General features: G+C 29.0%; 35 protein-coding genes, 2 rRNA genes and 1 other annotated feature. Of the genes, 13 read left to right on the top strand and 24 right to left on the bottom strand.

From position 1 onward, the window contains the following. A partial coding sequence (locus CHF27_RS10100) for an IS3 family transposase (RefSeq protein ID WP_147294080.1) occupies window positions 1-92 on the top strand: 92 nt, incomplete at its 5' end. 81 nt (window positions 93-173) lie between these two features. Here CHF27_RS10100 and CHF27_RS10095 read toward each other — a convergent pair. After that, on the bottom strand, window positions 174-1,229 hold the full coding sequence (locus tag CHF27_RS10095) for a lysylphosphatidylglycerol synthase transmembrane domain-containing protein (RefSeq protein WP_095405464.1): 1,056 nt from the start codon (window positions 1,227-1,229) through the stop codon (window positions 174-176). A 229-nt stretch (window positions 1,230-1,458) separates the two neighbouring features. Continuing rightward, window positions 1,459-1,732: a binding site (T-box leader), on the top strand. 116 nt (window positions 1,733-1,848) lie between these two features. Between CHF27_RS10095 and brnQ the strand changes: the two genes are divergently transcribed. Next, window positions 1,849-3,192: a branched-chain amino acid transport system II carrier protein gene (brnQ, locus tag CHF27_RS10090; protein ID WP_095405463.1), complete on the top strand. Its 1,344-nt coding sequence runs from the start codon at window positions 1,849-1,851 to the stop codon at window positions 3,190-3,192. Between the two features lie 170 nt (window positions 3,193-3,362). Here the strand turns inward: brnQ and CHF27_RS14585 are convergent, their stop codons facing one another. The 3 genes from CHF27_RS14585 to CHF27_RS10080 form a co-directional block, all read right to left on the bottom strand. Beyond that, window positions 3,363-3,497: a hypothetical protein gene (locus tag CHF27_RS14585; RefSeq protein ID WP_274541563.1), complete on the bottom strand. Its 135-nt coding sequence runs from the start codon at window positions 3,495-3,497 to the stop codon at window positions 3,363-3,365. 221 nt (window positions 3,498-3,718) lie between these two features. Further along, the gene (locus tag CHF27_RS10085; protein WP_095405462.1) at window positions 3,719-5,467 is read right to left on the bottom strand and encodes an ABC transporter ATP-binding protein; all 1,749 of its coding nucleotides are present in this window, start codon (window positions 5,465-5,467) and stop codon (window positions 3,719-3,721) included. Next, a complete protein-coding gene (locus tag CHF27_RS10080; RefSeq protein ID WP_095405461.1) occupies window positions 5,452-7,215 on the bottom strand; it encodes an ABC transporter ATP-binding protein in 1,764 nt (587 codons plus the stop codon). The genes CHF27_RS10085 and CHF27_RS10080 overlap by 16 nt, the downstream gene beginning before the upstream one ends. Window positions 7,216-7,435: 220 nt before the next feature. On the opposite strand from CHF27_RS10080, the gene CHF27_RS10075 reads away from it, so the two are divergent. After that, on the top strand, window positions 7,436-8,020 hold the full coding sequence (locus CHF27_RS10075) for a TetR/AcrR family transcriptional regulator (RefSeq protein WP_095405460.1): 585 nt from the start codon (window positions 7,436-7,438) through the stop codon (window positions 8,018-8,020). Window positions 8,021-8,102: 82 nt separating this feature from the next. Here the strand turns inward: CHF27_RS10075 and rlmD are convergent, their stop codons facing one another. The 13 genes from rlmD to CHF27_RS10010 all read right to left on the bottom strand — a co-directional run bounded on the left by rlmD (window position 8,103) and on the right by CHF27_RS10010 (window position 24,893). After that, the gene (gene rlmD, locus CHF27_RS10070; protein ID WP_095405459.1) at window positions 8,103-9,461 is read right to left on the bottom strand and encodes a 23S rRNA (uracil(1939)-C(5))-methyltransferase RlmD; all 1,359 of its coding nucleotides are present in this window, start codon (window positions 9,459-9,461) and stop codon (window positions 8,103-8,105) included. A 77-nt stretch (window positions 9,462-9,538) separates the two neighbouring features. Continuing rightward, window positions 9,539-10,237 (bottom strand): hypothetical protein, encoded by a 699-nt coding sequence (locus tag CHF27_RS10065; RefSeq protein ID WP_095405458.1) that lies wholly within the window; start codon window positions 10,235-10,237, stop codon window positions 9,539-9,541. 271 nt (window positions 10,238-10,508) lie between these two features. Then, entirely contained in the window at window positions 10,509-12,083 is a 1,575-nt protein-coding gene (locus CHF27_RS10060) for a sodium-dependent transporter (RefSeq protein WP_095405457.1), read from the bottom strand. A gap of 241 nt (window positions 12,084-12,324) precedes the next feature. Then, on the bottom strand, window positions 12,325-14,085 hold the full coding sequence (gene pyk / locus CHF27_RS10055; RefSeq protein ID WP_095405456.1) for a pyruvate kinase: 1,761 nt from the start codon (window positions 14,083-14,085) through the stop codon (window positions 12,325-12,327). An 18-nt stretch (window positions 14,086-14,103) separates the two neighbouring features. After that, window positions 14,104-15,063 carry a 6-phosphofructokinase gene (gene pfkA, locus CHF27_RS10050; protein WP_095405455.1) on the bottom strand — a complete coding sequence of 320 codons (960 nt, stop codon included), beginning with the start codon at window positions 15,061-15,063 and terminating at the stop codon, window positions 14,104-14,106. Window positions 15,064-15,258: 195 nt separating this feature from the next. Further along, the gene (locus CHF27_RS10045) at window positions 15,259-18,753 is read right to left on the bottom strand and encodes a DNA polymerase III subunit alpha (protein ID WP_095405454.1); all 3,495 of its coding nucleotides are present in this window, start codon (window positions 18,751-18,753) and stop codon (window positions 15,259-15,261) included. 104 nt (window positions 18,754-18,857) lie between these two features. Then, window positions 18,858-19,802, bottom strand: coding sequence for a DNA-binding protein WhiA (gene whiA / locus CHF27_RS10040; protein WP_199533659.1), 945 nt, complete (start codon window positions 19,800-19,802; stop codon window positions 18,858-18,860). A 9-nt stretch (window positions 19,803-19,811) separates the two neighbouring features. Then, window positions 19,812-20,240: an NUDIX hydrolase gene (locus CHF27_RS10035; RefSeq protein ID WP_095405452.1), complete on the bottom strand. Its 429-nt coding sequence runs from the start codon at window positions 20,238-20,240 to the stop codon at window positions 19,812-19,814. A 65-nt stretch (window positions 20,241-20,305) separates the two neighbouring features. Then, entirely contained in the window at window positions 20,306-21,415 is a 1,110-nt protein-coding gene (locus CHF27_RS10030) for a gluconeogenesis factor YvcK family protein (RefSeq protein ID WP_199533658.1), read from the bottom strand. 13 nt (window positions 21,416-21,428) lie between these two features. After that, entirely contained in the window at window positions 21,429-22,286 is an 858-nt protein-coding gene (rapZ, locus tag CHF27_RS10025) for an RNase adapter RapZ (protein WP_095405450.1), read from the bottom strand. A 17-nt stretch (window positions 22,287-22,303) separates the two neighbouring features. Continuing rightward, window positions 22,304-23,017, bottom strand: a complete 714-nt coding sequence (locus CHF27_RS10020; RefSeq protein ID WP_095405449.1) for a PHP domain-containing protein — start codon at window positions 23,015-23,017, stop codon at window positions 22,304-22,306. 3 nt (window positions 23,018-23,020) lie between these two features. Continuing rightward, window positions 23,021-23,935, bottom strand: a complete 915-nt coding sequence (murB, locus tag CHF27_RS10015) for a UDP-N-acetylmuramate dehydrogenase (RefSeq protein ID WP_095405448.1) — start codon at window positions 23,933-23,935, stop codon at window positions 23,021-23,023. Between the two features lie 148 nt (window positions 23,936-24,083). Beyond that, window positions 24,084-24,893: a formate/nitrite transporter family protein gene (locus CHF27_RS10010; protein WP_095405447.1), complete on the bottom strand. Its 810-nt coding sequence runs from the start codon at window positions 24,891-24,893 to the stop codon at window positions 24,084-24,086. A gap of 311 nt (window positions 24,894-25,204) precedes the next feature. On the opposite strand from CHF27_RS10010, the gene CHF27_RS10005 reads away from it, so the two are divergent. From CHF27_RS10005 to CHF27_RS09985, 5 genes are all read left to right on the top strand, one after another. Next, window positions 25,205-26,062, top strand: a complete 858-nt coding sequence (locus CHF27_RS10005) for a formate/nitrite transporter family protein (protein ID WP_095405446.1) — start codon at window positions 25,205-25,207, stop codon at window positions 26,060-26,062. A 190-nt stretch (window positions 26,063-26,252) separates the two neighbouring features. Further along, the gene (cls, locus tag CHF27_RS10000; RefSeq protein WP_095405445.1) at window positions 26,253-27,743 is read left to right on the top strand and encodes a cardiolipin synthase; all 1,491 of its coding nucleotides are present in this window, start codon (window positions 26,253-26,255) and stop codon (window positions 27,741-27,743) included. Window positions 27,744-28,087: 344 nt separating this feature from the next. Beyond that, window positions 28,088-28,585: an NADH-quinone oxidoreductase subunit NuoE family protein gene (locus CHF27_RS09995; RefSeq protein WP_095405444.1), complete on the top strand. Its 498-nt coding sequence runs from the start codon at window positions 28,088-28,090 to the stop codon at window positions 28,583-28,585. A gap of 13 nt (window positions 28,586-28,598) precedes the next feature. Then, window positions 28,599-30,479 (top strand): NADH-quinone oxidoreductase subunit NuoF, encoded by a 1,881-nt coding sequence (locus tag CHF27_RS09990; RefSeq protein ID WP_095405443.1) that lies wholly within the window; start codon window positions 28,599-28,601, stop codon window positions 30,477-30,479. A gap of 21 nt (window positions 30,480-30,500) precedes the next feature. Further along, on the top strand, window positions 30,501-32,294 hold the full coding sequence (locus CHF27_RS09985) for an NADH-dependent [FeFe] hydrogenase, group A6 (RefSeq protein WP_095405442.1): 1,794 nt from the start codon (window positions 30,501-30,503) through the stop codon (window positions 32,292-32,294). 66 nt (window positions 32,295-32,360) lie between these two features. Here the strand turns inward: CHF27_RS09985 and hprK are convergent, their stop codons facing one another. The 3 genes from hprK to CHF27_RS09970 all read right to left on the bottom strand — a co-directional run bounded on the left by hprK (window position 32,361) and on the right by CHF27_RS09970 (window position 36,911). Next, complete coding sequence (hprK, locus tag CHF27_RS09980; RefSeq protein ID WP_095405441.1) at window positions 32,361-33,290, bottom strand: HPr(Ser) kinase/phosphatase; 930 nt, start codon at window positions 33,288-33,290, stop codon at window positions 32,361-32,363. 6 nt (window positions 33,291-33,296) lie between these two features. After that, a complete protein-coding gene (uvrC, locus tag CHF27_RS09975) occupies window positions 33,297-35,111 on the bottom strand; it encodes an excinuclease ABC subunit UvrC (RefSeq protein WP_095405440.1) in 1,815 nt (604 codons plus the stop codon). Between the two features lie 159 nt (window positions 35,112-35,270). Further along, a complete protein-coding gene (locus tag CHF27_RS09970) occupies window positions 35,271-36,911 on the bottom strand; it encodes an ABC transporter substrate-binding protein (protein WP_158534749.1) in 1,641 nt (546 codons plus the stop codon). 218 nt (window positions 36,912-37,129) lie between these two features. Here CHF27_RS09970 and CHF27_RS14745 point away from each other — a divergent pair, with 218 nt between their 5' ends. From CHF27_RS14745 to CHF27_RS09945, 5 genes are all read left to right on the top strand, one after another. Beyond that, entirely contained in the window at window positions 37,130-37,492 is a 363-nt protein-coding gene (locus CHF27_RS14745; protein ID WP_408638584.1) for a DUF3899 domain-containing protein, read from the top strand. 66 nt (window positions 37,493-37,558) lie between these two features. Further along, entirely contained in the window at window positions 37,559-38,500 is a 942-nt protein-coding gene (locus CHF27_RS09960) for an ABC transporter permease (protein ID WP_095405437.1), read from the top strand. A 1-nt stretch (window position 38,501) separates the two neighbouring features. Next, a complete protein-coding gene (gene opp3C / locus CHF27_RS09955; protein ID WP_095405436.1) occupies window positions 38,502-39,533 on the top strand; it encodes an oligopeptide ABC transporter permease in 1,032 nt (343 codons plus the stop codon). A gap of 19 nt (window positions 39,534-39,552) precedes the next feature. Continuing rightward, window positions 39,553-40,578, top strand: coding sequence for an ABC transporter ATP-binding protein (locus CHF27_RS09950; protein ID WP_095405435.1), 1,026 nt, complete (start codon window positions 39,553-39,555; stop codon window positions 40,576-40,578). Then, complete coding sequence (locus CHF27_RS09945) at window positions 40,571-41,524, top strand: ABC transporter ATP-binding protein (protein ID WP_095405434.1); 954 nt, start codon at window positions 40,571-40,573, stop codon at window positions 41,522-41,524. Before CHF27_RS09950 ends, CHF27_RS09945 begins: the two co-directional genes overlap by 8 nt. A 131-nt stretch (window positions 41,525-41,655) precedes the next feature. Here CHF27_RS09945 and uvrA read toward each other — a convergent pair whose 3' ends face one another. From uvrA to CHF27_RS09925, 4 genes are all read right to left on the bottom strand, one after another. Continuing rightward, on the bottom strand, window positions 41,656-44,481 hold the full coding sequence (gene uvrA / locus CHF27_RS09940) for an excinuclease ABC subunit UvrA (RefSeq protein WP_095405433.1): 2,826 nt from the start codon (window positions 44,479-44,481) through the stop codon (window positions 41,656-41,658). Beyond that, window positions 44,481-46,475 (bottom strand): excinuclease ABC subunit UvrB, encoded by a 1,995-nt coding sequence (gene uvrB, locus CHF27_RS09935; protein ID WP_199533657.1) that lies wholly within the window; start codon window positions 46,473-46,475, stop codon window positions 44,481-44,483. Before uvrB ends, uvrA begins: the two co-directional genes overlap by 1 nt. Before the next feature lie 475 nt (window positions 46,476-46,950). Beyond that, window positions 46,951-47,067: ribosomal RNA gene (gene rrf, locus CHF27_RS09930) — 5S ribosomal RNA — on the bottom strand. 84 nt (window positions 47,068-47,151) lie between these two features. After that, a 23S ribosomal RNA gene (locus CHF27_RS09925) occupies window positions 47,152-47,303 on the bottom strand; the annotation flags it as partial.

Below are 47,303 nucleotides of genomic sequence, written 5' to 3'. Positions count from 1 at the left end.
TAGATGACTATATGGATTATTATAATAATGACCGATGTCAGTGGAACTTAAAAAAGCTGACTCCTACACAATATAGGAATCAGCTTTTTTAAGTTTCTTAATGACCCTCTTTTTTTAATGTCCTTGACAAAGGGTCCATTTTAAAATTTAATTTTTGAGACAGCCCTTTTTAATTAAGATATTAATTGTTTATTTTCATTTTTTAGATGTTTCATCCTATAATGAGTTATCACTGTTAAAATACCACTACCTATTAAAATTAAATAGTATACAAATCCTCCATATAAAAATACTGCATACCCCATAAGAGGTTTTGGAAATACACTCTTAAATATTGTTAAAAATGCTATTTCATTTGCACCTATATTTCCTGGTGTTGGTATTGGTGAAATTGCCATATATAAAAATGTTTGTAATGTTAATAAATATAAATAACTATATCCATCTAAGTTAAATGCTTTATATACCCAAAAAGATATACTAAAGTAAGCACTCAGTTGAATTACTGTTATTAAAATCGTTGTAGCTAGAATTTTTTTATTTTTAGCAAACATACCTATAGATTCACTATATTCATCTATAAAATGTTCTATATTGTTTAATTTATTTTCTAAGAATCTAAGCACTTTTACTTTAGAAGCATGCTTTATGAAAAATTTACTAAATTTTTTAATTTTAACAGGATTTAAAACAATTAATGCCACTATTACTAATGTAAACATATTAATTGCTATTCCTAAATATATAAAAGGTATTATAACCGGCATTTGTTTTTTTAATATTCCCATGTTAGTAATTGCTAGTACTGTACAATATAAAGTTACTACCAGTTGATATATAATAGATTTATTTGTAACTACAGCAGTAGCTTTTCCTAATGGCATTTTAAATTTATTTAATATATATACTTGCATAGGCTGACTTCCTGATGCAAAAGGAGTTACTAGATTATAATAAAATCCCATTGAAGCTAATTTAAATCCTAAAAATCTTACTTTAACCTTGTATATACTATCAATTATTATTCTAAGTACTATTGCTTCAAGCATTATATAAAATACTACCGATACTATCCCAAGTAATATAAATTTTTTATCTACCATTTTTATTACACTTTTAAGCATCGTAATATCTAAATTTTTAGAAACCAAGTATATAGTTAATCCTGCTAACAAAATTAAAAATATATATTGTAACAAAGATTTAGTTTTACTTAAATTTTTCTTCATATTTTTTATTAATCCTTCCTCGTATTTTAAAATAATATCCTCTCTTAAGTATATCCTATAAATATTAAATTTTTGTTACAGTTTTTCTTACAATTTTGTTATTTATAGTTAAATCATTCCTATAACATTATACTAACGTCTATTTTAATAAATAATATGTCGAAATTAATAAACTTTTTTAAATTTACAAAATTAATTGACAACTATTTTTTTTAGGTATATTATATATATAAATTCGATGAAGAGAAAAAGTAAGTTTTATAATTGTTCCCCAGAGAGTTGGTATTTTGCTGAAAACCAATGTTCAATATACTACTGAAAATCATCTCCGAGAAGTAAAGTTGAACAAATTTATTTTCAGTAAACTTTATCGGAATTTCCCCGTTATAGGAAAAGCGTATTATATAGTACGTGTTTAATGAGAGCTACAAATATACTTTTAGTAATCATAAAAATATATTTGTAGAATTAGGGTGGTAACGCGATTAAACCTCGTCCCTTTTATTAGGGCCGAGGTATTTTTATGTACAAAAAAGGGGGAATTTTATATGGATATTATTGAAAGCGACATAGAATTTAGATGATTTAAAATTAGAAAACAAATTGGAGGCGTTTATAAATGAACAATTTATCAAAAAAAGATTTAGTACTTGTAAGCTTAATGCTTTTTTCATTATTTTTCGGAGCAGGAAATTTAATTTTCCCACCTTTTCTAGGACAATCTGCTGGTAGTTCTACATGGATTACTATATTAGGATTTTTTATTACATCTGTTGGTTTTCCAATCTTAGGTGTTGTTGCTGTAGCAAAATCTTCAGGATTACATAAATTAGCAGGTAGAGTTCATCCTGTTTTTGCAACAGTATTCACTATACTTATTTATCTTTCAATAGGACCAGGACTTGGAATACCAAGAGCAGGTAGTTTACCATTTGAGATGGCTGTAAGACCATTTTTACCAGAGAGATTTATATCTCATGAGTTAGCTCTATTTATATATACATTTTTATTTTTCTCAGTTGCTTATTGGCTTAGTTTAACACCTTCTAAGTTAGTAGATCGTATGGGTAAGATATTAACACCAGCTCTATTAGTTTTAATTTCAACAATATTTGTTGCAAGTTTATTTAATCCAATAGGTAGTTACTCAAAAGCAACTGGTAATTATGTAGATTCACCATTTATAAGTGGATTTTTAGATGGATATATGACAATGGATACAATAGCAGCATTAAATTTTGGTATTGTTATATCACTTGTAATAAAATCAAAAGGAATAAAAGAAGAAAATGATGTTGTTAAAAATTCAGTAAAGGCAGGAATGATTGCAGGAGGTCTATTGATAGTTATTTATTCTATGTTGGCTCATTTAGGTGCTTGTAGTGGTTCTACATTTGAAAAAACAGAAAATGGTGCTCAAACGCTTGCTAATGTTATGCTACACCTTTTTGGTAATGGTGGAGCCGTACTTTTAGCAATACTATTTACTTTAGCGTGCCTTACAACATGTGTTGGACTTATAACTTCTTGTAGTCAATACTTTGTAACTTTAAATTCAAAAATAAGCTATAAAACTTTTGTTAGAGTATTGTCACTATCAAGTATGACATTAGCTAATATGGGACTTACAAAAATACTTAAAGTATCAGTTCCCGTCCTTGATGCAATATACCCTGTTGCTATTGTATTAATTCTATTAGCTATGTTTGATAAGCTATTTAAAGAAAATCAATTGGTATACAGAGCTTCTATTGCTTTTACAAGCTTTGTAAGTATTATATATGCTTTAAGTAATACTGCTTTAAATATACCTTTCCTTACAAAATTAGTTAGTTGGCTACCTTTTTATGACAAAGGATTAGGATGGATATTACCAGCTACATTTGGAATTTTTTTAGGATTAGTATTAAAATCTTTTAAAGAAAAAGTATATAAATTGAAATTAGCTAAACAAAGAATATAATCATTATATATAAAATAATCATATTTAAAGGGGCTGTCTCTAAAATATAATAATTTTAAGACGACCCCTATTTTTTAAATCTACTTTCTTACTATTTTTGCAACACATTCCACGTGTGTCGTGTTCGCTATAGGAACACATTTTTTCTGCATTTTTATCTACATATAATTCTACACATTTTTACCTTTTAATGAATAATTCATACCAGAATTAAATTTAAAAGTTATCATATAAGAATCTATGTTGCCTTCGTCATCAGTTTTAATATTACCAGAAGATATAAATGAAAAATTATATTTCACCACAAATTGTACTCAATTTGCTAGTATTTTTGAAAAGTTTTGGCCAAAATATTATAATTTAGGCTTCTGGCATTCCTATGCCCATTTTTTTGAGCGAACTGCATAAGTCCTATATATCAGATCTAGTAGACTTATTCTTCTCTATTTAGTTTTTTTACCACTTATACATTTTTAAAATAAAAATAAGGTAGTACCTTATTTTACTCTATAAAAATTTAATTTTATCAAATACTCCAACTTTCAGCCTTTTTCTTTAAACTCCAAAACTTTTTGTATAGTCCATCTTCTTTTATTAATTTATCATGTATTCCATTTTGAATAATTTGTCCATTTTCCATTACTAAAATTTGATCTGCTTCACGAATTGTAGATAATCTATGTGCTATAACAACAATAGTTTTATTTTTTACTAATTCACTAATTGCCTGTTGAATATAAAATTCATTTTCTGGATCAATACTAGATGTTGCTTCATCTAATAAAACTATTGGTGCATCTTTTAATATAGCTCTAGCAATTGATATTCTTTGTTTTTCTCCTCCTGAAAGAGATGCACCTCCTTCACCAATTATAGTATCAAAGCCTTTAGGTAATTCTTTTATAAAATTATAACATCTCGCTTTTTTAGCGGCTTCTTCAACCTCTTTCATTGTTGCATCAGCTTTCCCAAATTTAATATTATTAGCAATAGTATCATTAAAAAGATATACTTTTTGAAAAACCATAGTCATATTTTTTAATATAGAATCACAAGTCATATCAGCTATATTAACTTTTCCAATTTTAATGGTACCCTTTTGTATATCCCAAAATCTAGAAATCAATCTTGCTATAGTTGTTTTTCCACATCCAGAAGGTCCAACAAGCGCTGTCATACTTTTTTCTGGAATATGAAAAGATACATTTTTTATTACTTTTTCATTAGGAGTATATCCAAAGCTAACACCTTCTAAATCAATATCAAAAGATTCTAGTTCCATCTCTTGTGAACATCTATCAATAAGAGGAAATCTCTCTATCTTTTCTACTCTATTTAAAGAAAGCTCTAACATTCTAGTTAACCCAGTAATGCTACCTAATGCTTCAACAGGTATATAAATACTGAAAATAGCGACTAAAATAACAATCATATTAATGATAGATAGTTGTTCTGTTAATACTAAATAGGGCGCCAAAAATAAAATTCCTCCGCAAGCTATTTTTAGTGACAGTGAAAATAGAATATTTAATGGAATATATTTTAATTCCAAATCGCAATTAGCTTTGCTATAATCATCAAAAGATGATTTTACTTTGCTACTTCTATTATTAGAAAGATTAAATAATTTAAAAACTGAAATACCTTGTATATATTCAAAAACTGAAGCCACCCCTTGTACTTGTGTATTTTTTTGAATCTTTGTAAGTTGTGAAGCCTTTCTTTGCATTAGATTTAAAATTAAAATTGCTAAAAGTAATCCTATTAAAAATACAAGCCCTATTTTCCAATTAAATATAATCATAGATATGCATATGACAAATACATTTATTGTAGAATTCACCATCTTGTCTAAAATAAAAGGAGCTTGTTTTTCAATAAACTGCATATCTGTTGTTACAGTGTTTGTTAATTCTCCTAAATTGTTCTCATTAAAAAATCCCATTGGGACCCTTTTTAATCTTTCTCCCATATTAAGTCGTTCTTTAGCAACCATTTCATAACCTGCATGTCCTTGCAACTTATAAGTTTTAAACTTGAAAAATATCCTACCAATAATTCCAACTAATAAAATCAAGGCACATTTTACTATAATTATTGTATCAATTATTATGTCTTTAGAATTACTAAAATCAATTACTTTAAAAAAATAAAATATTGCAATTAAAGGAAAAGCTTCAAATATCCCATCAATAAAACTATACATAAAACTTTTCTTAATTTTCGAAGCCATATTATCAGATAATTTTATAATTCTTTTTAATATTCCAAACATTGTACTTTCTCCTTTACTCCCCAAGATTTTGAACCTATATGAGCTTGCCACATATCTTTATATATATGTGAATTTTCCAATAGCTCATTATGAGTTCCTTCATTCACAATTCTTCCTTTATTAAATAAAATAATTTTATCTGCATTTACAATTGTGGATAATCGGTGAGCAATTATAATTACGGTTTTATCTTTTGTTAAATTGCTTATAGATTTTTGTATTATCTCCTCATTTTCTGGATCTGTAAATGCTGTTGCTTCATCTAAAATGATAATAGAAGCATTTTTTATCATAGCCCTTGCAATTGCAATTCTTTGACGCTCTCCACCTGAAAGCAATTCGCCTGTATTCCCTACTGCAGTATCAAATCCTTGAGGTAATTTTAATATAAAATCTAAGCACCCAGTTTTTTTACAAACGGCCTCTATTTCATCATCTGTTGCAAATTTATTACCAATTTTTATATTTTCTCTTATAGTCATATCAAATAGAAAATTATCTTGAGAAACAAAACTAATTTCATCCATTAATTGTGTAAGTGGGATATTTTTTATATTTTCTCCTCCAACAAGAATCTCACCTTCTTTAACGTCCCAAAATCTAGCTATCAATTTTGCAACAGTTGATTTTCCTGCTCCAGATGTTCCTACAAAAGCTGTCATTGTCTTTGGCTTTATTTTAAAAGAAATATCATGTAATATATTATTTTCTTCATATCCAAAGCTAACATGATTAAATTCTACACTATCATCTTTTAAACAAATCTTTTTCAACCTCTGTTCTAATTCATTTATTGAAAGTATTTCTTTTAACTTAGCCTCAGTAAACATAATAGTTGGAATATTATCAGTAAACTCTATCAATTTCATAACTGGAGGAGCAATACCTAATGACAAAATCATTCCCATTATGAAAATTGATAAATCAATTATATTATTTTTTAAAAGAATACCTCCTATAGGTAAAACAAAAGCAATACTTGCTGGCATTATTACATTATAGGCACTTAAATATGGCCAACAGTGTGAAAACCACTTTGTCATCACATCTCTAAAATGTATAACCGCATTACTAAATTTTTCTATAGATGATACTGTTTGATTAAATGCTTTTACAACTTCCATACCATTTATATACTCCACTGTGGTTGAATTCAAAAGAGCTGTCCCCTCATTAAATTCTTTAAATATTTCCATTGCACCACCCTTCATCATGATGCCATAAATTATAAAGCTAATAATTATTGGAACTAACCCTGCCAAAGCTAGACGCCAATCTACAATAAATAAATAAATCATTATAGCAATAAAGCCTAATAAATTTGAAGTTATTTCTGGGATTGCATGAGCTAAGGGATATTCAAGTTTGTCCATATCATCCATAATGAGTTGCTTATATTCTCCTATTTTTTTCTTTTGAAATTCTCCCATAGATATAAATGCTAATTTATCTACAATTGCATATCTAATAAAATTTATTGTTTTATACGCCAATTTGTGTGATATAGTAGTTGATAAATTAAAAAATATAATTTTAAAGCAAAATGCACATGTACCTATTATAGAAAGATAAAATATATCAACTATAGTTCCCTTTTTTAAAATTGTTAATGTAAGTATTTTTGCTACAACAAAATATGGGATTATTCCAGATACTACACTAAAAAGAGATAAAATAATTGCTAGCATCATTTTTTTACTATCTCTTTTTATGAAAGAAAAAATCGTATAATTATTTTTTTGTTTCATATTCCCTCTCCTTTTAAATGACTATATATATTCATTTGGTCATTTTATATCTAAAGATTACCATTAAATATTTGTATTGTCAATGAAACTTATTCTCAACTTATTATTTTATTTTTAAATTTTAAACTAATTTGACATATAAACAATACCATGATATCGTTTATATGACCATTTTAAATCTTTTATTCATTTTTTTGAAATGTAAGGAGGGAAATATTCTATGCCGTTAATTTTTGATGAATCCGCAAAAAAGCATTTAAGAAATCAAATGCTTCAAAACGGATTTGACTTAATTAAAGTTTATGGGTTAAAAAAAACTACTATTGAAGATATAACAAAAAAATCTGGAATAGCAAAAGGAACTTTTTATAATTTTTTTAAAAATAAAGAGGATTTTGTATATGAAGTAGTACTTTTTAAAAGAAATGAGGCAAAACAAAAATTTCAAAGTTTATTAGGTAAATCTAATGAACTAAATAAAATTCAATTTAAAAAATATTTAGAAATACTTGCATTTAATGATTATAACATTTTTATATATTTAACTGATGATGAAATTGCAATGTTAAAAGCTCGTTGGCCACATGAATATCTTATAAATGAAAAAAATGATAAAGAAACTTCTTTATGGCTTTTAGATCATATACCTAATGTTTCTAAAAACTGTGATTGGAAAATTTTTGCCAATTTCTTAAAATCTCTTGCTATTATTCAAGCTAATAAAAGTGAATTGATTGAAGATGTATATAAAGAAACCTTAACACATTTTATTAATAACATTATAAATTATGTTTTTAATGCCTAAATATTCATTTGTAATTATATAAAATTAAATGCCTATAAATTAACGAAATCAAATTTATAGGCATTTAAACTATTTATTAAATCTACTTTCTTACTATTTTTGCAACACACTCCACATGCATTGTGTGTGGGAACATATCTACTGGTTGTATTTCAACACACTTAAATCCATGTTCATCTAAATAATTTAAATCTCTTGCTAATGTAGATGGATTACATGATACATATACCACTCTATCTGGTTGCATAGATACGATTGTATTTAAAACTTTTTCATCACAACCTTTTCTAGGTGGATCTACCACTACTACATTTGCTGTTTTTCCTTCTTTATACATTTTAGGTACAACCTCTTCTGCTTTACCTACATAAAAATCTACATTATCTAAATTATTCAACTTAGCATTTATTTTAGCATCTTTAATTGCATCCTCTACTATTTCAATTCCGTAAACTTTCTTAGCCTTTTGAGCTAAAAATAATGATATACTTCCTATTCCACAATATATATCAAATACAGTATCATCTTCTTTTAAATCAGCATACTCTAAAGCTTTATTATATAAAACTTCTGTCTGTACAGGATTTACCTGGAAGAATGATAATGGAGAAATTTCAAAAACTAAGTTTCCTATATAATCATTTATTTTCCCATCTCCATAAATAACTATATTTTCTTTTCCTAAAATTACATTAGTGTTTTCTCTATTAACATTTACTACTAGTGTTTTAAAGCCTGGAACATTTTCTTCTAATACTGAAGCTAATTCATTTAAATATGGTAATTTTTTTCCGTTTGCAACTAATACTACCATAACTTCTTTAGTTGTAAATCCTATCTTAGTAACTAAATGTCTTAAAACTCCTGTATTAGATTTTTCATCGTATACACTTACTTTATATGCATTTATATACGTCTTTATAATTTTCATAATTTTATCATTTATATCATGTTGTATTATACATTTATCAGTTGATATTAAATCATGACTTTTCTTTTTATAGAAACCTATAACTGGATCTCCATTTATCTTTTGTATTGGAAATTGAGCCTTATTTCTATATCTAAAAGGATCTTCCATACCTAAAGTATTGTGAACAATTATATCCTCTAGCTTCCCAATTCTAGTCATCACTTGCTTTACTTCATTAGTTTTTATATCAAGTTGTTTTTGATAATCTAACTCTTGAATTTGGCATCCTCCACAATCTTTGAGAATATCACTACATTTTCTTTCTACTCTAAAAGGAGATTTTTCTATTATTTCTACAATTTCTCCTACAGCATAATTTTTTTTAGATTTATTTATTTTCACTTTAACTTTATCGTTTATTAAACCGCCTTCTACAAAGACAGTAAATCCATCATATTTACCGATTCCAACTCCACCTTGACCTATATCAACTACATCTACAACATACTCTTTATCTTTTGATAGCATCGGTTCATCCTCCGTACATTTATTTTAACAAGCTACAAGAGTTTATTTTACCAAAAAAATAAGAGCTTATAAAGCCCTTATATAAATAAATCTCTACTTTTATATCCTCTATATAGTTGTAAACAAGCAAATAATAGTAATATAATTCCACATGTTGGGCCTAAGTAAACTAAGTTTTGTGCTAAACCTTCAGATACTCCACTTTTTATAATAGCCTCTACAGCACCTGTATAATCTCCAATTGCATTGATACCATATCTTATCCAAGTAAATGATGTCATAAGTGCTACAGGTACTAAACTCATACTCATATAAAATCCACTTATAGATCTTTTTTTAACCCCTCTTAATCCTAGATATATTGGTAAGAAAAATAATATCGGTAGTATCGGTCCATAAAATTGAGGAGATAATGCTAAAAATAATATCGTACTAAATAAGAAACTTGTTATGTATTTTCTTAAGTAGTTAGTATTACCTTTAAAATCACATAATGATGCTTTTAAATATCTTATATATACTGATATACTAGTTTCTAATTTATCTACATCTCTTCCTTTTGAATCTTTTATTTCTTTTAAAAGCTCCAATCCTTTTGAATTTAACTGAGTATATTGTTTTTTAAAGCTTTCTGTTATATCTATTTCTTCATATTCTTTTGCTATACTTTCTAGGCTTAATATATACTTATTTATTTTAGTATCTTTTATAGTTTTTATTTTTTCTATTTCTTTAGTCAGTTGATTAATTGTACTTATTACTAAATTTGAATTCATTAAAGCACCTCCTTGAGTATATAGTACTATATAAAACTTATATTTATCAGAATTTTTTTAATTCTCTTATCTTTATAATTTTATAATAATTTCTATTTAGTAAAAACCCTACAAAATTGTAGGGTTTTCTTTTATAAATTTCTACACTCTAACTCCTTTGATCTTTTACTATTTTACTCATTGATATACCTACAGTAATAAATATAGTACACCATATAACCCCCATAAATACCCATGCTGCAGTAGTCATAAAATCATCCTCTCTATAATTTTATATACTCTTTACTTTATTATTATCTATTTCTTCTTTATATTTAGTCTTAATAGATTTATATGATTGTATAAATCCTATTACAAGTACTGTGAATACCACTAATCTAGCTAAATTAACCCATATAACAAAATCAGGCATATTTGCAACATATGATGGTACTAACTTAAAGTTACCAGCTATAGCATAATCTCTTGTAAAGAATACTAAAAATACTATTATTGTAACTGGTGTTAAGAATTGATGGAATAATCTAAAGAACCATTTAGGAACTTTCCATAATCCACCTTTGTTCATTTCTTCAAGCGCGCTATCTTTAACACACCAACCAATTATTATTATTTCTATCAATCCTAAAACTATTAATAAATAATTTCCTATCCAGTTATCTACTTCTGTGAAATAGAATAAATTAGCACTCTTAGTTAAAACTGATTCTAGCGCTATTGGAGCTCCTACTATTAAGTATCCAATAAATACTATAATAGCTCCTTTCTTTCTTTCTATTCCTAAGTCTTCTTCTAATAAAGCAACTAAATAATTGTACATAGCTATTGCAGATGTTATACCAGCAAAGAATAATAATAAGAACCACATAGCCCCAAATATACCTCCACCAGCCATGTTAGTAAATACATTAGGAAGTGCCATAAATGCTAAGCCTATGCTACCTTTTATGCCTTCTGGTCCTAAAAATGCATATGCTATAGGTATAACTGCTGTACCTCCTAAAATAACCTCTGCAAATTCATTTAAAGATATAGTTGCAACTGAAGATGTTACTATATCCTCATCAGGTTGTAAATATGAAGCATAATTGTGTATTATACCCATTCCTAAAGATAATGTGAAGAATATTTGACCTGCTGCTGCTATTGCTGATTGCCATGATAATCGGCTAAAATCTGGGTTCCATATAAAGTTAAGTCCTGCTAATGAACTCCAATCAGGATTTACTGGAGAACCTAATGTTAATGCTCTAATTCCTAAAATTATCCCAAATACATAAAGTGTAGGCATCATTAATTTTGCCCAAGATTCTATACCTTTTTGTATACCTTTCATTACTGCCATTGCTAAAAATAAAAGTGATATAACCCAGAATATTAACATTGCTGGATTTTGAACATATGAAGCAAAAAATGCTGCTGAATCCACACCTGGCTTCATATATGTTCCTAATAATGAATGAACTGCATATCCTAGTGACCAACCAATTATATGATTGTAATAAGAGTTAACTAAGATAGTAACTGCAAATGCTATCATACCACATAAAGATCCTACTATAATTGCTTTTTTAGGTTTCATTGCTTGTTTTGCTTGTAAATACATCATTGGTCCTAATGTCCCATGACCATGTTTACCTCCATAACGTCCTATACTCCATTCCACTAACATTATAGGAATACCTATAACTATTAGTGCAAAGAAATATGGTATCATAAATGCTCCTCCACCATTTGAAGCAGCTACATACGGGAATCTCCAAAAGTTTCCCAACCCAACGGCATTACCTGCCATAGCTAATATAAGGCCTATTTTTGAGCCCCAATTTTCTCTACTTTCCTCCATGTATAATCCCCCCTTTTTTATTATAAGTATGCTATAAAAATAATAAATGTGATATAAATCCAGTTACACTTTCTAAATTTTTTAAATTTTCCGAAAATTTATTTTTTAAAATTAGCCACTAAGATTACATTTTTCACTTAGTGGCTAATTGTGTAACTTAAAAATATAATATCACCTTATACTATTATTTTCAAGTTATTTTTATAATATTTTAAATTTTCTAAAAATTCAAATACATTTTTTATAAAACCCTAGTTGAACCTCTATATATTACACCTCTTGAAGCGTCTACTGTAACTGCTTCTCCATCTTTAACTAATTCCATTATATTTAACGCTGATACTATTACTGGTTTATCTAAATTTAATCCTACTATAGCTGCATGTGAAGTCATACCACCTTCTTCTGTAACTATAGCTCCAGCTTTTTCTATATAAGGATTTAATTCTCTCTCAGTCATTGAAGTCACAAGTATATCACCTTCATTAAATTCTTTACAATCAGATACATTTTTAATTATACGAACTTTTCCTTCAACAGTCTGATTACCTACACCGATTCCTTGCACAATCTCTTCACTAATTACGTGTACTTTTATTAAATTAGTAGTTCCACTTACTCCAACTGGTACTCCAGCTGTAATTACGACTAATTCCCCATTTCCTATGTATTCAGCTTGTTTAGCTGCTTGTATAGAATTTTCTATAACTTCATCTGTATTTCCAGCATGATATGCTTTTACTGGATAAACTCCCCAAGTAAGAGCTAATTTTCTCATTATTTTTTCATCTTCTGTTGTCGCTATTATTGGAGCTTTTGGTCTAAATTTAGAAACCATTCTTGATGTATATCCTGATGAAGTAGATGTTATTATAGATGATGCATCTAAATCTACTGCCGTAGAACATGTAGCATGGCTTATTGCATCTGTGACTGTTATATTATTCATTCCTGCTTCTTCTAATAATTTTTCATAATTTAAAGTTTCTTCTGTTCTTTTTGCTATTGTTGCCATCATTTTCACAGCTTCAACTGGGTATTTTCCTGCAGCCGTTTCACCTGACAGCATTATTGCATCAGTTCCATCATATATAGCATTTGCCACATCTGTAACCTCAGCTCTAGTTGGTCTTGGATTTCTAATCATTGAATCTAACATTTGAGTTGCTGTTATTACTGGTTTTGCTAATTTATTACATTTTTTTATCATCATTTTTTGAACTATCGGCATTTCTTCTGTTGGTATTTCTACTCCTAAATCTCCTCTAGCTACCATAAGTCCATCAGAAACTTTTAATATTTCATCTAGATTTTCTACACCTTCTTGATTTTCTATTTTTGATATTATTTCTATATTAGTAGCATTATTTTTTTCTAAAATTTCTCTTATAGCTAATACATCAGATGCTTTTCTTACAAATGATGCAGCTATATAGTCTATTCCTTGAGCTATTCCAAACTCTATATCACTTATATCTTTTGATGTTATTGACGGTAAATTAACCTTTACCCCTGGAAGATTTACCCCTTTATGATCTTTTACTATTCCTGAATTTTCAACTAAACAAACTATATCTTCATCATTTATTTCTTCAACTCTTAATCCTACTAATCCGTCATCTATTAATATTAAATCTCCAGATTTTACATCTTTAACAAGATTTTTATATGTAACTGTACAAATATCCTTTGTTCCAATTACATCCTTCATAGTTATTATAAATTTTTTACCTTCTTCTAAAAAAACCTCTGGATCTTCAAATTTTCCCGTTCTTATTTCTGGACCCTTAGTATCTAATAACATAGCTATTGGCTTATTTAAACTTTTTCTTATCTTTTTAACTAAATCCATTCTTATTTTTTGTTCCTCTTGAGTTCCATGTGAAAAATTAAATCTACATACATTTAAACCATTTTCAATAAGATTAGTCAAAATTTCTTCACTATCTGATGCTGGACCTAACGTACAAACTATTTTTGTTTTTTTCATACTTTTTAACATAATTATTCCTCCTATAGTTTATCTAGATAGTATCTTTACCATTTCGTGGGTATCCTTATCAAATTCTTTTTTCATTGATAAAGCTTTATTAATTTCCATATCAATTATCTTATTATCTTTAACTCCCACAACTCTAGCTGCTTTTCCATCTAATAATAATTCAACTGCTCTTACACCCATTTTACTTGCAAGTATTCTATCAAATGCAGAAGGACTTCCACCCCTTTGTACATGACCTAATACTGTAATCCTTAAATCTGCACCTGTTTGGTTAACTATTTCTTTACCTAAATCTTGAGCATTACCTACTCCTTCAGCTAAAACTATAATACTATGTCTTTTTCCCCTTTTTTTAGTAGCATTTAGTTTATTACATATTTCTTCTACTTCTATATTTACTTCTGGTACTATTATAGTTTCTGCTCCACCTGCAAGACCTGAATATAATGCTAAATCTCCACAATATCTTCCCATTACTTCTATTATATTTACTCTTTCATGAGAAGAACTTGTATCTCTTATTTTACCTATAGCTTCAATTATTGTATTCATAGCCGTATCAAATCCTATAGTATAATCAGTATAAGCTAAATCATTGTCTATCGTTCCAGGTATTCCTATTGCTGGAAATCCTAATTCACTCAACTTTTGTGCACCATTAAATGAACCATCTCCACCTATTACAACTAAATAGTCTATTTTATATTTTTTTAAAATTTTTACTCCTTTTAATCTTCCTTCTTCTGTCTTAAACTCTTCACATCTTGAGGACTTTAATATTGTTCCACCTCTATGTATAATATCTCCAACCGAAGATAAGTCCATTTCTATCAAATCTTCTTCTAACAATCCTTTGTATCCTCTATTAATACCATATACTTTGCAATCATAATAAATTGCAGATCTTACTACAGCTCTTATAGCTGCATTCATTCCAGGAGCATCTCCTCCACTTGTCAATATCCCTATAGTTTTCATTGTCTTTACCTCCTAAATAATCTTTTTAACACAAGGACATTTTTTGTCCCTGTGTTGATTTTTCATCCCATCGAGGTTAAAAATTTTAATGCAAAATATTCCATTTTTTGTTATTATATCATATATTAAACTCAAATTTTCATAATATTATTATATATATTTTTCACTTTAATATTATTTTTTTATAACGTTTAATTAACTTTTTTTCACTTTAATATTTTCTTTAGGAAGTATATTTTCTAATTTTTCTATAAGTTTTTCATTAATATTTATAGTTATTTTATTCCAAAGATATAATTGTTTTGTATCTTCAGCATATAAATAAATATGTTCTTTTCCTGGGTATACGTTTAATACATCCATAATTTTATCAATAATATCTTTATCACTAAAACTATTTACTTTTAAATACATACCCTCTTTTGATTTTTTCTGATTATTTATGTTATCATTTATATCCCTGATTTCTCTAGCTATAAGTTTTGCATTTTCTCCTTCTTTTATACTTAGTGAACCCTTCACATATATTATATTATCTTCATTCATAATAGGATTATATCTTTTTAACGTTTGTGGAAATACTATTACTTCTATTGTTCCATATAAATCTTCTAATTCTAAAAATGCCATTATATCATTTCTTTTAGTTGTTTTTATTGTTTTATTTACTATCATTCCACCTATTATAACTTCTTTTTCATCTAAGTTTAAATATGCTTCTTCATCTTCCTTTAGGGCATTTATTTTGCCATTATCTATTGATGTATTTCTACTTAATTCTTCTTCATATTGAGATAACGGATGTCCACTTACATATATACCTAAAACTTCTTTTTCTAGGTTTAATCTTTCTCTTTCTTCATATTCTTTTATTTTTGGCAAAGTATAAACTTCCTTAAATTGTGATGTATCTTCGTCTGTTCCTATTGCATCAAATAAAGAAATTTGTCCTTGAACATTTTTCTTTCTATCCATTGATACACTATCTAATAATTGTTCATATCCAGCAATCAAACTAGCTCTATTTTCACTTATTCCATCAAATGCCCCACATTTTATTAAACTCTCTAATACCCTCTTATTTATATCCTTAGAATCTAGTCTTTTTGCTAAATCAATTATATCTATAAATTTTCCATTTTTTTCTCTTTCATTAATTATATTATTTATAATATTTACACCAACATTTTTTACTGCTGCTAAACCAAATCTTATATTTTTATCTTCTACAGAGAATTTAGAAAAACTTTTATTTATATCTGGCTTTAATATTTCTATATCTAATAAGTTACATTCTCTAGTATATTCTACAACCTTATCTGTATTTCCCATTACACTAGTTATTAATGCAGCCATAAATTCAACTGGATAATATGCCTTTAAATATGCTGTTTCATATGCTAAAACTCCATATGCTGCAGCATGAGATTTATTAAATGCATATTTTGCAAAGTCTATCATGTCATCAAATATTTTATTGGCAATTTCTTCAGGAACACCATTTCTTACACATCCAGTAATCTCTAAATTTCCACTATCATCTTTTTTTCCATGAATGAAATATTGTCTTTCTTCTTCCATAACATCCATTTTCTTTTTTCCCATAGCTCTTCTTACTAAATCACTTCGCCCATAACTATATCCACCTAAATCTCTAACCACCTGCATAACCTGTTCTTGATATACCAAACATCCATAAGTAACATCCATTATCGGTCTTAACTTTTCATGTAAATAAGTTACATGGCTAGGATTATTTTTATTGTCTATATACTTAGGTATAGAGTCCATTGGACCTGGTCTATATAATGATATTCCTGCAACTATATCCTCAAAATTATTTGGCTTAAGTTGTTTCATAAAGCTTCTCATCCCGGCACTCTCCAACTGGAATACACCTAAAGTGTTTCCTGAGGATAGTAACTCATAAACCTTTGAATCATTGTAGTCCATTTTCGAAAAATCAATTCTAGTATTATAGTTTTTTTCTATCAAATCTAAAGCATCCCTTATAACTGTAAGCGTTCTAAGTCCTAGAAAATCCATTTTTAAAAGACCGAGTTCTTCTAATGTAGTCATAGTGTACTGAGTACTTATTGCCCCTTTATTCTCATATAAAGGTACATATTCATCAACAGGTTTCTTTGATATAACCACACCCGCCGCATGTGTTGATGCATGTCTTAACATACCTTCTATTTGTTTAGATATATCTATAATTTCCTTTGTTTCTTGATCTTGATCATATATTTCCCTTAAATTTGGATTCGTTTCTAATGCTTTATCAATAGTCATACCTAATGCAAAAGGTATCTCCTTCGCTATTTTATCTACTTTATTGTAATTTACATCTAAAACCCTTCCAACATCTCTTATAGCTGCTTTTGCTCCCATAGTTCCAAATGTTATTATCTGAGCTACATGGTCTTCTCCATATTTTCTTTTTACATACTCTATAACTTCTTCTCTTCTCTCATAACAAAAATCTATATCTATATCTGGCATAGATACACGTTCTGGATTTAAGAATCTCTCAAATAATAATGAATATTTTATAGGATCTATATCTGTTATTTTAAGTGTATATGCAACTATTGAACCTGCTGCACTACCACGTCCTGGACCTACCATAATATTATTTTCTTTTGAAAAATTTATAAAATCCCATGTTATTAAGAAATACTCTACATATCCCATTTTAACAATTATATCTAGTTCATAATTAAGTCTATCTATAACTTCTTGACTAGGATTTTCATATCTATCATTCAATCCATTAAAACACAATTCCTTTAAATAACTCTCCGTAGTATATCCTTCTGGAACCTCATAATTTGGTAAATGTATAGTATTAAAATCAAACTCAACATTACATCTCTGTGCTATTTTTACAGTATTTTCAACTGCCTCTATCGCATATGGAAATAATACTTCAATTTCTTCTCTTGATTTCAAGTAAAATTCATCACTACCAAATCTCATTCTAGCTGGATCATTTAAAATTTTTCCCATTTGTATACACATAAGAACATCATGAATTTTTGAATCCTTTTTTTCTACATAATGAACATCATTTGTCGCTACTAATGGTACTCCAATTTCTTTAGATAATTTAACTAGACCTAAATTTACCTCTTTTTGTTCTTGTAAATTATGATCTTGTATTTCTAAATAAAAATTTTCTTCTCCAAATATATCTCTGTATGTTAATGCTATTTCTTTTGCCTTATCATAATTTCTATTCATAAGAGCCCTTGAAACGTCACCCGCTAAACATGCAGATAAAGCAATTATACCTTTGCTATGTTTTTTTAGTTCCTCAATGTCTACCCTTGGTTTATAATAAAAACCCTCTACATACGCTGTAGACACCATTTTAATTAAATTTTTATAGCCTTCCATATCCTTAGCCAATAAGACTAAGTGACCTTGATATTTATCAAAATTAGGATCTTTATCTTTTAACCCTCTTGCTGCTGTATAAACTTCACACCCTATTATTGGTTTTATACCTTCTTTTTTTGCTGCTTTATAAAAATCTATCGCTCCGAACATACAACCATGATCAGTTATAGCAATAGAACTCATATTTAATTCTTTAGCTTTACTCAACAATTTTTTTATTCTTGAAAATCCGTCAAGCAAGCTATACTCTGTATGCACATGAAGATGAACAAAATCTTTGCTCATTTCAACACCTCCTGACTTATAAATTTTATTTTACCATAAAAATATATATTAAAACAAAAAGGAGCTATATTAAAAATATAACCCCTTATACTTTGCTTAATTTCTTATTTCCCTTTTAAATCACTGGCAATTTCTTCTATTTTTCTTAACCTATGGTTTACTCCTGATTTTCCAATAGGAGGATTCAGCATTTCACCTAATTCTTTTAATGACATATCTTCATATTCAATTCTTATTCTTGCTATCTCTTGTAGATTTTCGGGCAAGCTACTTATTCCTATTGTTCCTTGTATTAATCTAATATTCTCAACTTGCCTTACAGCAGCATTAACAGTTTTTGAAAGATTCGCAGTTTCACAATTCACTATCCTATTTACATTATTTCTCATTTCTTTAACTATCTTAGTATTCTGTAAACTGAAAAGAGCATTATGAGCTCCTATAATACTTAGTAAATCCGATATCTGTTCACTCTCTTTAATATATACCACATAATTATTTTTTCTAGATACTATTTTACAATTAAATCCTAATGAATTTATAAGGTCTTTCAATGAATTTGCAAAATCTTCATTATTCGTTACAAATTCCATGTGATAATTCTTTTCGGGGTCACTTATAGATCCGCCACCAAGAAACGCTCCTCTTATAAATGCTCTTTTACATTCCTCGTGCTTTATAAGATTTGTAGGAACTTTATTTATAGTATAAAAAGATTCTCCTGGTGCTACTATTCCTAATTCTTTTAATAGTTTTTCAGCACCCATTTCACTTGTAACCATAAGAACGTAACTGTTATTTCTCTTTAGCATCTGATTTTTATTCACAGATATAGTTGTATTTATATTAAAATTTTGTTTTAATAATTTAAAAACTTTCCTTGCTATAGAGTTAAGCTCTGTTGTTATTTTAAGGTTTATTTTTTTATATCCAACAATCTGAATACTTCCTGCTAACCTAACTATTGCTGCTAATTCTGTTACGTTACAACAATGCTCTTCAGATATAACTCTTGATAATTCATTTTTTGTTTCTGTTGAAAAAGACATTTTTACCACCTATTGACTCTTTTTTAGCCTTTTCTTTATTTCTTGAAGCGCTACTTTTATTATTTCTTTTTCATCATCATATCTAGCTAAATCAACTACTCTATCTAAATGTATAAACTTAGCATCAATAAATCCTTCTTCTTTTTGTGGTATGGTATCCATGCTTCTTGCTTGCATTAAATACCAAAAAACTGTTTTATGAACCGCTCTATTTTCATCCCAATTTTCTTTAAATGTATAATGTATTTCTCCTAAATACTTTAGTATATCACCTTTTACTCCTGTTTCCTCTAGTACTTCTCTTAGAGCTGCCTCTTGGTTATTTTCGCCTTCTTCTACCTTGCCTTTTGGTAAAACCCAGTCTCCATTAAACTTCCTCAGCAAAAGTATGGCATTCCCAAACAACACAACTCCGCCGGCACTAACCTCTTCTCTCATAGATGTTCACTCCTTAAAACTAACATAATAATAAGGATTTCTACATAAATTTTTAAAACCCTTTTTTACTTATCTTCATCATAAATATGACTTAATGATAAGTTAGTAATTATGCTAGATATATGCTTTGCATCATGCCTAATATAATTATTTTTTATTTCAATCAAGTTATCTTCGATAACTTTTATACCCATATTTTTTAATGCTTCTCTTTGATTTTCATCTAATAAAACTTGCTCTGCTCCATCTCGTTTGTATAAGCTAAATATATTATTTGGTAAAATTTCATTATTTGCTATTACATAATCTACTAGTCCAGCCTCTGTATGTTTAATTATACCTTCTATATGATTCAATACATTATAATTATCTGTCTCTCCTGGCTGAGTCATTATATTAGAAATATATACTTTTGTAGCATTTGATTTTTTTATAGCACTAACTACGCCTTTTACTAATAAGTTCGGTATTATACTTGTATACAAACTACCTGGTCCCATAACAATAACATCTGCATCCTGTATAGAATTGATTACTTCCTCTAATGGCTTAGCACTTTTAGGATATAAGTATATCTTGTCTATTTGGCTATTTTGATGTTTTACTTCTTTTGGTATACTAGATTCACCCTTTATAAGACTTCCATTGTGAAGCTTAGCTATTAAATTTATATCTTCCAATGTAACAGGTAATACTCTACCTGTTATAGCAAATATTTCACTCATTTTATATACTGCTGTTTCAAAATTTCCATATAATCCATTCATAGCAGCCAAAAATAAATTTCCAAGACTTTGGCCTTTCAAAGCTCCTTCAGTAAATCTATATTGCATTATTTCATTCATAGTAGGCTCTATATTAGCAAGAGCTAATAAGCAATTTCTTATATCACCTGGTGGTAACATTCCTAAATCTTCCCTTAGAGCACCCGAACCTCCACCATCATCAGCTACAGTAACTACTGCAGTTATATTTTGTGTGAAATGCTTAAGTCCTCTTAAAAATACTGACTGACCAGTCCCGCCTCCAATAACTACTATCTTTGGCCCAATATACTCTCTATTGTTCATTTTTAGTGACTGTCTTTTATTTTTCATTATTTTTAAATATATACATATGGATCCAATTAATGCAATCCATCCCATTATCCCTATAAGGATAAATATTGCCTTCATTTTTTCCTCCATATTATCTTAACATAGAATCTCTGTGTTTTTTTACAATTCTATATCCTTTGTTAGATAAATCTTCAGCTATTATGTTAGATATAGTTACAGATCTATGTCTACCTCCTGTACATCCTATACCTATCACTAAGTGATGCTTTCCTTCTTCTATATATTGAGGAACAAGGAAATGTATCATATCTAAAAGTTTTGTACAAAATTCATCACTAATTTTAGAATCCATTACATAATCCCTAACTTCTTTATCATCTCCAGTTTTAGATCTAAGCTCTTCTATATAATAAGGATTTGGTAAGAATCTAACATCAAATACCAAGTCTGCATCCACAGGTATACCATGCTTAAATCCAAATGATACTACAGATATAGTTAAGTTTGGATTATTTTCTCCTACAGAATAAATTTTACTTATTTCTTCTTTTAAATCTTTGGGTTTCATATTAGTTGTATCTATTATACAGCTCGATATTTCTTTTAATGGTTCTATTATTCTTCTTTCTAATTTTATCCCCTCAGGTATTTGCATATTTCTAGCTAAAGGATGATTTCTTCTTGTCATTTTATATCTTTTTAATAAAACATCATCTGCACAATCTAAGTACACAATTTCATATTTATAGTTTTCTTTTTCTAAATAACTTAAACTTTCATGAAGTGTTTCGAAAAATTTTCTTCCTCTTATATCTATACCTAATGCAACCTTATCTATGCTAGAGTTAGGTTGATAGCATAATTCAGCAAATTTAGTTATCAAAGCAGGAGGTAAGTTGTCTACACAGTAAAAACCCATGTCCTCTAAAGCTCTCATTGTCTCACTTTTACCTGATCCAGAAAGACCTGTAACTATTACAAATTTCATATTACTCACCCCTCAATTTATACTTCAATATTTTCAACTAATGAAATATCAAGATTAGATTTTCTTATGATATCCATAGCTAATTCAAAATTTCCTACATTTTGTGGGATATGTGCATCTGACCCTATTACAAACTTATTTTCTATATGCTTTATTTTATTTATATGGTCTGCATTTAAAAAACCATGACTACTATTTATTTCTAACATCGTGTCTGTTTCTTTTGCTACTTTTGCAATATCTTCTATATACACATCACCCTTATCTCCAGGATGAGTTATAATAAATATATCATTATTTTTCATAGCATTTATAATTGCTTTGGTATTATGTTCTTTTGCTTTTTCAGTTTTTATCAAGTAGTTATCAAAGTGATTTATGGCACTTTTAAAACAAGTTGGCATTGATCCAAAATGATATCCTGCCATAACATAATCAAACATTTCTAAAACTTTGTCGTTCATATCTATATTACCATTTTCATCTAATATATTACATTCGATTCCTAAAAGTATATTTATATTTTTATATTTTTCTTTAAGTTTATCTATTTCTTCTCTCATTATATATATATCTTTTAATTTTACCCCATAAGAAATATGTTTATATCCATGATCAGATATACCTATTGTTTTAATATCCTTAGAAATAGCTACTTTAATATTATCTTCTATTGTACCTTTTCCATGACTATATATTGTATGAGTGTGATAATCAGCTAATATCTTCATTTGTTATTCCTCTCCAAGTATTTTAACTTCTTCCTCTAACATTACCCCATACTTAGAATACACTGTACTTTTTACTACATACATTAAATCTAATAAATCCTTAGCATCAGCATTTCCTAAATTCACAACAAATCCACAATGCTTTTCTGATACTTGTGCTCCTCTAAGTGTTAATCCTCTAAGTCCACTATCTTCAATCAATTTACCAGCAAAGTTCCCAGGTGGTCTTTTAAATGTACTTCCTGCACTTGGTAAACTTAATGGTTGTTTTGTTACTCTTCTTTGAGTAAAATCAGCCATAGTTGATTTTATCTCATCATAATTCCCTTTTTCAAGCTCTACCTCAGCTGATAAAACTATATACTCTTGTTTAGCTAATATACTTTTTCTATATTCGAATTTCATTTGTTCTTTAGTAAAATCAAATATATTTCCATCCATATCCATAAGTCTAACTGATTTAACAATATCCTTCATTTCTCCACCATATGCACCTGCATTCATGGCTAATGCTCCACCTATAGTTCCTGGAATACCTGAAGCAAATTCAAATCCTTTTAGCTCTGCTCGTAATATTGCTTTTCCTACAACTGAAAGTAATGTTCCTGATTGAATATTTACTTTAGTTCCTTCTATTTGAAAATCATTAAAGTTATCTGATATTTCTATCACTATACCTCTTATACCCCCATCTTTAATTAAAAGATTTGAGCCATTTCCGATAATTAAGTATGGAATATTTTCCTTTTTTATTAACTTTAGCACAGATTTTAATTGATTCTCTGTTCTTGGTTTAACTAATATATCAGCTGGTCCTCCAACTCTAAATGAAATATGCTTTTTCATTGGTTCGTCAAGTTTTATATCGTCTTTATCTATTATATCTAATAAACTGTTATAAATATATTGCTTATTCATTATGTTTCCTCCTAGTTTACACTATTTATTCATTGTTTATATACTTATCTATATTAATTTTATATATTTAATATAATAATGTATTAAAAAAAAAATAACAATATATATAATGGTATTAAAAAATTAAAAAAGCGTTGATATTACTATATCAACGCTTAGAATCTGCTAATTTACTTATATTATTTTTATTGTTTGATTTCAAATAACAATTAAAGTACATAAATGGTATTATAATTGCGCCTCCAACTATATTTCCTAACGTAACAAAAATTAAGTTTATTATCAATTGTCCAATAGTAACACTTGCACCTAATGCCATTCCCATTGGTATAAAAAACATATTTGCTATACTATGTTCAAATCCACATAAAACAAATAACATTATAGGGAACCAACATGCAAATATTTTAGATACTATATCTTGACCAGCTGTTGCAAGCCAAACTGCTAATACAACTAAAACGTTGCATAAAATACCTCTTAAAAAAGCTTGAGTTATAGTTAACGTTGCTTTTGACTCGGCTATTGCTATAGCCTTATCTACTGCTGTATCACCTAATGTTGTTGAATAGTATACAATTAAAACTAAAAGCAATGAGCCTATTAAGTTTGCAATATATACCAATCCCCAATTTCTAAACATTTTTGCCCATGTTATCTTCTTATCCATAACAGCTAACGTCATTAAATTGTTTCCAGTAAATAATTCTGCCCCACACATTACAACTAGCATAAGTCCTACAGGGAACATTGCTGCTCCAGCAAATTTTGCTATACCTACGTCTATTCCTCCAAGTGTTTGACTAATCAATATGTTTGCTAATGCTCCAAAGCCGATAAAAATTCCTGCAAGTATACCTAAGTACATACACGACTGTGTTGATAGTCCTGCCTTTTTTATGCCTGCATTCACAGTAGCCGTAGCTACTTCCCCGGGTGTTAAGAATCTTTTGTCCATAAAAGCACCCCCAATTTATTAACTTTTCAAATTTATTATATCAGTTTTTTACTGAATATTGTTAAAATTTAAATATGTATACATCAAACATATTAAATTTTATATTTTAGTTATGTATGTACTAACATGTATATGTTTAGGAAAATGTTTTTATAAATTAAAATTTTACAATGCCTTAATTAAGTAACTGTTTAATGTATACATTCAACTATTTTTATTGTATAATTAATAGCGTTGCATTATTCGACAAGAAAATATAATAAACTCTATTATAAATTATAATAATATATTAAATTCAAGGAGGACTTTATATGTCAGACAAAAAAATGCTTTATCCTGCTGAGATAGCTGAATATACTATTACAGCTGGAGTTAAAAAAGCAACTACGCCTACAAAAAAAGTTTTAGCTTCTGCTTTCTTAGCTGGTGCTTATATAGCATTTGGTGCTTTAGGTTCAATTGCAGCGGCTTACAATTTATTAGCTAATCCTGCTACTTATGGTTTAGGTAAAGCACTTGCAGGTCTTATGTTCCCAGCTGGTCTTATGTTTGTTTTAATAGCTGGTGCAGATTTATTTACAGGTAACATACTAATAACTTTAGCTGCTTTAAATAAAAAAGTTACTTGGGGTCAAACATTTAAAAACTGGGCTTTAGTTTGGATAGGTAACTTAGTCGGAGCTGTTTTAGTTGCTTGGTTAGTAAGTTTATCAGGTGTATTCAATTGGAGTGATGGTTTATACGGTGGAGTTGTTGTTAAAAATGCTATCGGAAAACTTGGTTTTAGCTGGACTTCAGCAATAGCTTCAGGTATATTATGTAACTGGGTAGTTTGTGCTACTGTTTGGATGACATACGGTGCAAAAGATATATCTGGTAAAGTTTTATCTTGCTTCTTTGGTATATTCTTATTCGTATGTGCTGGATTTGAGCATAGTGTTGCAAATATGGGATATTTATTCGCTGGTTTATTTGGCAAATCTAATCCTGCATATTTAGAAGCAGCTCATAAAACTGTTGCAGATGCTTCTGCTTTAAACTTACAGCATATATTTATGAATAACTTAATACCTGTTACAATAGGTAATATAATAGGTGGCGCTGTATTCGTAGGTGGTATATATTATTTCTTATTCATAAATAAAAATGAAAATGATAAAACTTGTTAATCTGTTAATTCACTAAAAATACATCCGTTTTATTTTAATAAATCATTTAATTATATGAGGTTGTTCTATTTAAATAGTTCAACCTCTTTTTATAATATATTTTATGTTTTTATTTAAAAATTTAGCTTTTATTTATATAATATTATATATATTTATAATCACATTACTTTTTGCAAAAGGAGGAGATTTTTTGTTATATATATCTTTATTTAAAGCTTCTATTTACGAAATACTTGGTACAAGTATCTATTTAATTAATTTTTTAGTAATTTTAAATCTTATTTTTAGAGAAAAACGTAGTATAGATACTACTGTAGCTTGGATTATTATCCTAAGTACTTTTCCAGGTATAGGTTTCTTTATGTATATAGCTTTTGGTAGAAGTATCGCTAAAGACAATATGTTTAAACTTAAGGAAAAAGAAGATAAAGTTATTAAAGATAATATTTTGTATACTCACTCGAAACTCTCTTATGATTCCAATGATGAAAATATTATAAAAAATAGAGATATGATTTATGCTTTGGCTAATTCAAATAATGCCACTTATACTACTAATAATGGTGTATCTATTTATCCTAAATCCTTAGATTTCTTTAATAGTCTTTTAGATGAACTAAAAAAAGCTAAGCATTATATAAATATACAGTTTTATATTTTTAAGGATGATGAGATTGGAAATGAAATATTAGACATCCTTATAGATAGAGCTCAAAATGGTATCGAAGTTCGACTATTATTTGATGCTGTTGGTAGTCGATTACTATCTGATAAGACAATACTTAAATTAAAAAGAGCTGGAGTTAAAACTGGAAGCTTTTTTCCATCTTTTTTAAAAATTATAAATTTTAATTTGAATTATAGAAATCATCGTAAAATTGTTGTAATTGATGGTAAAGTTGGATTCGTTGGTGGAAACAATGTTGGTGATGAATATTTAGGAAAAAATCCAAAATTTGGTGAATGGCGAGATACTCATTTAAAGCTTACTGGAGATTGTGTAAAAGACTTAAATATAAGATTTATCTTAGACTGGAGATATACAACTAAAGAAGACCTTGATTTAGATAAATATTTTAAGTTTAAATATAGCAGTAACAATCACATTATTATTAACAATAAAAAAAATATCGGTATTCAAATAGTTTCTAGTGGTCCGGATATTGTAGAATTAGATGAAATAAAATATGGATATATAAAAATGATTCAAAGAGCAAAAAAATATATTTATATACAAACTCCTTATCTTATTTTAGATAGAACACTTTTAGATACATTAAAAATATCAGCTCTATCTGGTGTAGATGTTAAGATTATGATTCCTTCTAAGCCTGATCATCCATTTGTTTATTGGGCCTCTTACTCTTACGCTGGAGAATTGTTAAAGTTCGGAGCAAAATTATATACTTATGGTGACGATGCATTTTTACATGCAAAGACTATTGTTGTAGATGATTCCATCTGCTCTATAGGTACTGCAAATATGGATATTAGGAGCTTTGAGCTTAATTTTGAAGTTAATGCTTTTATATATTCTAATGAAGTATCTACAGAACAAAGATTAATCTTTGAAAATGACATTTTAAACTCTACCGAAATAACACTCAATATGTATAATTCTAGGTCCAGATATACGAGAATTAAAGAATCTATATCTAGACTCCTCTCCCCTATTTTATAATATATCATTCAAAATACAAAGGGATTGTCTAAAAATTTAATTTTTAGACAATCCCTTTTTTATATATTTAATATATTCTATAATCATTTTCTAAATTTTAATTTTTTTATTCCCTATTACAGATTATTTTATACTATAATATATCATATAATATAATTGTGTTCTTAATATAAATAAATTAACAGTATATTCAATCAATTCAATCCAAAAGATTATCATCTATGGTTTTTCCTATTTTTTAATTATTTTTAAATCCTTTGTTTTTTATTGTATAAGGATTTTTTTGTGTAGTTAGTTAATTATTTATTATAAATAATAACTTTAAAATGAAAAGGGGGATTTGTATGTGCGATTTTGTTTCACGCAACAAACAATTATTTGAAGAACTAGATAGCTTTATTGACTCTCTTCAAACTAAAGATGGTGCTTTAATTCAAGTACTTCATCATGCTCAAGGAATTTTTGGATATCTTCCTAAAGAAGTTCAACTTCATATAGCAAAACAATTAAATTTAGCTCCTGCTAAAGTTTACGGGGTTGTCAGCTTCTACTCTTACTTTACTACAGAACCTAGAGGAGATTATAAAATAAGTGTTTGTCTAGGTACTGTGTGCTTTGTTAAAGGGTCTGACAAAATAATGGCTGAGTTTGAAAAACAACTCGGAATAAAAGCTGGAGAAACTACTAAAGATCTTAAATTTACACTTGAAGGATTAAGATGTGTTGGTGCATGTGGTCTAGCTCCTGTTGTTGTTGTAAATGGTAAAGTTTATGGTCAAGTTAAACCAGAACAAGTTAGTGAAATATTAGATCACTATAAAGAACTTGAGTTAAGTTGTTAAGGGGGGATAATTAATGAATAAAATAGTTTCATTTGATAATTTGAAAAAATTAGCTAGTGAATTAAAACCTGCACTTGAACTAAGAGAACATTTTACAAAAGAAAATCTGGTTAAAAGAGATATCTTAGTTTGTGGTGGTACTGGATGTAGTTCTTCAGATAGTATGCAAATAATTGAAAATTTAAAATCTGAAATAAAAAAAGCTGGACTTGAAGATCATGCAGAAGTTCAATTAACTGGTTGCTTTGGTTTCTGTGCTAAAGGTCCGATAGTTAAAGTTTATCCTGATAACGTTTTTTATGTGCAAGTTAAACCTGAAGATGCAGAAGAAATAGTTCAAGAACATATACTTAATCATAGAGTTGTAGAAAGATTACTATTTGAAGAACCTGCATTAGATAATAAAAAGGTTGAAAGACATGATGAAATGTCATTCTATAAAAAACAATCTCGTGTTGCACTTAGAAATTGTGGGCATATTAACCCTGAAAATATAGATGAATATATAGGTAATGATGGTTATCTAGCTTTAGGTAAATGTATTTCTGAAATGTCTCCTAAAGATGTCATTTCTGAAGTAAAAGCTTCTGGTTTAAGAGGCAGAGGTGGTGCTGGCTTCCCTACTGGTGTTAAATGGGAATCTACTTCTCAAACTCCTCCTTGTCAAAAATATGTTGTTTGTAACGCAGATGAAGGTGACCCAGGTGCATTCATGGACAGATCTGTACTTGAAGGTGACCCTCATAGTGTATTAGAGGCAATGGCTATTTGTGGTTATGCAATAGGTTCAGATACTGGATATATATATATAAGAGCTGAATATCCACTTGCTATAGAAAGACTAAAAGTTGCAATAGCTCAGGCTCAAGAATCCGGTGTTCTTGGTAATAATATTTTAGGAACTGATTTTAACTTTAATATAGAATTAAAATATGGTGCAGGAGCATTCGTTTGTGGTGAAGGTACTGCTCTTATGCACTCTATAGAAGGTAAACGTGGTGAGCCTAGAATGAAGACTTATAGTTCTTCAAAGCGTGGTTTATGGCAATCTCCAACTTGTTTAAATAACGTTGAGACCTTTGCAAATATACCAGCTATATTAAACAAAGGTGCTTCTTGGTTTAATTCTTATGGTACTGAAGATTCTCCTGGAACAAAAGTATTTGCTCTTGGTGGAAAAGTTAATAATGTCGGACTTGTTGAAGTTCCAATGGGAACTACTTTAAGAGAGATTGTTTACGAAATAGGTGGCGGAATTCCTGATAATAGAGAATTTAAAGCAGTTCAAACTGGTGGACCATCTGGTGGATGTATATCTGCTAAAAATTTAGATACTCCTATAGATTTTAAATCTCTAAGTTCAATAGGATCAATGATGGGCTCTGGTGGTATGCTTGTTCTTGATGATTCTGACTGCATGGTTAATATCGCTAAATTCTTCCTTGAATTTACAGTTGAAGAATCTTGCGGTAAATGTACTCCATGCCGTATAGGTAATAAAAGATTATTAGAACTACTTACTAAAATCTGTGATGGTAAAGGATGCGAACAAGATTTAGTTGACTTAAAAGACTTAGCTACTACAATTAAAACTACTTCTTTGTGTGGACTAGGAAAATGTGCTCCTAATCCAGTTTTAAGTACTCTTGAATATTTCTATGATGAATACGAAGCTCACGTTAAAGAGAAAAAATGTCCAGCTGGTAAATGTCAATCTCTACTTGACTATGTTATAACTGATGCATGTAAAGGATGTACTAAGTGTTCTAAAGTTTGTCCAGTTGGTTGTATAACTGGTAAACCAAAAGAAAAACATGTAATAGATTCTTCTAAGTGTCTAAAATGTGGTGCTTGTATGAGTAACTGTAAATTTAACGCTATAATCAAGAAATAATTTAGTTTAGGGGGGATATAAATGAGTTTAGTTAATTTAACTATAAATGGTAAAGCTGTTTCAGTACCTAGCGGTACTAAAATTTTAGAAGCTGCTAAAAAAGTAAACGTTAAAATTCCTAATCTTTGCCATTTACATATGGATGAAATAAATATGGTTAATCAATGTGCATCATGTCGTGTATGTATGGTTAGTGCTGGTAGAGGTTTAGTTCCTGCTTGTGGAACAAATGTTAAGGAAGGCATGGTAGTTCAGACTAACACTCCTCAAGCTTTAAAAGCTCGTAAAACAGTTGTTGAACTATTATTATCTGACCATCCAAAAGATTGTTTATCTTGTGATAAAAACGGAAGTTGTGAATTACAAGCAATAGCTGCTGATTTAGGTATAAGAGAAGTAAGATTCTCTGGAGAACACTCAACTTCTCCAACAGACTATTCTAGTAAATCAATAATTAAAGATAATGATAAATGTATATTATGTAGAAGATGTGAAACTATGTGTAACGAAGTACAAACAGTAGGCGTACTTTCAGGTGTTAATCGTGGATTTAATACAGAAGTTGGAACATTCTTTAATGCTGATATGGCTGATACAGAATGTACTTTCTGTGGTCAATGTATATCTGTCTGTCCTACTGGAGCTTTAACTGAGGTTAATAATATTCCTAAAGTTTGGGATGCATTAAATCAAACTGAAAAAACTGTAGTAGTTCAAGTTGCTCCAGCTGTAAGAGTTGCTATAGGTGAAGAATTTGGTTTAGAGCCTGGCGCTATATCTACAGGTAAAATGGTTGCTGCTTTAAGAGCTATTGGATTTAAGTATGTATTTGATACAAACTTTGCAGCAGACCTTACTATCTTAGAAGAAGCTTCAGAATTTATTCATAGACTTAAAGAAGGCAAAAATCTTCCTATATTAACAAGTTGTTGCCCTGCATGGATTAATTTCATAGAAGGCAATTACCCTGACTTACTAAACTTGCCTTCTAGTTGTAAATCACCTCAAGAAATGTTCGGTTCTATTGCTAAGAACTACTTTGGTCCAAAAGTTATAAATACAGATCCAAAAGATATGTATGTTATATCTATAATGCCTTGTGTGGCTAAAAAATATGAAGCTTCTAGATCTGAATTAGGTCAAGGGGATTCTCTAGATGTTGATATATCTATAACTACTAGAGAGCTTGCTAAAATGATAAAAGAAGCTGGTATTGATTTAGTTAATCTCGAAGAAGAATCTTTCGATAGTCCACTAGGTGATTCTACTGGTGCTGCTGATATATTCGGTGCTACTGGTGGAGTTTTAGAAGCTGCTCTTCGTACTGCTTATGAATGGGTAACTGATTCTGAATTAGAAAATGTTGAATTTACTCAAGTTCGAGGTATGGAAGGTATCAAAGAAGCTAGCATAGATATAGCTGGCACTATAGTTAATGTTTGTGCTACTAGTAGTTTAGGTAATGCTAGAAAAATAATGGATGAAGTTAAAGCTGGAAATTCTAAATATCATATAGTAGAAGTAATGGCTTGCCCTGGTGGATGTGTAGCTGGTGGTGGTCAACCATATCATCATGGAGATTATGATATAGTTAAGAAACGTGCTGCTGGATTATATAACATAGATAGCAGTAAACAACTTCGTAAGTCTCATAAAAATCCTGCTATATTAGCATTATATAAAGAATTTTTAGGTGAACCATATGGTGAAACTGCTCATAAATTACTTCATACTCATTATTTCGATAAAAGTAACGTTTATGATGTAGTTGAAGAATGCTCTTGTTCTAAAGAAGCTGAAGCTTCAGCTGAATAGGATTTTTAATTAAAATATATAAGGGCTGTCTCAAAAGTATAATAATTTTGAGGCAGCCCCTTCAATTTAATTTTTATCTATTAATTGAGTTAGTTTCTTTGTAAATTCTTGAGCTGCATCATATCCCATTCCTTTTTGTCTAAAATTCATGGCTGCTACTTCTAATATCATTGCTGTATTTCTACCTGGTTTTACTGGTACAATGAGTTTTTCTACATTTGTTTCAAGAATTTCCTCATATTCTTTATCTAATCCTAATCTATCATAATATTTAGTTTCATCCCATGCTTCTAAATGAACTATTATATCTATCTTTTTTGTAGTTTTAATAGCACCTACTCCATATAAACTTCTTACATCTATTATTCCTATTCCTCTTACTTCTAAAAAATGTCTTAAAAGTTCCGGAGATCTACCTACAAGTCTATCATCATCTAATTTTTTTATTTCTACAGCATCATCAGCAATCAATCTATGACCTCTTTGAACTAATTCTAAAGCAGTTTCTGACTTTCCAATTCCACTTTCTCCTCTTATCAAAACGCCTGTTCCATATATATCAACTAAAACCCCATGTAACGTTGTATGAGGTGCTAGTCTATCATCTAAATAATTAGATATTTTATTTATCAGTCTAGTAGTGTTTCTTTTTGTACTTAATATTACTCTATTATGTTTTTTAGCATACTTTAAGACATCAGCTTTTACCTCTAAATTTCTAGCTACTATCAATGCTGGTATTTCATATGCAAAAAATTTATCTAAAACCTCTTCTCTAGTTTTTGTATCCATTCTACTAAAAAAATTGTATTCTGTTTTTCCAACTATTTGTATTCTATCATAAACAAAATACTCAAAATAACCTGCAAATTGTAATCCTGTTCTATTTATATCCTGTTTAGATACATAATATTTTTTATCATCAGGCATATATACTACTTCTAAGTCTAAATCTTTTATTATCTCTTCTATAGATACTCTATCTACTTCATTCATATTAAATTAATTCACCTTTCTAAAAAAATTATAAACACTTTTGGCAGACACTTTATTCATTCCTTCTGCTTCTAATAACTGTTCAAAAGTAGCTTCTTTTATAGCATTTATATCTTTGAAATGGCTTAATAACGATTTTTTCCTTTTTTCGCCTATTCCTTGTATATCATCTAAAATAGATTTTGTCAAAGTTTTATTTCTTAAGCTGCGATGGTATGTTATTGCATAATTATGAACTTCTTCTTGAATACTTGCGACAAACCTATACAAATTAGATGTTTTATCGAGTTCTATCTCCTTTTCCTGGGAAATCAATCCCTTTGTTCTATGTTTATCATCTTTATACATCCCCCAAAGAGGAATTTCTACACCATTTTTTTGAAATACTTTTTTTACTGCGCTTACCTGACCTTTTCCTCCATCTAATAAAATTAAATCTGGAAAATTTCCATATTTTAATCTTCTCTCTACAATTTCTGCCATAGAATCATAGTCATTTGGCCCTATTACTGTTTTTATTTTGTATCTTCTATACTCTTTTTTATCTTTTTTGCCATTAGTAAGTACAACCATGGAACCTATTGAATCGACTCCCTGTATATTAGATATATCAAATGATTCAATTCTTTTAGGTATTTGTTTTAAATCTAACACTTGTTTTAGTTCTTCTAATGCACCTATACTTTTTTCATATTTACGTTTATTCATATCTGAAAATTTTTCAAGATATTCTATAGCATTCTTTTTGACCATATCAACCAGATTTTTCTTTTCACCTTTTTGAGGAACTCTTATACTCATCTTTTGACCTTTTTTCGATGATAACCACTCTTCTAGTATAAAGCTATCTTCTATTTCATCTTCTATAATTAATTCCTTCGGAATATATTCTTGATCCATATAAAATTGTTTCACAAAAGAACCTAATATTGATTCCCTAGAGCTATCCATTACCCCTTCTAATATAAAATGTTCTCTTCCAACAATTTTCCCATTTCTAATAAAAAACACCTGTACACATGCTTCATCATGAGCTATCGCCATAGCTATTACATCTTGATTTAAATCAGATGTAGTTGTATCTATTTTTTGTTTTTGCATCATTTCTTCTAAGCTTTTTATTTTATCTCTATAAATAGCCGCATCTTCAAAATTAAATTCCGTAGCACATTTATTCATTTTTTCCTTTAAAATCTCTATTAAGCTTTCTTCTTTTCCTGATAAAAACATAATTATTTCTTCTATCATTTTGTTGTACTCTTCTTTTATTACATTCCCCGTACATGGCCCAACACATTTCTTTATATGCATATTTAGGCATGGTCTCATATTATTTTTAATAGCTCTATCTATATCTATATTACAAGTTCTAATAGGATAAGTATTTCTTATTATTTCTAATGTATCATTTACAGCAGATATATTAGTGTACGGACCAAAATACTTTGCTTTATCCTTTAATACTCTTCTTACTTTTAAAATTCTTGGATAATCTTCATTTATAGTTACTTTTATATAAGGATACGTTTTATCATCTCTTAACAAAACATTGTATTTTGGTCTATACTGTTTTATTAAATTACATTCTAATATCAATGCCTCTAATTCTGAATCTGTTATAATATATTCAAATTTAGATATATTTTTTACCATAGATTTAACTTTAGAAGAATGATTTTTAGATGATTGAAAATATTGTCTTACTCTATTTTTTAAAGAAATTGCTTTACCTACATAAATTATATTATCGTATTTATCCTTCATTAAATATACTCCAGGCTCTGCTGGAAGTTTCTTTAAATGTTCTTGTATGTCAAACAAATTCATCCCTCCAAAATTTTTATTTCTATATTAAATTATACCCCAAAAATAAATATACTCTTAAATAATTTATACCTTTTTATTCTTTATTTTAACAAAATAAAAGCATGTAATTAATTTGCTACATAAAAGCAAATTAATTACATGCAAAATATTTAACTATTTAGTTTTAGCTTTGCCACCATTTAATTGAAGTAAGAAAGTAGATGCCATAATATAGTCGTGGATTTCCTTACTATCTTTATATTTATCTACATAATCAGAATCTAGTAAAACTCTGTCTATTTGACCATCTTCATATAAATTTACTTGTGCACCTGTTTCTTTGACTATTTTAGTATTTATAGTATTTAATTTTATTTTATCTGCATTCCAATAATTTGGATTTTTAGTCATAACATATTTATCTTCCATTTTCCAATCAGTTAAAGTAAATGGACCATTATATAATTGAGCATCTTTTGATGTTCCATATTTTTTATCTTGTTGTTCTACAAATTTTTGATTTTGTGGGAAAAATACTTGGAATGACATTAATTCTGGGAAATAAGAAACTGGTCTATTTAATTTAACTTCTAATGTATTATCGTCAACAGCTTTTACTGCTACTCCGTCTACTCCTTTAGCTTCAATCTCTTTCGTACTTGAACCTACTATGTCTGACATTATATAGCCGTATTCTGAAGCTGTAGTAGGATCTAGAGTTCTTTTCCAAGAATATTCGAAGTCTTTAGCTGTAACAGGTTCACCATTTGACCATTTAGAATCTTTTCTTAATTTAAAAGTCCAAGTTAATCCATCTTCAGAAACATTCCAAGATTCAGCTACTCCTGGTAAAACTTTTCCTTTATCATCTACTCTTGTTAATCCCTCCATTGTATTATCCATAACTGTAAATGAAACTACATCAGTACATTTACTTATATCTAACGTAGGTATATCTGATTCAATTGCTAAATTAAGTACTTTTTCAGGCTTATTTACATCTGCATTTATATAACTATAATCAGCACCCCATGTAAAGTTGGTTATTCCTGATACATATGGTTTTTCTAAATAAGTTCTTCCTTTTTGGTATAATGGTGCTAAGTAACAATCATCTAGCATTATTTTTTCAGCTTCTGAATATTTCTTATATGCTTCTGTTGCAGCTTTAGAAGCTTTAGCTTCACTAACTAACTTATTAAATTTATCATTATTATATCCTACTTGTTTTGCAAATTGATTTCCAGGTTCCATTGTTTGTAAATATGTTAAAGGGTCTGGAAAATCTGCTCCCCAACCTGCATATGATAAATCAAAATTTCCAGCTGTTTCTTCAACTAGTTTTTGTTTAAAAGGTAAACTCTTAACTTCTACTGTTAACCCCTCTAGTGCATCTTGTAATTCCCCTTGTAAAAATTCAGCACATCTTTTTCCTGAATCATGGTCATATGTTAAAAGTTCAAGTGTTACATTATCAAATCCAACTTCTTTCTTAGCTTTATCCCAAGCTTCCTTAGCTGCGTCTTCATCATATTTGAATCCAAAATCTTTAGTAGCTTCGGTATAATCTTTACCATTATCTAAAGCCAAGTTTTTAGGAGTAAAATAATTAGATACAGTTGCTCCAGTATTTAATATAACATCACATAATGCCTGCTTATCTACAGCCGCAGCTATAGCAACTCTAGCATTTTGATTTGCAAGTACTTCCTCTGGAGTTGCACTTCCTCCCCCTGAACTACTGCATCCAGTTAATAAACTAGACCCTATCAGTGCTACAGCAGTTAAAAATGATACCCTCTTTTTAAATTTCATAACCTCTCCCCCATCCATATTTTTTATATAAATAAATGCTATTTTATATAAATAAACACTAGTTGAATTTAATTATATAGCATTTATATTCAAAAATCATTCATTTTATTAATTTTTTAGAATTTTTATTATTTTATTATTTTTGTAAATTTTAGTGTTGAAATTATTGTTTTTCAATACTACAATTATATAATAACTATACACTGGGGGTGGTGTAAATCAAAAAATCACTAACGCTAATTGCAATAAACCTATCATTAAGTTTCATTTATTCAGCAATTAATGACTTTTCTAGATTTTCTTTTATAAATAGTAGCTTTATTATAGGTATGATTTATTTATTATTTGGTGCATTTTGTTTTATTTGGCAAAAAGGTTTTTTTGATATTACAATTTTTTCATTTAATAAATTAAATCAACATGTACAAAAAAGAAATAAAATATCATCTTTTGAACAAGACATTTCTATCGAAGATTATATTGGAGAAAAAGAAAATTTTTTTCTTACATCTAGTCTATTAATTTCTGGAATGCTAATTTCTTTAACTTCTATAACCTTAAGTTTTTTTATCATATTGTAATATTTTTTTTAAATAGAAATATAAATTTTTAAAATGTAATTTTTAAAATTAGGGGGGGATTTAATAGTGTTTCGTTATATTATGAAACGTATTGGGTATATGTTTATAACTTTATTTATAGTTATAACTATTACCTTTTTCTTAGTTCGACTTCTTCCAGGTACTCCATTCAATGAACAAAAGCTTAATGCACAACAAATAGAACTCTTAAATAAAGAATATGGACTAGATGACCCTGTTCCTGTTCAGTATATAAGATATTTGACAGGAGTATGTGTAGGAGATTTCGGTACTTCTTTTAAACAGTCTAATAGAAAAGTAGAAGATATTATGAAAGCTCGTTTAGGTCCATCTGCTCTACTTGGTGCTCAATCATTAATATTCGGGACTATTATTGGTCTTATACTTGGGGTAATCGCAGCTCTTAAACAAAATAGTATTTGGGACTATCTATGTACAATATTATCTGTTATCGGTGTATCAGTTCCTTCATTTGTTTTTGCCGCAACATTACAATTATACATATGTTTAAAACTCGGATGGTTCCCTATAACCTGGGGTCTTCCTCTTGGCTCTGAATTCAGGTATATCTGGACAATTATGCCATCTTTAGCATTATCATTCTTTACTATTTCAAGTGTTGCTCGTTTTACAAGAACAGAACTTGTTGAAGTTTTACATTCTGATTATATAGTAACTGCAATATCAAAAGGATTAAGACGCTCTACTGTTATATTAAAACACTCTTTAAGAAATGCTTTAATTCCTGTAATAACAATACTAGGTCCACTAGCTGCAGGTCTTTTAACTGGCTCTTTAGTAGTTGAAAAAGTTTTTGCAGTCCCTGGAATTGGTGATTTATTAGTCACTGCTATTACTACAAATGATTTATTTATAATATCTGGAGTTGCTATACTTTACAGTGCATTCTATATAGTTGTAATTTTTATAGTAGATGTCCTATATGGTGTAATAGATCCTAGAATTCGTTTAGCTGGAGGTAAATAAGATGATTGATAAAGTTATTATAGATGGCAAAGAAGTTCCTTTAACAAAGGATTTGTTTAGCCCTTCTTCTGCTAATGCTGAAGAAAGCGAGGTTATTAAAAGAGAAAGCCTAACATTTTGGCAAGATGCTAGAAAAAGATTATTTAAAAATAAAGGTGCTGTAGCAGGTCTTATTATACTAATTTGCATAATACTTCTTGCCATTTTTGCTCCTATGTTTTCTAAATTTGATTATAAATCTCAAAATTTTAGAAATGTTAAAGTTCCACCTAAGATGCCAATAGTTTCATCATTAGGTATTATGGATGGAAAAGATACTAATGGTGTTGATATTTATGCTGAGAAAAAAATAGATGAATCTTATTTATTCGGAACAGATGCCCTAGGTAGAGATATATGGACTCGTACTTGGACTGGAGCTAGGGTTTCATTGTTTATAGCACTACTAGCTGCTTCTTTTGATTTACTTATTGGAGTTACTTATGGAGCTGTTTCTGGATACTACGGAGGAAAAGTTGATTTAATTATGCAACGTATAATTGAAATAATTACTGGTATACCTTCGCTAGTTGTAGTTACTTTATTTATAATGGTATTTAATCCCGGTATATTATCAATATCATTAGCTATGGCTGTATCTGAATGGACTGGAATGGCAAGAGTTGTTCGTTCTCATGTTTTAAAACTAAAAAATGAGGAGTTTGTATTAGCTTCTAGAACCTTAGGTTCTTCTGATTTTAGAGTTATTTTCAAACATCTATTCCCTAATATAGTAGGTCCTATAGTTGTTATGATAATGTTCTCTCTTCCTAGTGCGATATTTTATGAAGCTTTCTTAAGTTTTATAGGTCTAGGACTTCAACCGCCTAATGCATCACTAGGTGTATTAATAAATGATGGATTTAAAGCTCTACAAAACTATCCATATATGATGTTTATACCATCTACTATCGTTTGTCTTTTAATCTTTAGCCTTAACTTATTAGCTGATGGTTTAAGAGATGCTGTCGATCCTAAGATGCGTAATATGTAATTAGTGAGGAGATGAGTATATGGAAAAATTATTAGAAGTTAAAAATTTATGTGTTAGTTTTAACACTTATGACGGTGAAGTTCAAGCTGTCAGAGGAGTTACGTTTGATTTACATAAGGGTGAAACTTTAGCTATAGTTGGTGAATCAGGCTCAGGTAAATCAGTTGCTTGCAAAACTATAATGAGAATTATTTCATCTAATGGATATATAAAAGATGGTGAAATCTTATTTAACGGAAAAGATTTGACTAAGGCTAGTGAAAAAGAAATGGAAAATATAAGAGGAAAAGATATCGCGATGATATTCCAAGATCCTATGACATCTTTAAATCCTACTATGACCATAGGAAAACAAATAACTGAAGGTATTATAAAACATCAAGGTCTTCATCATGAAGAAGCAAAAAAGAAGTCTCTAGAACTTATAAACTTAGTTGGTATCTCTGATGCAGAGAAAAGATATAAACAATATCCACATCAATTTTCTGGAGGAATGAGACAACGTATTGTAATAGCTATAGCTCTTGCTTGTAATCCTAAAGTTCTTATCGCTGATGAACCTACTACAGCACTTGATGTCACTATTCAAGCTCAAATACTAGAACTTATAAAGGATTTACAGAAAAAAACTGGTGCTGCTGTCATATTTATAACTCATGACCTTGGCGTTGTAGCTAACATGGCAGATAGAGTAGCTGTAATGTATGCTGGTAAAATCATAGAATATGGTACATCAAGTGATGTATTTTATAATCCAAAACACCCTTATACTTGGGGATTATTAGGTTCTATGCCTACTTTAGATATAGGAGATAACGATTTATATAATATACCTGGAACTCCACCAGATTTAATGAATCCTCCTAAAGGTGATGCATTCTCTCTTCGTAGTTCGCATTCTATGAAGATAGATTTTTTAATAGAACCACCTATGTTTAAAATTAGTGATACTCATTATGCTGCAACATGGCTTTTACACCCATTAGCTCCTAAAGTTGAAATGCCTATTAATGTTGGTAGAAAGAGGGTGTCTATAAATGAGTAGAAAAAAACTTTTAGAAGTAAATTCATTAAAGCAATATTTCTATGTTAATAGAAATACTACTGTAAAAGCTGTTGATAATATCACTTTCCATATATATGAAGGAGAAACATTTGGATTAGTTGGAGAATCTGGTTCTGGTAAATCTACTACTGGTAGGGCTATAATCCGACTTTATGATCCTACTTCAGGAGTAATATCATTTGATGGTAAAAATATATCGGCTAAAAAACTTAATCATCATGATAAAAGTTATGTTAATAAAAATATGCAAATGATATTTCAGGATCCAATGGCTTGTCTTAACCCTCGTATGACTGTAATGGACATAATCGCTGAAGGATTAGATATTCACGGATTATGCAAAAATAAAGAAGAAAGAACTTCAAAAGTATATGAATTATTAAGAACAGTTGGTTTAAATGAACAACATGCAAATAGATATCCTCATGAATTTTCAGGAGGACAAAGACAACGTATCGGAATAGCTCGTGCATTGGCTGTAGAACCAAAGTTTATAATAGCAGATGAACCTATATCTGCACTTGATGTTTCTATCCAAGCTCAAGTTGTTAATTTACTTAGAAAATTACAAAAGGAAAAAGGTCTTACTTATCTATTTATAGCTCATGACCTTTCAATGGTTAAATATATAAGTGACCGTATAGGAGTTATGCACCAAGGCAAACTACTTGAATTAGCTGATGCGGATGATTTGTATGAATTTCCCCTACATCCATATACAAAATCATTATTATCAGCAATTCCTTTACCTGATCCTGATTATGAAAAAAGTAGAGTTCGTATTAAATATGACACTAGTATTCATGACTATTCAAAAGAAAGCCCTGAATGGGTAGAAATAAGACCTAATCATTTTATATATGCTTCTAAATCTGAACTTGAAAAATATAAAGAAGAAATTAATGCTAAGCAATTAAATTTATAAAAAATTTGCTTCGCTTATGCAGCCAACAATCTTAAAATAAAATTAGGTTCTTTGCTCAAGATTTTCAGTTGGGATTATAACTTATTCACAAATCAGATAAGTTATAATCCCTAGATTATTTCACAAAATTCTTATTCAAAGTATTTTCTCAAGAATTGACCTGTATACGATTCATCTACTTTAGAAACTTCCTTTGGTGTTCCTGTTGCTATTATAGTCCCACCTTTATCTCCACCTTCTGGTCCTAAATCAATTATATAATCACACGTTTTTATAACATCTAAATTATGCTCTATAACAACTATAGAATTTCCTGTATCTGCTAATTTTTGCAACACATCTATTAACTTATCTACATCTGCTATATGAAGACCTGTTGTAGGTTCATCTAATATATAAAGAGTTCTGCCTGTAGGTCTTTTGCTAAGTTCTGAAGCAAGTTTTATTCTTTGTGCTTCTCCTCCTGATAATTGAGTTGAAGGTTGGCCTAATTTTATATATGACAGTCCTACATCCATTAATGTTTCTAGCTTTCTCTTTATTGTTGGTATATTCTCAAAAAATTTAAGAGCTTCTTCTACATTCATATCTAATACATCCGATATAGTTTTGTCTTTATATTTGATTTGTAATGTTTCTCTATTATATCTCTCACCTTTGCAAATTTCACAGGGAACATACACATCTGGTAAAAAGTGCATTTCTATTTTTATTATACCGTCACCTTTACATGCCTCACACCTTCCACCTTTTACATTAAAGCTAAATCTTCCCTTTTTATATCCTCTAGCTTTAGCCTCATTTGTAGCAGCAAATAAGTCTCTTATCTGATCAAATACTCCTGTATAAGTTGCTGGATTTGATCTAGGTGTTCTTCCTATTGGACTTTGATCTATATTTATAATTTTATCAATATTTTCTATACCCTTAATTTCTTTATGTTTTCCTGGTCTTTCTCTAAGTCTATTTACTTTTGATGCCACACCTTTATATAATATATCATTTATTAATGTACTTTTTCCTGATCCAGATACTCCAGTTATGCATGTAAATTTACCTAGCGGAAACTTTGCATTTATATTTTTCAAATTATTTTCATTAGCTTTAACTATTTCTATAAATTTTCCATTTCCTTCTCTTATTTCTTTAGGAATAGGTATTTCTTTTTTTCCACTTAAATATTGTCCTGTTATAGAATTTTCATTTTTTAATATTTCATCAAGAGTTCCCTGAGAAACTATTTCTCCTCCATGTATTCCTGCACCTGGTCCAATATCAACTATATAATCAGCTTCTCTCATTGTGTCTTCATCATGTTCAACTACTATAAGGGTATTTCCTAAATCCGTCAAATGTCTTAGTGTTCCTATTAATCTATCATTATCTCTTTGATGCAACCCTATACTAGGTTCATCAAGGACATATAATACCCCCACAAGTGCTGAGCCTATTTGAGTAGCAAGTCTTATACGTTGAGCTTCTCCTCCTGATAAGGTTCCAGCTTTTCTCGATAAATTTAGATAATCTAATCCTACATCTCTTAAAAAAGAAGCTCTACCTTTAATTTCTTTTAATATTTCTTGTGCTATAAATCTTTGTTTTTCTGTAAGATTTATATTTTCTATAAAGCTGATAAGCTCATTAACCGAAAAATCAGTTACTTCCATTATATTTTTTCCATCAACTAATACAGATAAAACTTCTTTTCTAAGTCTTGATCCTTTACATTTTGGACAAGGTCTTTCAGCCATATATTCTTCTATTTTTTCTCTTGAATAATCTGAATTTGTTTCCCTATATCTTCTTTCTAAATTAACGATAACTCCTTCAAACGGAGCTTTATATTGTCTTCTTCCTCCAAATTTAGAATCAAATATAAATTCTACCATTACATTATTTTCTCCATAAAGTAATTCCTGTACAAAATCATCTGGTAAATCTTTAAATGGTGTTTCTAAAGATACCTTAAAATGTTCTGCTAAACTTTGAACCATTTTACTATAATATGTATCATCATTACCATTAGCCGAACCCCAAGCTGCTATAGCTCCTTGTCTTATAGACAATTCTTTATTAGGTATAACTAGCTCTGGATCTACCTCTCTACTTTCTCCTAAACCATTACATACTTCACAAGCCCCAAAAGGAGCATTGAACGAGAACATTCTTGGAGATAATTCCTCTATTCCTATTCCATGTTCTGGACAAGCAAATTTCGTAGAATATAATATTTCTTCTCCATCTATTATTTGTGCAATTACAAGTCCATCTGATAATTTTACAGCAGTCTCAATAGAATCTGCTAATCTAACTTCTATTCCATCTTTTATTATAATTCTATCTACTACAACTTCTATATTATGTTTTTGATTTTTATTTAATTCTATTTCATCAGTTACCTCATAATTATCTCCATCTACCCTTATCCTTACAAATCCTTCTTTTTTTATATTATCTAAAGTCTTCTTATGCGTTCCCTTTTGACCTCTTATTACTGGAGATAATATTTGAAGCTTTGTTCTATCTGGAAATCCTAACATTTTATCTACTATTTCTTGTATAGTCATCTGGCTTATTTTCTCTTTACATACCGGACAATGAACTTCACCAGCTCTAGCAAATAATAATCTTAGATAATCATATATTTCAGTAACTGTACCTACTGTAGAACGAGGATTTTTAGAAGTTGTTTTTTGATCTATTGATATTGCCGGTGATAACCCTTCTATATATTCCACATTTGGTTTCTCCATCTGACCTAAAAATTGTCTAGCATATGCAGATAAACTTTCAACATATCTTCTTTGTCCCTCTGCATATATAGTATCAAATGCTAAAGATGATTTTCCTGATCCTGATAATCCTGTGAAAACTATAAACTTATTTCTAGGAAGCTCTAGGTTAACATTTTTTAAATTGTGCTCTTTTGCACCTTTTATTATGATTTTATCTTCCATTAATTTTTAATCCTTTCTTCTAATTGTTTAATCTTGTCTCTGAGTTCAGCGGCTCTTTCAAATTGTAAATTTTGTGCAGCATCCATCATCTCAAATTGTAGCCTATCTATATTTTGTTTAATTTCATCTATATTATCTGTTTCTTTAATTCCATATACAACCTCTTCATCTGCTACTTTTGTAGCTTCAAGCTTATCTCTTACTTGTTTTTGTATAGTTTTAGGAATTATTCCATGCTGTTTATTGTAAAAATCTTGTATCTCTCTTCTTCTATTAGTTTCCTCTATTGTAGCAGACATAGACCTAGTTATTTTATCTGCATACATTATGACCTTACCATTTTCATTTCTAGCTGCACGGCCTACAGTTTGAATTAAAGATGTTTCTGAACGTAAGAAACCCTCTTTATCAGCATCTAAAATTGCAACTAAAGATACTTCTGGTATATCTAAACCTTCTCTAAGTAAATTTATTCCAACTAAAACATCAAATTTTCCTAACCTTAAATCTCTTATTATTTCTATTCTCTCTAATGTATCAATGTCAGAGTGTAAATACCTAACTTTAATTCCTATCTCTTTTAAATAATCTGTTAAGTCTTCACTCATTTTTTTAGTTAGTGTGGTTATAAGTACTCTTTCTTTTTTCTCTATGATTTTATTTATCTCTACTACTAAATCATCTATTTGATTTTCTATAGGTCTAACTTCTATAACAGGATCTAATAAACCAGTTGGTCTTATTATTTGCTCTGCTATTGTTTTAGAATGTTGTATTTCATATGGACCTGGTGTAGCTGTTACAAATAGTATTTGATTAATATTATCCTCAAATTCAGAAAAATTTAAAGGTCTATTATCATAAGCTGACGGAAGTCTAAATCCATTATCTATTAAAGACTGCTTTCTAGATCTATCTCCTCCATACATACCTCTTACTTGAGGAACCGTTACATGAGACTCATCTACTATTATTAAGTAATCATCTGGGAAGAAATCCATCAAAGTATATGGTTTTTCTCCAGGTAATCTTCCTGTTATATGTCTAGAATAATTTTCAATACCCTGGCAAAACCCAATTTCCTTTAACATTTCTATATCATATTTAGTCCTTTGATCTATTCTTTGAGCTTCTAAAAGTTTATCATTTTCTTTAAAATACTTTATTCTCTCAGAAAGTTCGCCTTCAATCGCTGTAATTGCTTTCTCTATTCTCTCTGGAGTTGTTACATAATGAGATGCAGGGAAAATTACTATGTGATTCCTTATTCCTACAATTTTGCCTGTTACATAATCTATCTCTGTTATTCTATCAATTTCATCTCCAAAGAATTCTATTCTTAAAGCTCTTTCATCATTGCTAGCTGGAAAAATTTCTAATATATCTCCTCTAACTCTAAAAGTTCCTCTAGTAAAATTCACATCATTTCTTTCGTACTGTATCTCTATTAATCTTTTTATTATATCATCCCTATCTTTTTGCATACCAGGTCTTAAAGATACCATAAGTTCCTTATAATCTTTAGGATCTCCTAAGCCATATATACATGAAACAGAGGATATAATAATTACATCTTTTCTTTCTAATACAGATGCTGTAGCTGAATGTCGCAACTTATCTATCTCATCATTTATACTTGCATCTTTTTCTATATATGTATCACTATGAGCCACATAAGCTTCTGGTTGATAATAATCATAATAACTTACAAAGTATTCCACTGCATTATCTGGAAAAAATTCCTTAAATTCACTATAAAGTTGAGCTGCTAATGTTTTATTATGAGCCATTATTAAAGTTGGTTTTTGGATCTTCTCTATTATATTTGCCATTGTAAAAGTTTTACCTGAACCTGTAACCCCTAGTAATGTTGAAAATTTTTCATTTCTATTTATAGAATTAACAATTGAATTTATTGCTTCTGGTTGATCTCCTGTTGGTTTAAAATCTGACTTTATCTTAAATTCCACAAAATCACTCCTTCTTTCGAACATAGGTTCCTAATGATTTTAATTATATCACATTTATTATCTATATTTAATTATTTTAATTTTCATATTTTCATAATTCACAATATATTTACATATTTTACCCAATTAATATATTTTGAACCTATCTATTAATCATAATATCATTATAAATAAAAATAGAGACCTCTATGGGGGATAGGGGTCTCTTAAATGGGGGAGATTGAGTAATTCATTTTATTAAGTTTTATAATTATAGTATGTCCTTATTTTTTAGGTCTATACACATTTTTAAAATTTTTAAATTAAAACTTAATAAATATAATATTATTTACTCAGACTCTATTCAAAATATCTTATATTTATGAGTTTATTATATTCTTTTTTTCTTAATTTAACCTTAATTATCTTATTTTTAAAAAAACTTAATAAATTTAATATTAATAAAATAAATAAAGCGTATGAATGATTAAAATTCATACGCTTATAAAATAAAAAGATTACGTGGCTACGTCCTACTCTCCCAGGAGGTTGCCCTCCAAGTACCATCAGCGCTAAAGAGCTTAACTTCTGTGTTCGGAATGGGAACAGGTGTATCCTCTTTGCTATTATAACCACATAATCTTTATGCTTAACATTTCTATTAAGTTTTAGAGTTAATACTCTAAAAACTGCATACATTTAGGAATTATCATTTTAATTCTTGGTCAAGTCCTCGATCTATTAGTATCGTTAAGCTAAATACATTACTGCACTTACACCTTCGACCTATCAACCAGGTAGTCTTCCTGGGATCTTACCCTTACGGTGGGAAATCTTATCTTGAAGTAGGCTTCGCGCTTAGATGCTTTCAGC

It is taken from the genome of Romboutsia maritimum, assembly GCF_002251085.2.
Lineage (GTDB): Bacteria > Bacillota > Clostridia > Peptostreptococcales > Peptostreptococcaceae > Romboutsia_B > Romboutsia_B maritimum.
The sequence above is the reverse complement of the archived record's forward strand: the minus strand, read 5'-3'. Positions and strand labels throughout refer to the sequence as shown.

Excerpts from the sequence above, each read along its gene's own strand:
- CHF27_RS10035 (WP_095405452.1), bottom strand. The coding sequence starts at position 20,240 with ATGAGAGAAGAGGTTAGTGCCGGCGGAGTTGTGTTGTTTGGGAATGCC.
- pyk (WP_095405456.1), bottom strand. The coding sequence starts at position 14,085 with ATGTTAAAAAGTATGAAAAAAACAAAAATAGTTTGTACGTTAGGTCCA.
- CHF27_RS10030 (WP_199533658.1), bottom strand. The coding sequence starts at position 21,415 with ATGAAGGCAATATTTATCCTTATAGGGATAATGGGATGGATTGCATTA.
- CHF27_RS09945 (WP_095405434.1), top strand. The coding sequence starts at position 40,571 with ATGAGTAGAAAAAAACTTTTAGAAGTAAATTCATTAAAGCAATATTTC.
- CHF27_RS10005 (WP_095405446.1), top strand. The coding sequence starts at position 25,205 with ATGTCAGACAAAAAAATGCTTTATCCTGCTGAGATAGCTGAATATACT.
- CHF27_RS10010 (WP_095405447.1), bottom strand. The coding sequence starts at position 24,893 with ATGGACAAAAGATTCTTAACACCCGGGGAAGTAGCTACGGCTACTGTG.
- CHF27_RS09990 (WP_095405443.1), top strand. The coding sequence starts at position 28,599 with ATGAATAAAATAGTTTCATTTGATAATTTGAAAAAATTAGCTAGTGAA.
- CHF27_RS10080 (WP_095405461.1), bottom strand. The coding sequence starts at position 7,215 with ATGAAACAAAAAAATAATTATACGATTTTTTCTTTCATAAAAAGAGAT.
- CHF27_RS10020 (WP_095405449.1), bottom strand. The coding sequence starts at position 23,017 with ATGAAGATATTAGCTGATTATCACACTCATACAATATATAGTCATGGA.
- CHF27_RS09970 (WP_158534749.1), bottom strand. The coding sequence starts at position 36,911 with ATGAAATTTAAAAAGAGGGTATCATTTTTAACTGCTGTAGCACTGATA.
- uvrA (WP_095405433.1), bottom strand. The coding sequence starts at position 44,481 with ATGGAAGATAAAATCATAATAAAAGGTGCAAAAGAGCACAATTTAAAA.
- rapZ (WP_095405450.1), bottom strand. The coding sequence starts at position 22,286 with ATGAAATTTGTAATAGTTACAGGTCTTTCTGGATCAGGTAAAAGTGAG.
- CHF27_RS10060 (WP_095405457.1), bottom strand. The coding sequence starts at position 12,083 with ATGGAGGAAAGTAGAGAAAATTGGGGCTCAAAAATAGGCCTTATATTA.
- opp3C (WP_095405436.1), top strand. The coding sequence starts at position 38,502 with ATGATTGATAAAGTTATTATAGATGGCAAAGAAGTTCCTTTAACAAAG.
- pfkA (WP_095405455.1), bottom strand. The coding sequence starts at position 15,063 with ATGAAAACTATAGGGATATTGACAAGTGGAGGAGATGCTCCTGGAATG.
- uvrB (WP_199533657.1), bottom strand. The coding sequence starts at position 46,475 with ATGTTCGAAAGAAGGAGTGATTTTGTGGAATTTAAGATAAAGTCAGAT.
- CHF27_RS10075 (WP_095405460.1), top strand. The coding sequence starts at position 7,436 with ATGCCGTTAATTTTTGATGAATCCGCAAAAAAGCATTTAAGAAATCAA.
- whiA (WP_199533659.1), bottom strand. The coding sequence starts at position 19,802 with ATGTCTTTTTCAACAGAAACAAAAAATGAATTATCAAGAGTTATATCT.
- CHF27_RS09995 (WP_095405444.1), top strand. The coding sequence starts at position 28,088 with ATGTGCGATTTTGTTTCACGCAACAAACAATTATTTGAAGAACTAGAT.
- CHF27_RS10095 (WP_095405464.1), bottom strand. The coding sequence starts at position 1,229 with ATGAAGAAAAATTTAAGTAAAACTAAATCTTTGTTACAATATATATTT.
- hprK (WP_095405441.1), bottom strand. The coding sequence starts at position 33,290 with ATGAATGAAGTAGATAGAGTATCTATAGAAGAGATAATAAAAGATTTA.
- brnQ (WP_095405463.1), top strand. The coding sequence starts at position 1,849 with ATGAACAATTTATCAAAAAAAGATTTAGTACTTGTAAGCTTAATGCTT.
- rlmD (WP_095405459.1), bottom strand. The coding sequence starts at position 9,461 with ATGCTATCAAAAGATAAAGAGTATGTTGTAGATGTAGTTGATATAGGT.
- CHF27_RS10045 (WP_095405454.1), bottom strand. The coding sequence starts at position 18,753 with ATGAGCAAAGATTTTGTTCATCTTCATGTGCATACAGAGTATAGCTTG.
- murB (WP_095405448.1), bottom strand. The coding sequence starts at position 23,935 with ATGAATAAGCAATATATTTATAACAGTTTATTAGATATAATAGATAAA.
- CHF27_RS10065 (WP_095405458.1), bottom strand. The coding sequence starts at position 10,237 with ATGAATTCAAATTTAGTAATAAGTACAATTAATCAACTGACTAAAGAA.
- CHF27_RS10085 (WP_095405462.1), bottom strand. The coding sequence starts at position 5,467 with ATGTTTGGAATATTAAAAAGAATTATAAAATTATCTGATAATATGGCT.
- CHF27_RS09985 (WP_095405442.1), top strand. The coding sequence starts at position 30,501 with ATGAGTTTAGTTAATTTAACTATAAATGGTAAAGCTGTTTCAGTACCT.
- CHF27_RS09950 (WP_095405435.1), top strand. The coding sequence starts at position 39,553 with ATGGAAAAATTATTAGAAGTTAAAAATTTATGTGTTAGTTTTAACACT.